Raw genomic sequence first — 56,864 nt, forward strand, 5'->3', positions numbered from 1 at the left:
CAAATCCGCTTGATCGATATTCGAGGAGAGAAAATTCAAGAAGGGGTCGGCGCGAAGCTGAAGGCGGCTATGCAGAAGCATCTGCAGGCGGGACAACAGGTGCTGCTTTTTTTGAATCGCCGAGGATTTGCTCCGGTTCTAATGTGTCATGAATGCGGCTGGCAGGCGCAGTGTCCGAGTTGCGATGCCAATATGACTCTGCATCAGGGGAGCTATCATCAATACCTGCTCTGCCACCATTGCGGAGAGCAGATGGGGATTCCCGAATCCTGTCCGCAGTGCGGTAGTGAAGAGTTGCATACCGTCGGCCAGGGAACCGAGAGGCTGGAAGAGACTATTGTCGAATGGTTCCCCGAAAAGACGGTGTTGCGCATCGATCGGGACAGCACCCGTCTGAAAGGAAAGATGGAGGAGTTGACTCAGCAGGCGCAAAAAGGCGAGGCAGATATTCTGATCGGCACCCAGATGCTGGCCAAAGGCCACCACTTCCCGAAGGTGACACTGGTCGGTCTTTTGGATATCGATCAGGGGTTGTTCAGTTGCGATTACCGGGCAACGGAGCGAATGGCGCAGTTGTTATTGCAGGTGGCTGGTCGTGCGGGGCGGGCCGATGACGAAGGCGAAGTGTTGGTGCAGACGCATCACCCTCAGCATCCGTTATTGCTCAAGCTGATTAATGAAGGTTACGGGGCTTTTGCAGAAGCTGCGCTGCGCGAGCGTAAAGAAGCGAATCTTCCGCCATGGCGTTTTCAGTGTCTGGTTCGTTGCGAGGCGCACAATGCGCAGGATGCACTGGACTTTCTGCATTCGCTTAAGGCTGGATTGGAGCTGCAGTGGCAGACCTTACAGCAGGAGTCGGCTGATACGGTGCTCGAATTCTGGGGGCCGGTCAGTGCGCCTATGATGCGGCGACAGGGGAGGTATCGTTACCAGCTTATGCTGGCCAGCGATTCGCGACCGAAATTGCATCAGCTGTTAACTCTGATGTTGCCGCACATCTATCAGAGCCCTCTGGCACGTAAAGTGCGCTGGAATCTGGATATTGATCCTCAGGATATGTATTGAGGGCTAGGGCGCTTTACGTGTTTGACGCGAGAACTCGTCCAGACTGATCTCGACCAGACCGCTGCGATCACGGTCCGGACCTTTGAAACGTTCCTGTGCCGCCCAGGCATGACCGTGAACGACCTCGTAGGTTGCCGGAATTTTGCCATTGCGGCGCAAGGTTTCATAGGCATTCAGCATTGCCTGAAAGCGTTCCTTGCCCATTAAGCCGCGGTTGCGGTTAAGGCTGGCATTGGTTGCACCGATCGCCTTGAGATCTTTCATCACGCCGATCGGTTTGTCATAGGTCAAGGTGAAATGCTCGACATCCATCACCGGCTGGCCGAATCCGGCGCGGATTAAAGCGTCGCCGATATCATGCATATCAATGAAGTGATTGACGTGTTCGCGTTCCGTATCCGCCATGTTCCAGGCCTGACGCAACTCCTTCAGAGTGTCCGGGCCGAAAGTCGTGAACATCAGTAATCCATCCGGCCGCAGGACGCGACGGAATTCAGCAAAGACCGCATCAAGGTCGTCGCACCATTGAAGCATAAGGTTGCTGGTCAGCATGTCCAGACTGTTATCGGCAAAAGGCAGGGCAAACGCATCGGCGTTGAGCATGACTGCGCCGCACTTATTTGCGAGGTTTTGCGGTAAAAGTCGATTAACTGCGCCTAGCTTTGGCATTTTGGGCTTGATCAGGCGAGATCTTGCCTGATGGAGCATTGCTTCGGAGAGGTCTACGGCGAACAGTTCAGCTTCCGGGTAGCGTTGCATCAGTTTTACAGTCAGCAATCCGGTGCCGGCCCCGATATCGGCGATCCTCTGTGCTTGCACGGTTGTCAGTTCCAGACGTTCGTCAATGCGTTCGGCGACGGTTTTTTGCAGGATGGCGGCATCATCGTAGCTGGGCGCAGCGTGGCTGAAATGCTGCTTGAGATGCTGGCGGTTTACCTTAAGCAGATGTTCGTTGTGTTCGGGGTTGTTGTTCATGAATTATTCTAAAGTCAAAAATGAGATGATGGCTTGCGCAGTATCTTGCGGATGCGAAACAAACGGCGTATGTGCCGCGCCGCTCAGAATGCGTACCTGTGCCTGAGGCTGTATTGTACTGAATTCGCTGATAAATTCCTGCGGAATCAACGGATCATGCTCTCCGAGCAACCAGAGCATAGGTTGTTTTATCTCTCCGGCCTGTGGCCGAAAATCGAAGTATTTAAGCAAGCGAAGTCCTTGGGTCAGCCCGCCGAGTGAAGGCATTTTATAGTCGTTCATGCGTTTGACGAATTGACGGATCTGTTGGCGCGGAACATCGCTTCCCTGCATCTGCAAGGCCCAGAAACTCTTGAGTGTTGCCAGGGAGTCGGCGTGTATGGAATGCATGAAGTCTGCCATCAGTTTCGGTGAGACCGCCCATCGCCAGTCATCGCTCTGAGTAAAACGCGGAGTCGAAGCAAGGCAGATCAGCTTTTCAATGCGTTGTGGTTCCTGAATGGCAATCTGCTGGGCGAGAAGGCCGCCAAGCGACCAGCCAAGAAGATGCGTTTTTTCCGGAAGCGCCTGCAGAATTTCGTTTGTCCAGGAAGCCGCCAGTTGTTGGTCGTTTGCTTGATCGGCCACTTTAGAGCTGTTGCCAAAGCCCGGAAGCTCGATTAAATGTACCCGAAAATTCGAAGCCAGATAGGTTTCAGCCCACTCCTGCCAGATCGCATTTTGAGCACCCCATCCATGAATCAGACTCAGGTTCTCTCCCTGCCCGAACGATGTAACCTGTAGCATTTTTCGACTTTTCCTGTTTGAGTTTTATGGGTGTGAACGCGACGACAGCGCGCCGCGCTTGGTTGTTAAATGCCCAGATCGACTTTCGGCGCGGCCTTTTCGGCATCAATTTTCGGCTGGCATAGAACCAGCTGATTGGTGCTGACGCCTTGTTTGATCAGGTAGCGTTTAATGACCGACTGTCTCAGCTTGGCCAACGCCAGCAGACGCTCGTCACGGATAATAATCTCGCCGTCCTGCTGTTTCTGACGTTCGGCTTGACTGGCGCGAGTCATTTCAATCAATGCCGCGCGGTCGCTTTCACTGGCGCCACCGCACAGTTTGATTTGCACATTGGTGCGGGATTTTAGCAAAGTTGCGACTTTTTGCAGGTATTGCTGCATTTCTGCGCTCAGGCTGGCTTTGGTTTCAAGGAATGTAACCGGCTGCAGTCTGACAGCGGAGACCTGGTCAAGCGCGAGCTCTCCGACCAGAGCGATGGCTCCGAATGGCTGTAGTGCGAGCAGAAGATAGGTTCGGGTCGCTTTGCCCAGAGCACCGTTCAGCGCTTTGGAAACAATGCTGCTGATACTGAAATTCGGGTTCTCCAGATCGCCATTGATAGGCAGGTCCAATTTGATATTGCCGCTTTTATCCTGTAACAGGTCCAGTCCTATTTCCAGAGGAACATTGAAATTTTTATTGAACTCGTCAGTCTTGGCTTGATCTGCACTACTGAGTTTGAATTTGTAGAGTTTGATTTTGTTGTTGATGTCGAGTTTGTTCTGTTTGATCAGGCTGTCGATGGTTGCGGACAGCTGCCCGCTATCGATTTTGTAGCCGATGGCTTCTTCGATTAACGGCGAAAAGTCATTCAGCGACAGACCGTCGATTTTTGTTTGCGCGTCAAGACTGATTTGAGAGGTTGAAGGGCTGATTTTGCCGGAGGATTCTATGCGGCTGAATTCATCTATTGCTGCGATCAGTCGGAAATTACTAAGATCCTGCGGTTTTTGACTGTCAAATGCGCTGATCTCAAACACTTCGAGGTGAATGTCTTTATGGATTGGTTTCTGCTCGCTTTGCAGTTCGACCTTAATTGCATTATCACCTGTCAATTGCAGAGAGTTGAATGCAAGTTGTGTGCTTGATTGTTGTGACGTTTTTTCTGTTGCCGGTTGCGTTGATTCAACGGATTGCGCTGCTTCTATTCCCAAGGCCTTCTTAAGAGCTGAAATCTGCACAATCTGCTTCTCTTTATCCAGAGTTAATTGTGTCAAAGTGTCCTTAATAACGATATTGCCCAGTTTGGCCTCAATCGAAGGGGTTGTCTGGATTTTGGCCTGATCCAGAGTCAGGCGGCCAATTCGGTTCAACGGCACCTTTTGCGCGTTTTGGTAGCCTTGCAATTGGATATTGCGGATATCCAGATTTCGCAGCGAAAACTGTTCAAGAGAAGTAAGTGTTAATTGTTTTAAGTCCAGATTCTGAATGCTGATTGCCGGTTTGCGCGGCATTAGGCGGGAGTCTCCCAGGCGAATTCGTTCGGCGTTAAGTTTGAGCTTTCCGCTTAACTGCACGGCTGGATTTGCTTCACTCACCGTCTGGTCAAGCAGAGTGTTCCCTTGCCAGTTGAGACGTTCTATCGTGCTGATTTGCTTTCCTTGATTCAGTTTCAGGGCTTGGATGGTACCTTTTCCCTGATAATCAACGAGCGTGTTTTGGGCGTTCATTTCAAGGTTAAGAGTAAAGTCGCTATCCAGATTGTGCGCAATCTCCATCGCGTCCGATGTTTCAGATTGCGGGATCTGTGTCTGGGAGTCGGTGAGTTTAAACTTTCCGTTCAGCATTAAATGCTGCAGTGCCGCCTGTTCCGCTGCGTTGCTTTTGCTTAATTGATAGTCGACATTGCCTTGATAGATTGCCTCGGCGGCCTGTTGAATCAGGCCAGTCTGTTTAAGAGACAGGTCGGAGATTTGAATGCTTCCCTGCTGCTGAAGCTGCAAAGCTTCTTGGGAATTGTTCAGCTTGAGATTCAAGTCCGCATTCACGCTGTTGTTTATCTGCGCCTGTTCGGAGTTAACGGCTAAACTCTGAGCCTTGAGCTTTCCTTTGATTTCCAATTTCTGCTGGCTATCTGTAGCACTTAGCGCAATTTTTCCATTCCAATTGATTTGCGGAGTTTGCACGCGGTTGTTGTTTTGTTCAAGATTCAGCTGGCGAAGTTTGATACTGCCGTTTTGTTGCAATGTCTGGCCTGCATCATCCAGCTCTGCGTTAAGGTTAAGCGTCGCCTGGAGCTGATTGCGCACCTTTAGTTCGTTTACCTTTTCACGTGAAACATTGAACTCGCTCTGCTGGATGGCGAGGTTGTCCAGATTAAGAGATCCGGTCGTAGACAGTTTCAGGTTGTCGGCAATATGTACCTCTTGCTGGCCTTTGAAGTCGAAAAGCGGTAGTGATACAGTCAGCTTCTGAGCGCTTTTGTCGGCAAATTCATGATCTTGGCCGAGTTTCAGTTTTTCGCCTTTGAGATGACCGTCCAGTCGCAGTTTCATGCTGTCCATAAACCATTCGATATCGCCGTTATAGGCGAGTTTCGGGTAATTGATGTCAGTTGCGGTTGTTTGCTGCTCTGCCTTTGCAGTCTGTTTGATTGTCAGATCGGTAAGCGTCACTTGACCCGACTGACGAATTTTGGTGTCGTGGTTTAACTGGCCTGCAAGATGGATGTCCGCGGTAAAATTGCTGTCCACTTGCAGACTTCCATCGACAGATTCCTGTTTGAAGCTGAGTGCATTCCCCTCGATTTTACCGTCTATCTTGACGCCTTGAATGTCTCCGTGGAAATAGTGGACATCACCTTTCCAATGCAGGTTCTCGCCGGCGATATTCTGCTCTTCAATTTGCAGTTCGGCCTGCTGCATGTTGATTTCGCTGTACTGATATAAGGTCAATCCATTTTGACGCTGTTCCAGAGTGAAAGTCAGTTCGCCGTCCAATTGGCCGGAGGCGGTAAAAGGCAGCCAGTTTTGAATGTCGGCCAAGTTTAATTCTTGTACTTTGAGTGTTCCGACCAGTTTGGGAATTTCGCTGAACAGGTGGAGCTGCAGGTTGGCGTTGATTTTATGCTGATTCAGGGCGCTATTGAGTTTCAGGCGAGCGAAGTCTTTATCCCATGAGTAGAGTTCATCAAGCGTCAAAGAGCGGATCTGATAGAGCTGTTTTTTCTCTTGCTGAATCAGGTTTAACTGGAAATTGCTGACGGTCAAACGATCGACGCCGAAATCGACGGCCGCTGCTGTATCTTGCTGATCGTCCGAGTTGCTTTGCGGTAAAGGAATGCCGGCGATTCGATAACTCTGTTGATCGCCGTCCTGAATAATTTCAACCGGCAACTGAGTTCCGATCAATTTGATTTCGGCAAACTGCAGGCGTTTTTCAAGCAGTTTGCTTAGGCGTAAGTCGGCCTCAAAAGCTTTGATTTTTGTTGTTTCAGTTTCGTTTTGCAGCTTAATGTTATAAACAGCAATTTTTCCGTTAAAAAGATTGATGTCGACATTGCCGATAGAGACTTTTTGGCTTGTCTGTTTTTCCAAGGCGTAGATCGCCCCGTATTGCACAGCGATGGGCAGGATGGGAATAAACAGAGCCAGAAAAATGATCAGCCCGCTTATCCAGGGATGGGTTTTAAAAACAGCAAAGAGTTCGCGCATAAAAAAGCTTTGAGACGATACCTGAGAAACCTTTATCTTCTGGCTTTCTGCCATAAAGGTCAAGCGCCGTCAGCGGCTAAATCGACAAAGAGTGCGCCTCGCAGAGACGCACTGGGAGAGAAGGCGTTTACCGGCGCTGTGGTTTTTCTGTGTGGAAGTGTGCTTTTGTCAGCTGTACAACGATCGGAGACAACACCAGCAGGGCGATCAGGTTCGGAATAGCCATCAGAGCGTTAAGAAGATCTGCCAAAATCAGCACGGTATTGAAGTAATCCGACAGTGCGGCACCGGCAAAGATGGCGATAATCCACAGTATGCGGTAGGGCGTAATAATTCGCGTATTGCTCAGATACTCGGCACAACGTTCGCCATAGTAGCTCCAGCCGAGCAATGTTGTGAAAGCAAAAACTGCCAAGCTGACGGCGACCAGCATCGCGCCTAAATCGGATCCGATACCCTGACTGTAAGCCATGGAGGTTAGGACGGAACCGGTTTCACCGCTGGTCCAGACGCCAGTGACCATAATTACCAGCGCGGTCATGGTGCAGATGATAATAGTGTCGATGAAGGTTCCAAGCATGGCGATATGCCCCTGTCGTACCGGATTGTCCGTCTGAGCAGCGGCGTGTGCGATCGGTGCGGAGCCGAGGCCCGCTTCATTGGAGAATACTCCGCGGGCAATACCGAACTGGATTGCCAGAATGATGCTGGCCCCGGCAAAGCCGCCGGCTGCAGCCGTTCCAGTGAAGGCATTGCCGACAATGGTGCTGACAGCCGTCGGCAGAGCGTCCAAATGCAGCGCCAGAATCCATAGTGAAACGCCGACATACAGAGCGGCCATTAAAGGAACCAGTGCCGTAGCGACGTGTGCGATTCGCTTGACGCCGCCGAAGATAACCAGACCGATTAACGCCATTAGAGCCAGGCCGGTGTATTGATTGTCGATTGAAAAGGCACTTTGCATGGCGCCGGCGACGGCGTTTGCCTGAACCATGTTACCGATGCCGAAGGCGGCGATGGTGCCGAAAAGTGCAAAAGCGAAAGCCAGAGGTTTCCACTTGTCGCCCATGCCGTTTTTAATGTAATACATCGGCCCGCCGACGTAACGCCCGTCTTCGTCGGTTTCACGGTAATGAACGGCGAGAACCGCTTCGGAATACTTCGTCGCCATTCCGATCAGAGCGGTAATCCACATCCAGAAAATCGCACCCGGGCCGCCGATAAACAGTGCTGCTGCGACGCCGGCGATATTTCCCGTGCCGACTGTAGCGGCCAACGCGGTAAAGAGAGCACTCATCGGCGGGATATCTCCGGCTTTATCCGAATGACGCCCGCGCCACAGCATCTTGAATGCCTTGCCGAGATTGCGTAAAGGCAAAAAACCGAGTCTGAATGAGAGGTAAATTCCTGTGCCTAAAAGCAGGGTCAGCATGACCGGGCCCCAGGCCCATCCGCTGGCGGTGGCGAGCAGTTGGTTTATCGTCTGCATAGATATGCTCCGCGAATTAGAGAGTCGTTATAAAATTTGCTTTCGGTCACCGTAGCGACAAAGCTTTTACTTGTCCAGTTTATTCTGGAGATGTTTTGATCGATGCCACATAGGCGGCAATGGTTTCGTCTATAAAGCGCAGTTTGCCTTGTACGATATCCGATACCTTAAACGGATAGGGGTCGGAGACCCCCATGCTTCGATTAAGTGCATTCATTACCTGCGTGACTCTATGCCATTCCGAGAACCAGTGATCGAAGTTGTGTTCTTGAGGGTCGTAAGCGCTCAGTCCGTAACTCTGTGCTGTTTGCAAGGTGTCGACTATATGCAGATAGTGTGACCAGGTTTCAGCCCAGTCCTCATGCGGATGACTGCTTGCATAGGGGGTGATGTAGCGGCCTCGCCAATGGTTTTGTTTGCCTTGCTGGTAATAGCGTTCCAGCGCTTCGTTGTAATCTTCTCGCTCGTCGCCGAAAACTTCGCGAAATTTCATTTTCTGATCGTCGGTTGCAAACAGCGTGCCCCAGAAGTAGTGGCCTATTTCATGACGGAAGTGGCCCAGCAGCGTTCGATAGCGTTCCTGCATCTGTTCTTTCATGGTGTGCAGAAAGCCTTCGTCAGCCTCGGCAGCATTGAGAGTGATCAGCCCGTCCGAATGCCCGGTCAGAACATGCTCGATGTCGATATTCGGATTACTGCGCTTATCTTCAAGGAAATCGAACTGTAAATTGGCGATCTGTTCCGGACGGCGCGCGTCAATAAGCCTAAGGGCGATAAGCGTCTGAAACAGCTGACGTTTGCAACGTTCCAGATGAAACCAGCGGTTGAGGTTTTTCTCATAGCTCTGATCCGGAATCGTGCGGGTTGTTCGGCAGGCAATGCATTGACAGTTACTGTCGGTATTGGACAGCAGCCAGTTGCAGCCGACATCGGCGGAGCGATGCTCGCAGACTGTGAAGTCAAGCGATTGCTTTTTATTGCCGCTATGAGCGATAAAGCGGTTTTGCACAAGCTCACCGCTCCACATGGTTCCTATCTGAGGATCATAGGCAAGATCGCGCCCGCAGTTTTTGCAGACGTGATCGTAAAAGAAAACTTCCTCTCCGCATATGCAATAGAATCGTTTCATACGGGGTCAGGCGACCTGTTTGGGATTGAACCAGGTGCTGTACAGAAGCCGGTTGATTTGCGACAGTTCTTTCTGTATCCAGTCAAGGTGATTATGGAGTTCATTGCTTCCTATGATTAATTTCTGTTCGGCGCTGATTTTCTGTTGCAGAGATTTTAGCGCATTCTGCATCGGTTCTGGGTTTGGAAGTTTGCGCATAAACCAGCACATTTCGTTAAGACAGTAACTAATGGAGCGGGCAAACTCTTCGTCCTGAGTCAGGAATTGTAATACTTCCTGACCGGATATTTCGGTTTGATACTGCTGGCGGTACATAAAGTAGGCATTGATCGAACGCAAAAGATTCGCCCACAGTATGGCGTCAAAATAGGACTCATCATCATTTTCAAACACTTCCTGCGCCACGAAAAGACCGCCTTCGTCAATTAAGCGTGTGGTCATGTCGGCGCGTTCGATGAGCATTCCGAGCTTCAGGAAACGATAGGTTTCGTTATGACTCATAGTTCCTTCAAGCATGCCGGTATATGCCTGGCAGGAGCGGATGATTTTCGACAGCAGTTCGTTGCGTTTGGTGCGGGTGGCGAAGTCCTCCTGATGGTTTTTGACCATAACATACAGCTCATTGATGTGAATCCAGGCTTCGCGCGGCAGAATATCGCGGGTGGTACGAATATTTTCTCTGGCCCACCAGAGAGAAGAGATCAGCGATGCCGGATTGTTACGGTCACTCAGAAGCATCTTCATGCAGTTCTGTTCGCTTCGGCTGTCGTAATGCAGAGCAAAATAATCTTCGTTGCTGGTGATCTGAACCAGACCATACCAGCTGAGTTTGACGGATTTAGGCAGATCCAGCATCAGTTGCGAGTGGACTTTGGCCAGACGGGCCGTGTTTTCGACACGTTCGATATATCGGGCCAGCCAGTATACGCGTTCGGCGACTTTTGAAAGCATTAGTTTTCCTCCTCTGTCACGACGATCCAAGTGTCTTTGGAACCGCCTCCCTGAGATGAATTGACCACCAGAGAGCCTTTTTTCAACGCGACTCGCGTCAGACCGCCGGCAGTCACATAAGATTTTTCGCCCAGTAGAATAAACGGGCGCAGATCGACATGTCGCGGCTCCAGGCTCTGGTCGCATACGGTCGGCACGGTGGAGATATTCAAAGTCGGTTGGGCAATATAGTTTCTCGGGTTTTCCTGAATCAGCTGCCGGAAAGTCTCAATCTCTTCCGCGCTGGCTTTTGGGCCAATTAAAAGGCCGTAGCCGCCAGATTCGTTGGCCGGTTTGACAACCAATTCCTGCAAGTGTTCAAGAACATAGTTACGTTCCTCTTCTCGGCTGCACAGGTAGGTAGGAACATTTTCAATCAAAGGTTCTTCGTCGAGGTAAAAGCGGATCATGTCCGGCACATACGCATAGACAACCTTATCGTCGGCGACGCCGCAGCCTGGTGCGTTGGCAATGGCGACCTTGCCTGCTTTCCATGCGCGCATCAGGCCAGGAACGCCCAGAGTGGAATCTTCGCGGAAGACTTCCGGATCCAGAAAGGCGTCATCGATACGGCGGTAAATGACATCGACACGCTTAAGCCCTTCGATATTGCGCATATACACGCAATTATCTTCAAGAACCACCAGATCAGAGCCTTCGACCAGTTCAGCCCCCATTTCATGTGCCAGATAGGCGTGTTCGTAGTAGGCCGAATTAAATATTCCCGGCGTAAGCACGACCACTTCCGGGTTATCGGTTTTGTAAGGACATAGAGAGCGCAGCATCGACAGCAATTGCATCGGGTATTGGTCGACCGGAAGAATGTTCATGTCGTTGAAAACCTCAGGCATGACCTGTTTCATAACCGCCCGGTTCTCGAGCATGTAAGAGACTCCGGACGGAACGCGCAGATTATCTTCCAGAACATAGATTTTGCCCGTCACATCTCGTACCAGATCCGAGCCGCAGATAGATGCCCAGGAATTGTGTTTTAGTTTCATTCCACAACATTCAGGTCGAAAGTCCTTCGAGGAGGTGATGATCGCTTCGGGCATAATTCCGGCCTGGAATATCTGACGTTCGTTATAGACGTCTTCGATAAAACGGTTCAGCGCTTTCAGGCGTTGTTTGAGGCCATCGCTGATCTGTTTCCATTCCTGACTGCATAAGGTTCTTGGAAACACGTCGAAAGGCCACAGGCGGTCGATATTGCCTTTGTCACTGTAGACGGTAAAGGAGATTCCCATATTGGCGATAGCGACTTCAGCACTGCTCTGCATCTCTTGAAGCGAGTTGAAAGGCGTATTTTCGAATTGTTTGAGTAGCGGTTTGGCTGCAGTACGGGGAGTGTTGTTTTCAGCCACGGCTTCATCAAAGTAATCGTCGGCCGGGTAGTCTTTGAGGTATTCGAGCATAATCAGAGCCTCATCTAGGGTTTTTACACAGATTTAAACCAATAGATGTGCAAATAACAAAAAACACTTGTAAAACAGTCGTTTATGGTTAATTTGAGCGGTTTTTTACAAGTGTCTTGCCGCTTCATAGGTGCGCACGCCCTGAAAAGGTGCTGTTTTGTGGTTGGCTTGGTGCATTTTTCTGCAGCGGAGTGTTACAGAGCCTCTTGCAGTTTTTGAATGCAGGTCTGACGCATCTTCTGCAGGCTGTTCTGCAGGCGTTCGGCGCGGTTTTTAGTCCAGTCCTGTACCGAGTAGAATTGACCGTTTTCCGCCTTGAACTGACAGACGTTCTGCCACAAGGTCGTGCTCATCGATAGAGTGGCATTGCCGGCCAGAAACTGGCTGAGAGGCAGAACTTTGGCCGATAGGGTGTAGGTAATGCGAAAATGGTCCAGCTTAAGCGGGAAGCGCGAATAGTTCGCCTGCGCCCGCAGGTCAACAAACCAAACCAGCGTTTCCGGAGCAAACTCTTTTTCTCTTAATATCGGCCAGTCTTTTTTGCGGATCACGGTTCCATCTTCGAATGCCGGAATTTCCTGATTAATTGCTTCGATAGTGCGCAGGTTTTCTTCTTCGGCGTGGTACGCCTGACGAAGCTTTAATGTGACCGCATCCATTTTAAAGTCGGATAATTGGGTATCAAGACTGATCGGCTGTGCATAGTAGACAATCAGGTGGTCCGAATCACTTAGGAAATCGTCAAGCTGCGCTTGGCGGCTGGGGTTATTACTGCAGGAACTGACGAGTAAACTGCTGATAAGCAGTATCAGGGTGGTGACTGTTTGGGAACGCATGCTGCACCTGTCTGGCTGTTTTAGAATTGATTTTATATAAAAATAACCATTTAGCCTACAGCTATTAAGGGAATTAAGCGTCGTGGGAGGACTCTTGACGATGGATTTCAGCCAATGCTTGGAGCAGAGCGTCGACCTCTTCGGCTGTATGTGCGGCACTGAAGGTGATTCGCAGACGGGCCTGATTTTGCGGGACGGTCGGCGGCCGAATGGCGGCGACCCAGAAGCCTTTTTGCTTTAATGCCTCCGACCATCTCAGAGCTGTTTCACTGGCACCGAGCATGACCGGTTGAATCGCCGTCGGCGACTGCCACAGTTTCAGGCCGATTCGCTGCGCGCCTCGACGGAATTGTTGAATCAGATTTTGCAGATGATGGCGCTCTTTGTCGCCGCTCTTAACCAGTCGTAATGCCTGGCGTACCGCAACCGCGTTCAGCTGCGGACTGGCCGTTGTGTAGATGTACGGGCGGGCAAACTGAATAAGGGTTTCAATGGCGGTTTCGCTGCCGGCGACAAAGGCGCCGCTGCAGCCGAATGCTTTACCCAGCGTGCCGATCTGTAAAGTGTCGGCGTCGGTCTCGAGATTGAAGTGATTAAGCGTTCCTTTGCCTTCTTGGCCAAGAACGCCAAAACCGTGGGCATCGTCGATAATCAGCCAGGCGTGATATTTTCGAGCCAGTTCCTGAATCTTCGGCAGAGGAGCCAGATCGCCATCCATGCTGAAAACCCCGTCGGTGACAATCAGTGTTTGCTGTTCTTTAGCTTGTGCTTGTTGCAGGCGCTTTTCCAGTGCTGCCATGTCGCCATGCGGGTAACGCTTGAATTCGGCTTCCGAGTGCAGAGCGCCGTCAACCAATGAGGCGTGATTGAGTTTGTCGCCAAGAATCAGATCGCCTTTTTGCGCGAAAGTCTGCAGCACGGCCAGATTGGCCATAAAACCGGTCGAAAACAGCAGCACGCGTTCGACACCAAGCCAGTCGGCCAGTTCATCTTCCAGAAGATGGTGTTCAAGGTGGTGTCCTGTGACCAAGTGGGCGGCACCGGAACCATAGCTGATATCGTCGCTCTGCAGAGCGGCGATCAGGCGTTGTTTGATTTGTGGGTGATTGGCCAGTCCCAGATAGTCGTTGGAACAGAAATTGATGCAACGGAGGCCGTTGATTTGCATCTGCGGTTGCTGAGGACCGAAAGCGAGAGGTCTTTGGCGATAGAGGTGTTCGCTACGGCGTGTTTTCAGTCTGTCGGAAAAACGCTGTTGAATTGTCTCTATCGCCATATTGGAATCAGGCGGATTTTTCGTCGGATTTGATTGCTGATCGATCGGCCTGCATATTGATGCCGAGTTTGGCAAACAGTTCAGCGTCGTGATCCGATTCCGGGTTGTCGGTAGTCAGCAGTTTGTCGCCGTAGAAAATCGAGTTGGCGCCGCCAAGGAAGCACAGAGCCTGGGCTTCGTCGGTCAGTTCCATTCGTCCTGCAGACAGGCGCACGTAAGAATGCGGCATCAGAATACGCGCCGTTGCGATAACGCGGATAAATTCGAAAGAATCGGTTTTGCCGCGCATATGCTCCAGAGGCGTGCCTTCAACCGGAACCAGCAGGTTGATCGGTACCGAACTCGGGTGGTGGTGCATATTGGCAAAGGTTCTCAACAGTTCGGCGCGGTCTTTATGCGCCTCACCCATGCCGATAATACCGCCGGAACATACATTGATACCCGCTTTTTGCACCTTGTCGATAGTGTCCAGACGATCTTGGAAAGTACGGGTGGTAATGACTTTCGGATAGTAGGCTTCGGAGGTATCAAGATTGTGGTTATAGTAATCCAGTCCGGCGTCCTTAAGCTGCTGAACCTGATCTTCGTCGAGCATTCCCAGCGTCAGGCAGGTTTCCATGCCTAGCCCTTTAACCATTTTGACCATGTCGAGAACGATCGGGAAGTCTTTCTTGTTCGGATTACGCCAGGCGGCACCCATGCACAGACGGGTCGCGCCTTTTTCCTTGGCGGCCAGCGCTTTATCGACGACTTCCTGAACGGCCATCATTTTCTCTTTTTCCAGACCGGTATCGTAACGGGAGCTTTGCGAGCAGTAAGAACAGTCTTCGGCACAGCCGCCGGATTTAATGTTGACCAGTGTGCTGGTCTGAACTTCGTTGGCGTTGAAGTTGGCGCGATGAACGGTTTGAGCCTGAAACATCAGATCATTGAAAGGCTGATCCATAATGGCTCGAATCTCTTCCAGCGTCCAATCGTGACGAACCTGACCGATTTTTTGTTCCAGAGCGGCGTCTAACATAATCCAAATTCCGTGCTTATAACTGTTTAAATATTCGATAGTGGGAGTATTATAGCTTAATAATATGTAAGCAGTATTGAGTCTTGATACAGATATGCACTGGTTAGAAGCCTGGCTGATCCCGCCGAAATCGGTTTTGAGCAACGTCGTGGGAGACGGTTTGGATTTGTCCGCAGAGGAACGCAGCCGGCTTCCCAGAGTACATTCGATCTGTCCCGTTTGTGCCGGTGTTTCTCCTGACGGCCGAATTTGCGGGCATTGCCTGAAGTCCCCTCCGGCATTTGATTCAACGCAAGTTGCCTTCTTTTATCGTCCTCCTATCGTCGAATTGATCCATGATTTGAAATATCATCGGCAGACGGCAAATGCCCGTCTGCTTGCTGAACTGTACCTTGAAGAGATGGTGGCGCAATTATCGAGTTCGCGTATCGAAGCGATTGTTCCGGTACCGGTTCACCCTTTGCGACGTCGTGAAAGAGGCTATAATCAGGCGGAGCTTTTGGCTCGTATCGTGGCCGGACGCTTGGGCTTGCCGGTTGTTCGCAATGCGGTGCGCAGAGTCAAAAATACGCCGTCACAGACGCATCTGGATGTCACTGAACGCAAGCGTAATCTGCGCCGGGCGTTTGAGGTTGATGCACAGAAATTAAACGGCCTTAAACGCTTGGCCATAATGGACGATGTGATGACCACAGGAGCAACGATTCAATCTCTGGCCAAACAGCTTAAACAGCAGAGTGACGCCGAGTTTATTGCGGCTTGGGTCATTGCAAAAACCGAATCATCATAATTTCAGGCTGGGAGTAGTCAATGCACAGTCACCATCATTCCGTCGGTAGCGAGTCTTTTGGCGGGCAACACAACCATATCGCCGAGCACAGCGGCCGCAGCCAGAAAAAGATCATGATTGCAGCGATCATCACCGCCAGTTATATGTTGGTGGAGATTATCGGTGGTTTATGGGTTAATTCCATTGCTCTGGTCGCCGACGGAGTGCATATGCTCACCGATGCCATGGCTCTGGCCATTGCCTGGTGGGGCTTTCATATTGCGCGACGCCCAGCCAACGAGTGCATGACTTTCGGTTATCAGCGCTTTCAGATTCTGACCGCTTTCGTCAATGGTTTTACATTACTGTTGATTGTCGGCGGAATCATTTTTATGGCGATTGAACGTTTTATTCAACCGCAGGAGATTATGGGCAAAGAGATGTTCGTGATCGCGGTAATCGGGTTGCTGAATAATCTAGTGGTGTTCTGGATTCTGCATTCCGGGGATCAGCATAATATGAATATGCGCGGTGCGACGCTACACTTTTTGGGCGATACTCTGGGATCGGTAGCGGTCATTCTGGGGGCGATCCTGATCTACTACACCGGCTGGACGCCGATCGATCCGATTCTCTCCATTTTAATGGCGACGATTATCGGCATCGGCGCCTACCGTCTGACGCGCGAGTCTGCGCATATTCTGCTCGAGGGCGTTCCGGCCGGCTATGAAATCTCCGCGATCAAGCAAGACCTCGAAGCGCGTTTCGATTACCTCAGAGAGGTGTATCACATTCATATCTGGGCGATTGCCGAAGATCAGGTCATGATGACCCTGCACGCCCGAACCGATACGACGCATATCAATGAACAGACGTTGGCCGAAATTAAAGATTACCTGCACCACGAGCATAAAATTCATCATGTGACGGTACAGTTGGAAAACGGTGTTTCTGCCGAAGCGAAGGATTAACGTTTCAGCGCTTTGAGCCACTTCCATAAGTTGAAAAGGCTGGAAAGCGAGGCGGCGACATAGGTCATGGCGCAGGCAAAAAGAATTTTCTTGGCGCTTCTCTGGTCTTTCTTATCCAAGTATTGCCCCTCTTTCAACAACGGCAGGGCGCGGGCAAAACTTGCGTCAAACTCCACCGGTAAAGTACTCAGATGGATAATGACTGGAACCCCCATGGCGATAAAGCCGGCTCCGAAAGTGATCAGCCCGACCATCGGTGTGTGCATTAACGGAATCAGAACCGGTGTTGCCATCAGTGCAAAACCGGCAAATTTCTGCATGATCGCGGCTCTTTCCACCAGCGCGGTTCTCTGTTTGAGTGGTTGGTAATCATCTCTGTCTTGCAGGGCGTGACCGATTTCATGCGCGACGGTGGTAATCGCGGTCAAGGAGTTGGAGTGTGCGTTGGCGGAAGAGATGCGTACCGCTTTAGCGATCGGGTCATAGTGATCCCCCTGATCGGTTTCTTCAATCTGAATATCCAGATGAAACTTATCCCGCAAATGTTCGGCAAATTGCAGACCCGTGCCGGGGATATCCGGGTGCGGTGTACGATGTTTGTTGAGAATGTATTTGGTCCAGATATTCGGCAGAGTGGTGATGGTAAACAGCAGAATAAAAGCGATAATCAAAAAGCCCATTGCTTCCTCTAACAGCGTTCTCTTGCATTAATTCAGGCCCATTGTAAAAGAAAACAAAACCCTTAGCGGCATTTATCCACAAGCAGATATGAGGCGTAGTGCATGGGATCCTGATAAAAATCCTCACGGTCGATTTTTATTTTCGCAAAGTCGCAGCCCAGTTTGACGCTGGCGCCGGGCACCGCGTCATCCTTAAAGACGTAATGTGATTGTGGATAGAGGCGGAGCTGGCGAGAAGCTTCCCAGCCGCTACGGGTTTTAAATTCCTTCACTTGCTGTTTCAGAGCGGAGAGATCGAGATCGATCCGCTGCCGTTTTTTCCAAGCCTTAAGCGCATCCCATAGAAAACTGAGATCGGACAGAGTTGCTTCGCCCTCAAGCGCCTGAGTCGTCTCAGGGGCGGTTAAAGCGCGTGGTATCTGCTGTCGTCGGCTTAAAACCAATAACTCGGTTGCCAGTTCCTGCGCGTATTCGGACGATTTTGCCAGATGTGGCGTGGCGGCAAGACTTGTTTGTTGCGAACGCCATATTTCGGCCGTCACCAGCGCTTGTAACAGCAAGGCATTCCAGCCGGTTATGGCTTTACTGTCAATTGGCATGTCGGCTTTCGGGCGCTTCTGGAGCAATCTGTTTTTGATGGCTTTCCAGTTCTTTGAGGTCGGCTTAATCAAATAGCCGGATTCAAAGGTTTCCGGAAACGCAAACCATTCCGTTTGCACCTGTCGCAAAGCGTTTTCAGGAAGAATTCCGACAAGTTGCGTTTTGCTGAACAGGTAGCCTCCTCCTTCACGTCCTTCGGAATCGATAGCCGATTGGCTGCCAAGATAGAGTTTGAGTTGCGGTGCATACAGCGTTTCGCGCAGATAGCGCAGGGTGGCTTCGGCAACAGCGGCAAATCCGTGATTCGGCCAGCGTAAATCTGCAAGCAGGTAGAGCTGCAGCAGTTGGGCATTGTCGTACAGCATCTTTTCAAAATGCGGTATTTGCCACTCTGGGTCGATGGTATAACGGAAAAATCCGCCGTAAAGGTGGTCGAAAAGGTGTTCGTCGGCCATTTTCTGCAAGCTCAGAATCAACCAATCTTCGATCACTCCGGGAAGTGATTCCTCACAGATGAGCGCCAGCAGTAACGGACTTTCCGGGAATTTGTTACTGCCGCTCAAACCGCCGCTGAACTCGTCTATACGGCCGCTAAGCTGTTGATAAAGTGCCTCACGGAATCGGGGCGGATTCCACTCTGTAACAGTTTGATTTGTATCGGGAATGGCGGAATTCGCCAGTTTACGAATTTTGTCCGGATATTCTTTCCACAAGTTATCCACAGTCGTGAGTAACTTTTGCAGTTTTGCATTCGGCAGATAGGTGAAGGCGGCAAAGGGCAAACCGTCGGGTGTTAGAATCAGGTGCTGCGGCCAGCCGGCCGAACCGTGGTATTTTCGGGCAAATTCAAGCATCTGGCTATCGAGTTGCGGGTTCAGTTCCCGGTCCACTTTAATGCTGATGAATCTATCGTTGAGTAACTGGGCGGTTATTGGGTTTTGATAAACCTCTTGTTGCATGACATGACACCAGTGGCAGGAGAAATAACCGCTGGAGAGCAGGATGAGTTGGTTTTTTCGCTGAGCAAGTTGCAGGGCGTTTTTGTGCCAGAGCATCCAGTTTACCGGGTCTTTGGCATGCATGGCCAGATACAGACTGGGGTGCTGTGCAAGAGGAGAAGCGGTTGGTTGAGCCTTGCAAGGTGACAAAAACAGCAGAGCGCTAAATGCAAAAACGCCCGCAGAGATGTAGCGGGCGTTTTGAAATGGCGACTTAAGGCTTTTTGCTATCCGTTGTATCTGACGGTTCGTTTTTCGACTGATCGCCTGTCTCACTTGCTGACTCCTGCGGCTCTTTGTCCTGAGCATCTGGTTTCGGCGAGTTTGTGCTTTCCGGTTTATCTGAATCCTGTTTTTTCTTGGTACGCTCGTCATACTCGCGTTCCAGCTTCTGCATTTCAGAATCGATGCGGTCGAACTCGTCATCCCAGTCCAGATCATCGTCAACCTGGTCGGCATAGCGATCATCGAATTCAATCTCCGGCTCGTCAGATGCTTTTTTAGCCGTTGCGCTATCCTTGGTGTTGGAATTCTGTTCCGCTGCTGACTTTTTCGCCTGAGCGGCATTGTAGTCGTCTTCGTTATGGTAGATCTCTTCGTCGTCCTCTTCCTCGCTGTTTTGCACGCGTTTCTTAACGACATAGGCGCCGACCAGCAAGCCGAGCTCGAACAGAAGCCACATAGGGACGGCCAGCAACGTTTGCGAAATAATGTCCGGCGGTGTAAGAAGCATACCGATAACGAATGCGCCGACAATAATATAAGGTCTGGCGTGACTGAGTTTTTCCGCTCTGACCATTCCGGTCAGTATCAGCAGGACCGTTACCACCGGAACTTCAAAGGCCATACCGAAGGCGAAGAACATCTTAATGACGAAATCCAGGTAGGCGGCGATATCCGTTGCGACCGTTACCCCTTCAGGTGCTGTGGTCGATAAGAAGCCGAATACCAGCGGGAAGACAACATAGAACGCGAAGGCGCCGCCGGCATAGAACAGGAAAGAGCTGAAAAACAGGATCGGAGCGACCAGCTGTTTTTCATGACTGTATAGAGCCGGCGCAATAAAACGCCATAGCTGATAAAGCAGGAAGGGCATCGCCAGATAGATCGCCAGAACGAAGCTTAACTTGAACGGTGTCAGGAAAGGCGAGGCAACCGCCGTTGCGATCATGCTGGTATCTTGCGGTAGATAGCGCGTCAGCGGATCTGCGATGTAGGTATAAATCTCATTCGCAAAAGGAAACAGACACAGGAAAAAGACCAGAATCGCAAGAATGCCGCGAGTCAGACTGCTCTTCAGATCCAGCAGATGCTGAACCAGTGTCATCTCTTTATCATTAGGTGGTAGCGCCGATTCGCTCATAGATGTGTTTAACTTTTGCTAGAGTCAGAAGCCACTGGCGTGGTCGAATTTTCACTGCTGGCGGTTGAGGATGCCGGTGACGAAGATGCCGGTGTGCTGGAAGTCGGCTTTGTTGCTTCTTCCGCAGCCTGAGGGCGGCTTTCGGTATTCTGTGCGTCGCTGCTTGACTGCGCGGCCACATTATTATCTTCGCTTGTTGCACCCGGAACTTTTGGCTGTGACGGTGCGCGGTTGAAAGAGCTTCCGCTGTCGTTACTGCCACCGAAAGGGCGTTCGAACTCATCCAGATTGAAGTCATCCACTTTGGATTGTTCGATACCGACATTCAGGCTTTCCTGAAGGTCGTTATGCAGATTATCGAGTTTCTCTTTTTCCGCTTCCAGGTTGACCGACTGTTTAAAGTCGTTAATGGTTTCCTGAACATGATTTTCCTGTTTGACCGATTCGATGAAACGACGGGTCTTGCCCATAAAACTTCCCAGTTTTCGGGCAACTTCAGGCATACGCTCTGGACCGATGACGATCAGAGCGATGATCATAATCATGAGAAGTTCAAGAAAGCCAATATCAAACATGGTTGGTTACACCTAGCCTATTCCACCTGTTGCAAACTGCGGCCAACGACTGGGTTGGCAACGACAGTTTAAGCTTTGTCTTTTTTGTCTTCAGCTTTCTTTTCTTCGGCTGATACGGTAAAGACGTTTTCGTCGTCTTTCTTTTCCAGCTTATCAGCGTCAGCCTTTTCGTCTTTTTTAGCTTCTTCGTCTTTCATAGCGGACTTGAAGCCTTTGATCGCACCGCCAAGGTCGCTGCCGACGTTGCGAAGACGCTTAGCACCGAATAAAACTAAAACGATGGCAAGGATAATAAGTAGCTGCCAAATGCTGATTCCCATGGTATTAACTCCGGTTGTTATCTGCTCTGCTGTGCTTTGTTCGAATTAAGCACAAGCCCAAAATATCAGTAGCCGCTAATAATATCAAATTCACCAATTTAATTGCACAAAAATAATTTATTGGTGGCAATTGAATGCTTACGGCTAAGAAACTGTTTTTAAGTGCTTTTTCTTAGTGTGTAACCGATTGTGCGCTTAGTTACCCATTAAGTGTATATGGATATGGAACACTTCCTGTCCGCCGGAAGCGCCGGTATTGATTTGTGTTTTGAATCCGTCCAGGCCTTGAGCATTGGCAAGCTGCGGTAGAAGCAGCATCATGTGGCCCATAAGATCCCGGTCTTCCGGCTTGAGGTCGAATAAGGTATCGATCGGTTTTTTGGGGATGATCAGCAGATGAACCCGTGCTTTAGGGTTAATATCGTGGATCACGATACATTTGTCGTCTTCGTAGACGATATCGGCGGGGATTTCTCGGTCGATGATTTTGCTGAAAATCGATTTTTCCTGATTCATGGAGGGATCCTTCCTGTAAATCTAAACAGTGCCGGAAACTACCTGTTAGGCGTCTCGGCTCGCTTTTTCGTCGTGGCCGGATAAGCCGAAGCGACGTTGTAATTCGTTCGTAATAGCATCCGAAGAGATATTTTTATGTGCTAAGAGAACTAGGCTATGAAACCATAAATCGGTTACCTCGTAAATGAGGTGTTCTTTATCTTGATCGCTATGACTGTTGTCGTGGTCTTTCGCGGCCATGGCGACTTCAAGCGACTCTTCAGCGATCTTCTTGAGGATTTTTTCGGTCCCTTTGGCGTACAGGCTGGCGACGTAAGATTTGTCTGCCGCTTCGTCCTTGCGCGCTTCAAGCACTTCATCCAGTTGCTGTAATATGGTTTTCTGACTCATGGCTGTTCCATTTTGATTGAGGCATTCCGGTTCGGGAGGTGAAAGTTCCGGGGTTGGTTATTCGGAAGCTTTCATCCCTGCGGTTAGACTGTTTTTACAAGCGAACTTCAATGCCTTGCGCCTGCATCGCTTCTTTGGCTTCCTGTACGGTGAATTCGCCGAAGTGGAAAATACTGGCGGCCAATACCGCTTCGGCTCCGCCCAGTTTAACGCCGTCAACCAAGTGCTGCAGATTGCCGACACCGCCGGATGCGATAACCGGAATCCTGACTCGTGAAGTGATTTCCTGCATCAGTTCCAGGTCAAAGCCGCTTTTGGTGCCGTCTTTATCCATAGACGTTACCAGCAGTTCACCGGCGCCGTAAGCTTCCATGCGCTCGGCCCATTCCAGTGCGTCAATGCCAGTCTCTTTGCGGCCGCCGTGGGTGAAGATCTCCCAACGGTTTGCTTCTCCTTGCGAGCTGACTTTTTTAGCGTCGATCGCCAGTACGATGCATTGAGACCCGAAAGCGTCGCAAGCTTCTTTGACAAATTCGGGGTTGTAGATGGCTGCGGAATTGATCGCAACCTTGTCGGCTCCGGCATTCAGCATGGTGCGGATGTCTTCGATTTTGCGAATGCCTCCGCCGACCGTAAGCGGAATGAAAACCTGGCTGGCGACTTCTTCGACCATATGTACCGTGGTTTCCCGGCCGTGGGCCGTTGCGGTAATGTCGAGGAAGGTGATTTCGTCGGCGCCTTGTTCGTCATAACGCTTGGCAACCTCAACCGGATCCCCGGCGTCGCGAATATCGACAAATTGCACGCCTTTTACGACTCGGCCGTCATCCACATCCAAACAGGGAATAATGCGTTTTGCTAGACTCATATCGATTCGTCCTACTTTGGCGCCAGTTCATCTGATAGAGACTGGCCTTCCTGAAAATTCAAGGAGCCTTCGTAGATGGCGCGTCCGGTAATTGCGCCTGTCACTCCGTCCGCCTCGATGGTCGCAAGATTACGGATATCGTCCAGATTGGTAATTCCACCTGAAGCGATGATCGGAATATTGACTGCCTGCGCCAGAGCCTGAGTGGCTTCGATATTGACGCCCTGCATCATGCCGTCGCGGCCGATGTCGGTATAAATAATCGCTTCCACGCCGTCGTTCTCAAACTGCTTGGCCAGGGTTTTCACTTCGTGATCGGTTACCTCGGCCCAACCGTTGATGGCGACCATGCCGTCTTTGGCGTCCAGACCGACCATAATGTGCCCCGGGAATGCTTGACACGCTTCGGCAACAAATTCCGGGTTGTGTACCGCTTTGGTTCCGATAATGCAGTAGCTGACACCCGCCTTGAGATAGGCTTCAATGGTTTCAAGGTCGCGGATACCGCCGCCGATCTGAATCGGTAGATCCGGATAGGCTTCGCGAACCTGGTAGACCGCCGAATCGTTGACCGGCTTGCCGTCAAAAGCGCCATTCAAATCGACCATATGCAGGCGGCGCGCGCCTTGCGAAACCCAACGTTCGGCCATGGCGACTATGTCGCCCGAGAATACGGTTGCGTCTTCCATAATGCCTTGGCGCAAACGTACGCACTGGCCGTCTTTTAAATCAATTGCAGGAATTAATAACATGCTTTTACCTTAATTCTATGTCGTTCGGTGGTGACGGTGCTGTTAGTGTCCGTCCCACTCAAGGAAATTTTTAAACAGTTGCAGGCCGTGCTCGGCGCTTTTTTCCGGGTGCGCCTGAATGGCAAAGATATTGTGTGCGCTTAATACCGACGGAAAGGTCTGGCCATGAGTTGTTTCACCGATAATAGTGTTTTTGTCTTCAGGTGAAACATAGAAGCTATGCACGAAATAGAAGCGGCTGTCCTGAGGGATCGCGTGCCACAGAGGGTGATCTTGCGTCTGGTGAATCTGGTTCCAGCCCATGTGCGGCATTTTCAATTCAGGATGAGCGCTTAAATCAAATTGCGTGACATTGCCTTTAATAATGTTCAGGCAATCGACGCCGTTGTTTTCAGCGCTGTGCGACATTAAAACCTGCAAGCCCATGCAGATCCCCAGGAAAGGCTTCTCCTGAGCGGCTTGTTTAACCGGTTCGACCATGCCTGTATCGGTCAAGGCCTGCATACAAGCCTTGGCTGCACCTTGGCCGGGGAAAATTACCGAGTCGGCGTCTGCAATAACTTGAGGATCCTGAGTGACAATAATTTTAGTTCGAGCGTTGGCCATATGCTCGGCGGCTTTAGAAACCGAGCGCAGGTTCCCCATGCCGTAATCGACGACGGCAACTAGCTTTTGATCCATTAAAGACTTCCTTTAGTTGACGGCATTTTCCCGGCCATGCGCTCATCCGCGCTTAGAGCCATGCGCAGTGCGCGACCGAAGGCTTTGAAAATAGTTTCTGTCTGGTGGTGCGCGTTAACGCCGCGGATATTGTCGATATGCAACGAAGCCTGAGCGTGATTGACAAAGCCCTGAAAGAATTCCATGACCAACTGAGTTTCAAAGGTACCGATCTGTTCACGGGTAAAGTCGCAGTGGAACTCAAGACCTGGGCGGCCGGAAAGGTCGATTACCACGCGGGAGAGCGCTTCATCCAGCGGGACATAAGCGTGACCGTAGCGGGTGATGCCTTTTTTGTCGCCCACGGCTTTGGCGATGGCCTGACCAAGAGTGATGCCTACGTCTTCTACCGTGTGGTGGTCATCGATATGCAAATCGCCGTTCGCTTTGATGTCGATGTCGATCATGCCGTGGCGGGCGATCTGATCAAGCATATGCTCGAAAAAAGGGACACCGGTATTTAATTTGGCTTCACCCTGACCGTCCAGATTTACGCTGATTTCGATTTGGGTTTCTAAAGTATCTCGCTTTATGGTTGCCGTTCGCATGCGCTTCTTTCCTGAAAATATCAAAACACCATATGATACCGCAAAACCTTGAAATTTAATAAATACGCTGTTGATAAGGTGATTTTTTATGGATGCGGTGGTTAAGAGGGGTATTTCCCTTTGTTTTGTAATGATATTTTTCGGGTGTTATTCGGGCGGATCGGATTTCCGATAAATTTGCTGGGTTGAACCTTTGTCAGGTGTGATCAAATCGTTTTTTGAGCGCCTGATGGAATTCGTTTTTTCCGCGTGGACAGGGCTTATTAGAATTTTTTAATATGCACTTATAAAATATTTTGAATGGGCAATAAAGGGCGGGGTTTGGGATAATTCGGAGGTTTTTTGGAGGTGTCTAAATCAAATTTTCTATAAGTTATTGAAATATCGTTGATTTTGCTTGTGTTGCTTGGGCCGCAATTGATACGGGTTAATTTTCAATAGTCTTAAACTGGTAACAGGCGCTCTTTGAACGTTATAATTCCGAGCTACGGGGAGTCTGTGCCTTTTTTAAGGTACAGGTAGTTTGATTTAGGCAAAACTTTGACTAATTTTAGGGGAATCCGACTAATGGATACTACAGCTAAGCCACAATACGATAATGGCGTAGTCAAGTATTTAACGGTTGGCGCAATAGTCTTTTTGGTGCTAGGTACTTTCTTGGGTACATTTGCAGCATCACAGCTTGCGTGGCCAGCGTTAAACTTTGACATCGCGGAAATCACTTTTGCTCGTTTGCGTGTAATGCATACGAACACGGTTATCTTTGCATTCGGTGGTATGACCTTGATGGCTACCGCATTCTATACAGTTCAGCGCACCAACGGTGTCAAGCTATGGAGTAACTCTATGGCCTGGTGGACTGCAATTCTTTTCACAATCGGTCTTCTGGCGACGGTTGTTACCATCTCGCTAGGGATGACAACCGGTAAAGAGTACCACGAGCAAGAGTGGCCGCTGGCAATTGCGATCGCTGTTGTCTGGACCATGTACACTTTCAACTTCGTAATGACTATCGCGTCACGTAACAAAGAGACTCACTCTCACGTATACGTTTCGAACTGGTTCTTCCTGGGTATGATGATTGCGATCACTTACCTTTACGTTGTTAACGGTCTGGCAATTCCTGTTTCATTGTTCCGTTCTTATTCACTGTTTGCCGGTGTTCAAGATGCGATGATTCAGTGGTGGTGGGGTCACAATGCGGTAGGTTTCTTCCTGACTGCCGGTTTCCTTGCGATCATGTATTACTTCGTGCCTAAGCAGGCGCAGCGTCCTATCTACTCGTACCGTCTGTCAGTTATCCACTTCTGGGCTCTGATGTTCGGTTATGTATGGCTGGGTGCTCACCACTTGCAATACACAGCTCTTCCAGACTGGACGGGTTCTCTTGGTGCGGTAATTTCGCTAGCGATGATCATTCCTTCATGGGGTGGTGCCCTTAACGGTATGTTGACTCTATCCGGTGCTTGGGACCGTCTGCGTACAGACTATATCCTGCGCTTCCTGATTATCTCTTTGGCGTTCTACGCAATGTCGACCTTTGAAGGTCCGGTAATGGCGGCTAAGACGGTTAACGCGCTATCTCACTACACTGACTGGACGGTTGGCCACGTTCACTCTGGTGCTCTAGGTTGGGTTGCGATGGTATCGATCGGTGCTCTATACCACATGGTTATGAAGCTATGGAATACAGAGATGTACTCTATGCAGCTGATTAACTTCCACTTCTGGTTGGCAACAATCGGTACGGTGTTCTACATCGTTGCGATGTGGGTATCCGGTATCATGCAGGGTCTAATGTGGCGTGCTTATGACGAGTACGGTACTTTGGCTTACACCTTTGCGGAATCGGTTGCAGCTATGCACCCATACTATGCAATGCGTGCTTTCGGTGGTCTATTGTTCTTCACCGGTGCGGCGGTCATGCTTTATAACGTAGTAATGACTATCCGTATGGCTAACGCTCGAGCGTCTAAGCCAGTTGAAGCAACTGCATAATTAATAGGCATCCTGTGCGTCGGTTCGGCCGGCGCCCTGATTGGAATCAATGAGTTGAGGAGCACAAACTCATGTCAAATCATGACGACAAACCAAAAAATATCCAGGATGGTCTAGAGCGTAATATTTTCGCCCTATTCCTGGCGACTGCACTGGCAGTATCAATTGCGGGTATTGTTGAAATCGTACCTCTGTTCTATCTTAAATCTGCTGTAGATTACACAGAACAGACCGATAAATACGGTAACGCGAAAAACGAAAAGTTCCCTGAACTAGTTTGGGAACGTACCTTTACCGAAGACGAAAGCGGTAATATCGTTGCTGATAAAGCGCTATACAAGTTCGATAAGAACGGTAAGCCGATGTTGGCAGACTGGAAAGCGGGCGACGGTGTACGTCCTTACACTCCGCTAGAGCTAGCCGGTCGCGATCTTTATCTTCGTGAAGGTTGCTATATTTGTCACTCTCAAATGATTCGTCCGTTCCGTGATGAGCGCGAGCGTTACGGTCACTTCTCTCTGGCGACAGAATCTATGTACGACCACCCTATGCAATGGGGTTCAAAACGTACTGGTCCTGATCTGGCCCGTCTAGGTGGTAAATACTCTGATGAATGGCACGTAATGCACTTGTTGCGTCCACAGGATCTTGTTCCTGAATCAGTTATGCCTGCCTATCCATGGCTTGCGGATCGTATGGTTTCTGAAGATTTCTTCGGCACGGAACGTGATATGAAGAAACGTCTGGAAGTTATGCGTACTCTAGGGGTTCCGTACACTGACTGGGAAATTGAAAACGCGAACAAAGCGATCGAAGGTTATACCGAGATGGATGCGATGGTTGCGTACCTGCAGGTGTTGGGAACGATGGTTAAGCTGGACGATAGTAAAGTTTACCGTCAATAATGAGTCGTATGGAACATTACTTCAGCACAGACTGGTCAGCATTGACTACCCAAGACTGGGCTGGACTGATCATCACGGTTTTAGTGTTTATCGGTATGTTGATTACCTTTGCTCTGGCTCTGCGCCCATCCAAGCGTAAAGAGCTGGAGGAGCAAAAACACAAAATCCTTGAAGATGATTGAATCATTCTGAGGAGAATAAAAAATGGCAAATCATAACCCTTGGCCAGACGAAGGCAATACTGGTCACATTTGGGATGAGGACCTGCGTGAGTTAGATAACCCACCGCCGCTGTGGTGGATGCTGTCTTTCTATGCCGGTTTCATCATGATTATCTTCTACACCTTGTATTATCCGGTTATTCCTTTGACCGATAAAACAGGTGAGTTCACTAAAGGTATGGCAGGATGGACTGCCATCGAAGAGTACAACGAAGACTTCAAAGTACTGAAAGACTGGCGTGTTGCTAAATTCGCCGATAAGGAAGAGCAGCTGGCTGCGATGTCTGTTGCCGATATCCTTAAAGATGATGAACTGCGTCAGTACGCGGTAGCAACTTCAAAAGTACTTTTCGGTGATTACTGTGCGGCTTGTCACGGTGCCGGTGGTGCGGGTAACCCTAACTTCCCTGTTTTGGCTGATGATGATTGGCTATGGGGTGGTCAGGTAGCGCAAATCGAAGCGTCGATTAAAAACGGTCGTATCGGTAACATGCCTGCTCGCGGCATGATGGGTAACCTGTCTGACGAAGAGATCGATAACGTAACCGATTATGTTATCGCGCTTTCCGAAGGTAAGGGTAGCGACCCTCAATTTGCAGCCGGTAAAGCGGTATATGCGAAAGGTATGTGTCTTGCGTGTCACGGTCCTGCTGGTAAGCCTTTGGCTCCAGCCGGTGCAGCTAACCTGACTGACCAGGTATGGCGTTTCAGCTCTGATCGCGATGCGATCCGTAACGTGATCGCTAACGGTGTAAATGTTAAGAAAAACGGCGAATACATCGAAGGTACTCGTCAAGCGATTATGCCGGCTTTCAAAGAGCGTCTTCCAAACGCGGATGTTAACGTTAAACGTCTTGCGGTTTATATCCACCAGCTAGGTGGTGGTCAATAAGGCGATCTGTAAGAAAGGAGAGTTCTGGCTCTCCTTTTTGCTTTCTTAAGCTCTACTTTAGTGACAAAGGAGTTCATCATGGGTGATTTAAATAATGACTGGGTACTTTGGGGTTCTATCGGCGCCTTGGTACTTTCAATTGTTGCATTAATTGGTTTTGCCTGGAAAGCCGCTCGCGGTATGGAAGGCATGGAAAAGGATGAAGATAAAGATTAATCAATCTTGATTCTTGATCTATACATCCTTAAAAGCCGGGGGAACCCGGCTTTTTTATTCCTATCTCAAATCAAAAAATGCTTATATTCCAAGATAAAGATAATCAGTTTTGAGATAATTTTTATTCGTTAAAATCATGATCTACTTGAATATTTAGCAGTATTAGCAAGGAAAAGCTATGTCAGAAAAGCAGTCAGAGACGGCCTCTAAAAGCGGTACCGATCACTCGGTACTGGGTGGCGTCGAAACCAGTAATAAAAATCTGGAAAATATCGGTGTGGAATTGCTGCCGGTACATACGGGAGGGACTGTGCACGCGAAACGCATTCCGGGAACTTTCCGTAAGATAAAATGGATTCTGGCCTCATTCTGGTTGATTCTGTTTGTTGGTCCTTACCTGCGCTGGGATGGACATCAGGCTATTCTGTGGGATCTGGCGAATCGCCAGTTTCACTTTTTCGGCCTGACCATTCTGCCTCAGGATATTTGGATTCTGGCCATGATTCTGCTCTTTTTTGCGTTACTGCTAGCGGCCTCAACGGCTGTTGCCGGGCGTCTCTGGTGCGGGTATTTCTGTTTCCATACGGTTTGGACGGATGTCTTTACCTGGCTGGAAGAGAAATTTGAAGGCCAGCCAAACAAGCGTCAAAAGCTGGATCAAGCGCCGATGAGCCTGGAAAAGCTCAAGGTTAAGATTCCGAAGCACCTTATCTGGCTATTGATCGGTTTCGCAACTTCTTTCAGTTTTGTTGCTTATTTTACCGATGCGATTGACCTTTGGGCACGTCTGTTTGCTTTTGAATGGGGTAGTGTCGAGACGACCATCGTCGTCGTTCTTGGACTGTCGACCTACTTCTTTGCCGGCTTCCTGCGTGAACAAACCTGTATCGGTTTTTGTCCTTATGCTCGTATTCAGGGTGCGATGATCGACACGCAAACCGTTGTGCCGACCTATGATCAGGATCGTGGTGAGCCTCGTGGGCGTATGCGCCGTGTCAAACCGGGTGAAGAAGCCCCTGATTTAGGTGACTGTATCGATTGTAACCTGTGTGTTGCGGTCTGCCCGACCGGTGTTGATATTCGTTTGGGGCAGCAGTTCGGCTGTATTACCTGCGGTCTGTGTATCGACGCCTGTGATTCGGTCATGGATAAGATCAAAAAGCCGCGTGGGCTGATTCGCTATGCATCCTTGCAAGAGTTTACCGGCAAGAAGTTGCCGGCTATCTGGAAACGTCCGCGTGTAATCGTCTATTCCGCGATTATGACGTTTGCCGCTGGTGCGATCCTGTACGGTTTGGCCACTATGTCGCCGATTGACGTCAAAGCGTTGCACGAACGCTCGCCTCTGTTTGTTCAGATGAGTAACGGGTCGATTCAGAACAAGTGGACGCTTAAAGTCGTCAATAAAGGCGCCGAAGTGATGCAGGCCAAAATTACCATCGGCTCCGAATTCCAGAATATGGAATATGACGTCAGTCCTGCAGTATTGAGCGTGCAGCCGGGAACAGTTGGTTCGGCGACGCTGCTGGTACGTATTCCGCGCCGTGATTTGACCGAGGCGAATACGCCGATCGATATCATGGTCGAAGACGTTAATAACCCGCAGATCAAAACCACTTACAACAGTGTTTTCATCGGTCCAAAACCCCGTTAAGTTTCAATAGCTTTCAAGGCTTTTTGTCAGGATTGCTTTGAGAAACACCGTTATAATAAGCCCTTTACCTTTTTAAGGTAGAGGGCTTTTTTCTTTGGGGCTTATTTGATTGAAATTTAGGAGATGACCATGCCAGAAGCCAAAAAAGACCAGCGTGACTGGAGCAATGTATGGAAGAATCCGTTCGTCATTGCCTGGTTGGTGATTCTGACGATTGTATTAGCGGTTAACTTCTTTATGGTCAGTATGGCGATTGTGACCAATCCAGGTCTGGTTGTGGACGACTTTTACGAGCAGGGCAAGAATATGGATAAAATCCTTGCCGAACAGAAGCGTATGGAAAAGTTGGGTTGGCAATTGAATATTGATCTGCCGATCCTTTCCGAAGCCAAATCGCAAACGGTGACTCTGAACGTGCTTGATAACGAGAATAAGCCGATGGATGTCGACAGTGCGATTCTCTACTACTACCGTCCTTCCGACAGAAATCTGGATGGCGAAGCGCCTTTGTCGGCGACCACAGAGACCGGCGTTTATCAGGTTGAGTTCAGTCTTCCTCTTAAAGGAAAGTGGGATGTGATTATGGAGGTCAAAAAGGGTGAAAATACCTTTAATGTCGGGCGCTCCATTATGGTTCAGGATCCGGAATAAAGAGTAAGTATCTATGGCGCAAAGCTGCTTTCACTGCGGACAGGCGATTCCGGAAGGTGACCTGATTCTCAAACCGATCGAAAACGAAGAGCGGGAATTCTGCTGTCACGGATGTGCTTCGGTGTGCGAAGTGATTTACGAATCCGGTATGCAGAGTTTTTACCAACGCACTCCGGACGGTGAGCTTTTGTCCCCGCCGCCGGCGCCTAACAAAGATATCGACTTCTACGATTACGACGAAGTACAGGAACAGTATGTCGATAATCTTGGCGAGCGTCGGGAAATCACCCTGATGTCCGAAGCAATTCATTGCGCCGCCTGCGTCTGGCTGATTGAGCATACTCTGGCCAATGTGGACGGGATTATGATGGCCCGCGTCAACTTTACCAACAAGCAGATTAAGCTGCGTTGGGACAACTCTCAGATCAAACTTTCCGACATTATCAAAAAGCTGAACAGTATTGGCTATGACGCCACGCCTTATGACGCTTCGGCCAGCGAAGCGGCTTACCGTAAAGCTAACCGCGATCTTCTGTACCGTCTGGGGTTTGCCGGTTTTGCCATGATGAATGTGATGTGGTTCTCGGTCGCGCTTTATACCGGCGCCAGCGAAGATCTGGAATACCGTAATTATTTCCATTGGCTCGAACTGGTGATTGCGACTGTAACTCTAGCCTATTCCGGTCAGCCGTTCTTCAAAGGCGCTTATACCGCTCTTAAAGGACGCACGGTCGGAATGGACGTCTCCATCAGCCTTGGGATGATGACCACCTATCTGTACTCCTGCTGGGTGACCATGCATCCGGAAAATGTCGGCGAAGTCTATTTCGATACGTTGATTGATTTTATGTTCCTGCTGCTGATCGGCCGCTATCTTGAGGCGATTTCGAAAAACAAAGCGGTCGACGCTTCAAGGCGTTTAATGGAACTGCAGCCGAAAGTGGCCCGCAAGGTCGATGCCGGAGAAGAGCAGATCGTCCCGGTGCGTACTTTGACGCGTGGTATGCAGATACTGGTCAAGCCGGGAGAGCAGTTTCCGGCCGACGGTCTGGTGGTTAGCGGCGAAAGTCTGGTCAATGAGTCTATGCTCAGTGGCGAATCGCGCGAAATCAGCAAGCGACAAGGCAGTAAAGTGGCGGCGGGGACGCTGAATATTGATGGCACCTTAACGGTGGAAGTGGAGTCGATATTACAGAATACCCAGCTTGGACGAATCGTGCATATGGTTGAAGAAGCGCAAGGTTCCAAAGCTCCAATTCAATGCACTGCGGACAAGATAATGCCGTGGTTCGTCACGGTTACTTTGAGTCTGGCGGTGTTCAGTTTTGTCTATTGGCTGTTCAACGCCGATATCGAGTTTGCGATCATGACCGCGACGGCGGTACTGATTATTACCTGTCCATGCGCCTTCGGGCTGGCGACACCTATGGCGATTGCGGTCGCTTCAGGCGTCTCAGCACGACACGGCATTCTGATTAAAAACGGAACCGTGCTTGAGACTTTACGAGACATGGATCATTTTGTGTTCGACAAAACCGGAACTCTGACCAAAGGCAAGATGAAGCTGACCGCCACCGAGTGGCTCGATGATTCGATTAAGCAAAAATCGGTCTATGATGCTGTTGCGGCAATTGAGAACCGCTCCGAACACAGTCTTGGTAAGGCGCTGTTTGAGTCGATCTGCGTGCAACAGAATCTGCTCGCCCGGGAATTGCCGCAGGTGGACGAATTTAAGACGATTTCTGGAAAAGGGGTCTATGGCTGCATCGACGGCGTTAAATGGCATATGGGGACGGCCAGATGGCTTGAAGAGCTGTCAATTGAACTGCCGTTAACCTTGCTGGATAGAACCAGAAAGCATGCCGAGATGGCACAGACGGCTGTGTGGATTGCGTGTAACGATGCAGTGCAGGCGGTATTCTATCTTGAAGATGAAATTCGCGAAGATGCCGCTGAGCTGATTCAGTTACTGAAAGCGCGTGGTAAGGAAGTGACTCTGCTGAGCGGAGATTTGACCGTGGTTGCCGAACGTGTTGCTGCGCAGCTAGGAGGCCTGAATGTAATTGCCGAAGTTTTGCCCGAAGATAAAAATGCGCAGATTCAAAAACTGCAACGGCAGGGACAGAGGGTCGCAATGGTCGGGGACGGCATTAATGATGCGCCGGCACTGGTCCGCGCCGACGTCGGGATTGCTCTCGGCTCCGGTACCGATGTATCGATGGAAAGCGCCGATATCGTGTTGATGAACAATCATTTGCTGGCCGTCGAAACCGCGGTTGCGCTTTCCGATCGCACGCTGAAAACCATTAAACAGAACATTGCCAGTTCCATCACCTATAACCTGATTATGGTGCCTTTGGCAATGAGTGGAGCCTTAACCCCGCTGATTGCGGCAATTACGATGCCTTTGAGCAGTTTGGTGGTCATCGGTAACGCAGCCAGAATCCGCAGCTTTTTCGGTGACAAAGCGATGCGTCAGAGACAGAAAACGGCCACAAAAAAGGTCGAAGTGATAGGAGCTTAAAGTGGATGTAATTTACGGCTTAATTCCGATGATGCTGTTCTTCGGTTTTCTGGTTGTGGTGGTCTTTATCTGGATGGCAAAAAAAGGCTATTTTGACGATATGGACGGTCAGGCGAACCGTATCCTGATGGATGACGACGACTTTCAACCGTCTGCTAAGCAGGAACAGGATAATAAGGGTGAGGCTTCTTCAGAGCAGGGCTCAGAAGTGGAACAGACTAAGGATACGGCTGCAGACAAGTAAGTCCCGTTCCCTTAGTGCCTAAATAAAGTCGATCTGTTCCTTGATCGCCTTTTCAGCCCAGTATTTCCCGGCAGGTATCAGTTCTTTGCCTCGATGAAAGTCGTGCGACTCGCAGATGTTTACCGGGATTTCGATCAGGATGTCCGGTGGGGTACCGGCAATTTGATAGCGTGTCAGGGTATCCTGCATGGTATTGAACATCCCCATCATAATATCGGTCAACGACAGGTCCGTCGGATCTCTTTTGTCATTAGTCGTTTCCTTCTCCAGATGAAACAGTTCCTGCAGATTTTGCAGAAACTGGCTGATAGCGGAATTCGACGGGGGCTCTTGTTTTTCTTCTTTATCCGGTTTCGGCGCTTTACCGAAAGGTTCCTTAATGGCACGCCCTGACAGACTGACGGCAACGGTAATCTGATTGTTTTCCACGGATTGTGGCGGTATCGGCAGAGGATTGAGAATACCGCCGTCCACCAGCACCATATTATTCTTGATCAACGGTGTGAAAACGCCAGGAACCGAGATGGACGCGCGAATAGCGTCAACCAGATCGCCGCGGTTGATCCACACCTCTTTCTGGCCGAGGATGTCGGTCGAAACGGCACTGAATGGGATCGGCATCGACTCGATTTTCAGCTCGCCGACCCAGTCACGCAACTTTTCCATAATTTTGTCGCCCTTAACAAAGCCCTTGCGGCTCTCCAGAGTCAGATCGAGAAAACGCAGTACATCCAGGCGGTTGATGCGGGTCACCCATTTTTCATATTCGTCCAGCTTACCGGCCGCATAGATTCCGCCGATCAAGGCGCCCATTGAACAACCGGTAATCTGGGTGATATTAAATCCCTGATCCTGCAGGTAGTGGATGACGCCGATATGGGCTAGTCCTCTGGCTCCGCCAGAACCGAGAATTAAATGAATGTCTTTGTTGTTGGTGTGCATGCATTTTCCTTTCTGGGAGGCTTTTAAGCACCTTTAAGGCCGAATCAGCCGGCAGGCTTAGTATTTTCTTTTGTCTGGGATCACGCCGCGCACACCGCCTTTAGGGTCGTCTGTATCCCCTTTATAGCGCGGGATAAGATGAATATGGGCGTGCGGAACGCTTTGCCCGGCGACTTCGCCGCAGTTGACACCGATATTGAAGCCGTCCGGCTGGTAGCGCTCAAGCAGGAAGGTTTTGGCCTGTTCAACCAGTTCCATGGCATCAATCTGCTCACTGCGCGTCATGTCGAACCAGGTTTCGGCATGACGTTTGGGCATAATCAGAGTATGGCCTTCGGTTACCGGATAGATATCGAATCGGGCATAGCAGCTGGCGTTTTGCAGATAGCCGTCAATTTGGCAGAAAGGGCAGGTCTCCATAGTTTCATCCTATTAATAAGTTACTTGCTATGGAGGCGATTGTAGGGGATGTCGAAGAGGGTTGGAAGCTCTAGCGGGCGGCGGTGTCCGTATATTGCAAAGCTTCAGGGCCTTCCGGATCGAGAATCATCTCCAAACCGTGTTTGTCGAAGAAAAGATGTTCCAGTCCGTCCGACTGGATTTCGCGACGATCTGGGTCACCGAAGCGCATCTGGATCGCTCTTTCGGTCAGGTTTTTACGCGGCAGCAAAGTGATGCTGGAAACCGGCAACGTCATGAATTTCAATTTGTCGGCGTTATACAGTTCAACTTCACGCCCGCCGGAACTGCTCATGATGATTTTTTTGCCGTTATCGAAAGCCTGTTGCATGACTTCTTTGGGCGCATCGATTTTGAGGGCTAGCGCAGCTTTGATTGAACCGATATAGATGACCGGAAAATAGGCTTCGACCGATTTACTGCTTTCGTCGATTTCGGAAAACAGTTTGATTTCGACATCTTTGCCATAGAGTGCGATGGCATCGTTAATATTCGATTCTCCGACGATAAGCCCAAGCGTATGCAGTTGTCCCTGAGAATCGAAGTGTGCATTCCACGGCAGGCGTTGATCGTCGATGGCTTCCCGTTCCGGCTGGAGTAACAGCATTAACGCGAAAATAATGATCGAAGCCCCGAAGACCAGCCAGAACATCGGTAGAGGACGTTTCTGTTTCATGTCGCTCATCACTGTTTCTCTTCGGCGTTGTTTTCGTTCATCTGCTTGGCGCCCAGATGATGGATTTCATCCGATCCTTCGCCCAGCTCTTCATTGGCATTCTCGCCGCGTGGTGCAAACTTCTCGATCTTCGGATCAATAATGCCCTTGCCGGCGTCATACACGGAGATACCCGTCTGCAGGAAGTTATACAACACGGTAAAGAAGACCACGATAGCACCGAAGAACAGACTGATCTTTTCGACGATCGAGGTTGAGCTGCCTTCTGCCGAGAAATCGTTCATCATCAGACCGCCACCGACAAGCTTGCCGAGCACAACGCCGATTCCGATAACCAGCGTGGCGACGGCATAAGAGATCAGCAGGTTGCGACCGCGACGCCAGGCCAGAGTCCAGTTGGCGGCGACAAACCAGCTGTCGCCCTGTGCGAGCGCTTGTTGGCTGCGTTTAAACAAGTAAAAAATCACCAGTCCGGAAATAATCGGCACCAGCAGAAACGGAAGCGGACTGCCGCCGCCGATCTCCAGAGCCACCTGCGAGATTGCCAGGTGAGTAATAATCACGTTGATATTAAAGATGTGATGCGGAATCTTTGCGGAATGTTTTTCTTGATCGGTTACTTGATAGTGCATGCTTCACTTCTCATATTGCAGTTCGAAAATTGTAGAGAGGTATTGTGCCGCAAATGACTTAAAAACTCTGCAAAAATTGCTTCAAATGCCGGAATACGTTTTGCATCTCCGTCTCAATCTGCTGATACATCCGATTGAAATCATCCGTGACGACACCTTCCTTGGCCTTGGTTTCGAGTTCGGCACACAGCCCCGGCAGCTTGGTCGCGCCGATATTGGCCGAACTGCCTTTGAGCGTATGGCTGTGCAGCTGCACGCCGGCGGCGTCCTTGATTTCAATCGACAGTTTAACCTGCCCGAGAATTTCCGGGCTGGTGGTCAGAAAGGCGTCGATAATCTCTTTGAGGTCATCGCCGATAACCTCTTTTAACATGTGTAAATTCGCTTCATCTACAGACATAACGTTTCCCCTAAAACGAATAAGTAACGGCTAGTGGTGCGATTGCAGCCATTTGAAAAAATCGTCGGCCGGCATCGGCTTTCCGAATTTGAATCCCTGAAATATGTGGCAACCCTTGGAGCGGAGTTGCGTGACTTGCTCGTCGTTTTCTATGCCTTCCGCAATCACTTCCAGGTCCAGTGCATGCCCCATGGCGATAATGGCTTTGGCAATTGCCCGGCCCGCGTTGCTATCCAGGTTCATGACGAACGAGCGATCGATTTTGATGGTGTCGATCGGGAAGCTCTGCAGGTAGGCCAGCGACGAGTAGCCGGTACCGAAGTCGTCGATTGAGATCGAGACGCCCATCGCTTTGAGCCCGTTGAGCTGGTGTTTAGTGTGATTGGCATCATTCATCGCCAGACTTTCGGTGATTTCCAGGTCGATTAAATGGCTCGGCAGTTTTGTCTCGCTGAGAATACTTTGCATCGTACGCATCAGATCGTTATGTGTAAACTGCCGGCTGGAAAGATTGATCCCGACGCGCAACGGATAGCCCTGCTGATACCATTCGCAAGTCTGCATAATGGCCTGACGCATGACATAATCGCCAATCTCGTTGATCAGACCGATGGTTTCCGCCAGAGGGACAAAAACCGCCGGCGAGATTAACCCCATTTTCGGGTGATGCCAACGAACCAGAGCTTCGGAGCCGCAGGGTTTCAGGGTCTGGGCGTCAACCTGCGGTTGGTAATAGACTTCGATTTCGCGGTTCTTCAGCGCATTACGCAAATCGTTTTCCAGTTGAATCGACTCTTTGACCGATTCGTTCATGTGGTTCTGATAGAAGAGATACTGGTTTCCGCCCAGATTTTTGGCATTCGCACGGGCGATGTTGGCGTTGTTCAGCAACTCTTCCGCACTTTGCCCGTCGTCCGGATAGGAGGCGATTCCGGTACTGAAGCTTAAGAAGACTTCCTGAGTGTCGATGACAAACGGGCTATTAAGATTCTTCTCCAGACGATTGATCAGATGATTGAGTTCATTGAGGCTGTGCAGATTAGAAATCAGGATGCAGAACTCGTCATTGCCGAGGCGTGCGACATAGTCCTCTTCGCGGATAATGCGTTTGAGACGCTGCGCCAGAGAAATGAGTAGCTGGTCACCGTACTCTTGACCAAGATGACCGTTTAAGTGTTTGAAACGGTCGATATCGAAAAGTATGACGGCGCATTTTTTTTGCCCGCTCTCGTCAAGATAGCATTTCAGTGTCCGGGTCGCGTGATGTCGATTGGGCAGCCCGGTCAAACTGTCGTGGTTATTCTGATATTCGATCTGGGTTTCGGCGCGGTGCAGGCGACTGATATCCTGAGCGGAACCATTGATTCTGATCAGATGCCCGTCGGCGGAAAACTCGCCTTGGCCGAGGAACTCGACATGCCGGATCGATCCGTCGTGCGAGATAATCCGGAAACTGACCTGAATGGCACTGTGTCCAAGCGTCAAATCGCTTAAGGCCTGATTGATCAGTGACTTATCCTGCGGTTTAACATGGCCGAGAAACTGCTCCAGAGTAATTTTTCCTTTGGCCGGAACGTCAAACAGCGCGAAGGCAGAGTCTGAACCGGTTACCCGATCCTGAAGCGCATCCCATTCCCAATAGCCGAGTTTGGCCAGTTTCTGGGCGAAATTAAGTTGAGCTTGCTGATTGCGCAGTTTCGCTTCGATGGTTGCCGTTCGCAGAGCGTATTTGACTCGCTGGACAAATATCCCCCAGTTGATCGGTTTGGTGATGAAGTCCGTTGCACCGGCATCGAACGCGCCGTCAATTGATTCGATATCGTCCAAAGACGTCAGCATCAAGATCGGAATGGCCCGCTCCTGCTCATATTCACGGATAGCACGCGTAGCGGCAAAACCATCCAAGCGCGGCATCATGACATCCATCAGAACCAGATCCGGGTGGTGTTCCATGTAGGCGCTTAAACCTTCACGGCCATTTTTCGTTTCGATAATGCGGTAGCCGGAACGGGAAAGAACCTTGGAAAGGGTCATTCTCGTGACTTGATCATCTTCGACGATCAGAATCGTAGCAAGCGACGCTTCAGACATTAAAATTACCTGAGTCCATGCCTTGCGGGCAGAGTGGGAATCTGTACGGAAAGCTTCGGCCAACTTGCTGTTCGTACGCCGGAGATACCGTATCTAGTGCTTGATTTCAGTGTATAGTCTGGGCTTTTAAATGCAAGCGTTCGCAAGGCTTCTCAGTCACTATTTAAATGCCCGGGTGATTCAGGTCATCTTTTTAGAATTCTTTAATCCGATTTTTCCCGGCAGACCTTTCTCGTTGCCACTCTCGGTGGCGGTGATTAAACCTGTAACCAGAAAGTGACCGGGCCGTCGTTGCATAGAGAAACTTGCATATCCGCGCCGAATTCGCCGGTTTGCACCGGATTGTATTTCTGTCGAGCTTTAGCGACAAATTCGTCAAACCACAAGGTGGCCTGTGCCGGAGGTGCGCTGCTGGAAAAGCTCGGTCGCAGACCGCTTCGGGTATCGGCGGCCAGCGTGAACTGAGGAACCAGTAACAGACCGCCTCCGACCTGTTGAACGTTCAGGTTCATTTTGTCGTTTTCATCGGCAAACAGACGATAGTGCAGCAGTTTGTGCAGCATTTTATTAATTTTTTCGCTGTTGTCGTCCGGTTCGAACCCGGTCAATACCACCAGTCCCGAATCGATAGCACCGATCTCATCGCCGCCAACTTCGACCCGACCGTAGGTGACACGCTGAATCAGGCAGATCATGAAGCCTCCAGCTGTTCGGCAAAAGCGTCTGTTGCCTTGACCAGACTGAGGCTTATTTCCTCTTCCATGGCACTGTGTCCGGAGTGGCTGCAGATAATTAAATCGGCGTCGGGAAGCTGTTCGGCAAGCTCGAATGCCTGGTTGACCGGGCAGACCATGTCGTAGCGACCATGCACGATGGTAACCGGCAGATGGGCGATGCGTTCGGCGTGCTTGAGAATCTGGTTGTCTTCGATAAAGGCTTGATGACGGAAATAGTGGCATTCGATACGGGCCATTGCCAGTGCATGGAAAGGGTCGCCAAAGTGGTTGACGACATCGGGATCGGTTTGCAGGTTGCTGGTTCGCCCTTCCCAGACCGACCAGGCTTCGGCGGCGCGCATTCGGGCAATCTCGTTTTCGCTGGTCAACAGTTCGTAATAGGATTCGATCATATTGTCGCGTTTCTCTTTATCTATCGGGGCGATAAAGTCTTTCCAGTATTCCGGATAGAAACGATCGGCGCCCTGCTGATAGAACCAGTTGACGTCTTCATCGCGGCACAGAAAAATTCCGCGCAGAATCAGGCCGAGAGTACGCTCCGGATAACTCTGAGCATACAGCAGCGATAAGGTCGAGCCCCATGAGCCGCCGAATAAAAGCCACTGGTCGATTTTGAGATGACGGCGGATTTTTTCGATATCCTCGATCAGGTGCGCGGTGGTGTTGTTGGTCAGACAGGCGTGAGGGCGGGACTGCCCGCAACCGCGCTGGTCGAACAGTACGATGCGATAGGCGTTCGGATCGAAGAATTGTCGGTGAACAGGACTGTAGCCTCCACCAGGACCGCCGTGAACGAAGAGAACCGGAATGCCTTCAGGATTGCCGCACTCCTCGATATGCAGGGAATGCGTGCTGTCGACCTGCAGACTGTGTTGCACATAAGGTTCTATCGGGGGGTAGAGGTGGCTGTAGTTCACGGTATCTTCTCCTTGTTAGGCTTTTTAGTTTACCCAAAAGAATAAGCCAAGGAGAAGAGTTGCAGGCAATAAAAAACCGCACCGGGAAAGTTCCCGGCGCGGTTTTCACAAAAGATCTGGATTAAGCTTTTGGCTTAATTAGTCTTTAGAGGCACGCGAAGCGCGCTTACGCTCGTTTTCGGTTAGGAATTTCTTGCGAATACGAATGCTTTCCGGAGTAACTTCCACTAGCTCGTCGTCATCGATGAATTCCAACGCTTGTTCAAGAGAGAAGCGAATAGGCGGAACCAAGGTTAGCGCTTCATCCGTACCAGAAGCACGAACGTTGGTCAGCTGCTTACCTTTCAGTGCGTTAACTGTCAGGTCGTTCGCACGGCTGTGCAGACCGATGATCATCCCTTCGTAAACTTCTTCACCGTGACCGATGTATAGACGACCACGATCCTGAAGGTTGTATAGTGCGTAAGAAAGCGCCTTACCTTTATCGTTCGAGATAAGCACACCGTTGTTACGCTCACCAACGTTACCGGCAAACTTCGGCCCGTAGTGTGAGAAACTTGAGAAGATCAGACCGTTCCCCTGAGTCGCTGTCATGAACTCGGTACGGAAACCGATCAGACCACGTGAAGGGATGATGAAATCAACACGTACACGACCGTGTCCGTCTGGAACCATGTCTTGCATTTCCGCTTTACGCAGACCCAGTTTTTCCATGATCGTACCTTGTGATTCTTCAGGTACGTCAACGGTTAGGTTTTCGTAAGGCTCTTGAATTTCGCCGTCTACTTCGCGGAAGATTACTTCCGGACGAGAGATCCCCATTTCGAAGCCTTCGCGACGCATGGTTTCGATAAGTACCGAAAGGTGAAGCTCACCACGACCGGAAACACGGAACTTGTTCGCATCTTCAGTGTCTTCAACACGTAGAGCTACGTTAGTTAGTAGTTCTTTGTCCAGACGCTCACGGATTTGACGAGAAGTCAGTAGCTTACCTTCCTGACCTACGAAAGGAGAATCGTTAACCTGGAAAGTCATACTGACTGTCGGTTCATCAACAGTCAAAGCCGGTAGCGCTTCAACGTTGTCCGGATCGCACAGGGTATCGGAGATATTTAGTGGATCGAAACCGGAGAAGGCGATGATGTCACCGGCATGAGCCTGTTCGACATTGATTCGCTCAAGTCCGTGGTAACCGAAGATTTCGCTGAATTTACCTTTACGGGTTCCGCCTTTAGCGTCAATGATCGTAACCTGCATCCCGACTTTAGCGGTTCCGCGTTTGATACGGCCGGTACCGATAACCCCTTTATAGGTATCGTAATCCAGAGAGATACACTGCAACTGGAAAGGACCGTCAAGGTCAACTTCCGGAGCCGGTACTTTTTCAACAATGGTTTCGAATACGGCAGTCATATCGCCGTCGCGAACGTCTTCGTCATAACCTGCGAAACCGTTCAGACCTGAAGCGTACAGTACTTCGAAGTCCATCTGTTCGTCGGTTGCGCCAAGGCGGTCGAACAGGTCGAATGTCTGATCCAGTACCCAGTCAGGACGTGCGCCCGGACGGTCGATTTTGTTGATGACAACGATTGGTTTCAGGCCTTGCTGAAGTGCTTTTTCGGTTACGAAACGGGTTTGCGGCATAGGCCCTTCAACCGAGTCAACCAAAAGCAATACCGAGTCAACCATCGACAGGATTCGCTCAACCTCACCACCGAAGTCGGCGTGGCCCGGAGTGTCCACGATGTTGATACGGTAGTCGTTCCAGTTGATCGCAGTGTTTTTGGAAAGGATCGTGATTCCGCGCTCTTTTTCCAAGTCGTTGGAGTCCATGACACGCTCGCCCATGTCTTTGCGTTCGTCCAGTGTTCCGGACTGTCTTAAAAGTTGGTCAACCAGAGTGGTTTTACCGTGGTCAACGTGGGCAATAATGGCGATATTGCGGATATTTTGCGTTGTCATCTAAAAGGTTCTCTTCACTTTGTAATGATTTAGCGCCAACCGGAATGACGGTTTGTTCGATGGGTCAGGGCTAAGAATTTGAAAAACAAGGTATTATAGGGAATTTGCCGTCAATTAGCGACTCCCATAAAAGAAACTTGGCAGTTTTTTTATTGCATCATAAGGGTTTTGAACGGAAAAACGGCGTCAAATGCCGGAAAAAAGGCCTTGTCCGGAGCAGACAAGGCGAGAAAAAGGATTGTTTTATTTAAGCGCGGCTGAGTAACTGCCGTTGTTGGCAATGAAAGATTGCAGGATTCCATACGCAAGTGTACCCAGTAACAGTCCGATCAGACTGAAAACCGCACCGATCTTGCCCTCGGCAATCATCGCCGGAATCGTGCCGGGGCAGGCTGCCGTCATGGCCCAGCCGACGCCGAACAAAAATGCACCGGCGATCAGTCCCTGTTGATAAGGTTTTTTAACAAAGTCGACTTCCGTTCCGGTGGCAATGGCATTGACGTGCAGCTTCTTCATAATGAATACGCCGATAATCGCGATAATTACCGCCGTACCGATCACTTCCATCAATTGGAAATCTTCAAACAGAAACATTTTGGCGTGAAAATCGAAAGTCGTTGCTCCGGCGCGGCTCATCAGGAAGCCGAAAAGCACGCCCATCAATAAACCGAGAATATTAATCCGGTAGGCGTGAACAAAGTTCATAAACGTCAGGCTGCCTCCCTGAAGAAGCGGCAGGTGGTGCTGTCCTCGTTTCATAACGGAATTTCCTCGCTAATTATTCGCTTAATGGCTGCCGGCTCAGGTGCCGAAGAGCAGACGGGTGGTCAGAAAGGCACTCATAAAGAAAACCGCGCCGGCCAGAAGGCTTGGCGGATTCAGCATGGCGCCGCCAACCAGGGCGTGTCCGGTGGTGCATGCGCCGGCCAGGCGGGCGCCGAAGCCAAGCAGCATTCCCCCGAATATCAGCCAGATTGCTTTGGCTGCATCCGATTGCGGCAAAATCGCTTCATACATACCCATATCAAAACTGATGTGCCAAGGTGTATCGGACGTAAGGGCGGCGATCAAACCGCCGATCGGGATCCCGATCAGAAACCACAGCTTAATGTTGCTTTTGGTTTCGTACTCGCCTTCGTGATAGTAGCGAACCTTTTTGCACAGCAGGCCGCAGACGTTGCCGTATCCGGTCGAGCAGCCGGCCGGCTTGCCGATTAACCAGAAGTGTAAAACGACAAACAAGCCGATAGCCAAACCGGCGACCCAACCGGACCATACCGTTACTTCCATTGCAGTGACCTCTAAAATCGTTACGTATTGCTTAAAGGGTAATTTTAGAGATTGTATGGAACCAGTCAAAACAGCAAATTTACTGGGCAGATAAGGGCGGTTTATTCAGTATAAGAAAAACTTGGGATTGGCGCGGGTTGCCCCGGATGAATCGGGGCCAAAAGAGCCGATTATTGTGTGTTGAAAGCTTATAACGCTGCAAGTTGCAGATCGTGCTGGTCTATTCAGGTTCCGCAACAATTAAATTTTGCCGTCTGAAGTCATCAAGACGTTGCAAAGGGATTGCGGCGGCGAAGACCGCAAAGTTTAATTGGCGCAAGTACGCGATGCGATGACGGCCCTGACGAATGCGCAAATAACCGTCGACAAGCGCGTTTTCAAAGCAGACAGCCGGCACTTTGTCTCCGGTTTGCAGCTGTCGATGCCAGCGTTCGATTTTTTGCCGATGCATTTCTATTTCTGCGGCATGGTCAGCATGTTGTTGACAGCAGTCGCGCGGAAAATCCGCAAGATCCTGCGGAACATAGTTACAACGGTCCTGTCGCCAGTAGCGATCCCAGCTTTGCAGATCGAGCAAAACGGTGCGGTATTCAATAGCGGGAAGCGTATCGCCGGATTCGGTAAAGCGGATGCAGCGATCGGAGGCGTTGTCGCAGTATTGCCAAATGCAGCGATCTGCCGGATTTTGCAGCTGTTCGCATGGGGTTATGGAGTCTGGAGAATGCGGCATGGAAAAAATCGCTTAAGCGCTCTAATTCGGCAAAGTATCAAGCCATTTTCGGTAAGGAACCGGTCTTGCGTAAAGATAGCCCTGAATGATCGGTTCGCCAAGTTGATTAAGAATCACCTCCTGTTCGGAGGTTTCGACTCCTTCGACCACCACTTCGAGATTAAAACTCTGCGCGATTTCGAAAACCGATTTGACCAGAGACTGATCTTCTTCGTTATCGGTGAGCTTCTGCACAAATGAGCGGTCGACCTTAACTTCGTCCACCGGCAGACGTTTCAGGTAGCTCAAAGAGGAGTAGCCAGTACCGAAGTCATCGATCGAGAAGCGGACGCCGCGCGTTTTCAGTTCCTGCATTTTGTCGATAATAGTATCGAAGTCGTCGAGGAAAATATTTTCGGTCAGTTCAAGGGTGACCTGTCGCGGATCTACTCCGGTGGAGGCAAAGATGGTGAGCATGTGCTCCAGGAAATTCGGGTGCGAAAAGTGCTGTCCCGAAATGTTCACTGAAATATGCAGCTGTCTGCCGATCTTCCGTTGTTGCACCAACAGTTTGCAGGCTTCGGTCAACATCCACTTGTCGACTTCGATAATTAAATTGCTCTCTTCGGCCAAAGCGATGAATATTTCCGGTGAAATCCAGCCGCGCTTGGGGTGTTGCCAGCGAATCAGCGCTTCGGCTCTCGGCAGGGGTTCATGTGGGTGAATTTGCGATTGCAGGTAGAGTTCCAGGTCGTTGTTTTCAATCGCGACTTCCAGATCCTTTTGCAGTTCAAAGGCATCGGTTATCTGTTGATAGAACTCCGAACGATAAATCACGCTCTGATTATTGCCCAAGTCTTTAGAGTTACGCAAAGCGATCATGGCGTTGCGAATCAGATCATGAGCCTGATCATGAGTCTTTCGGCCGGTCGGGAAGGAAACAATGCCCTGATTACAGGTGATCGAGACAATTTCGTTGTCGATCTTGAAGGGCGCGCTCAGCAGATTTTTCACCTTATCGGCAATCGCTTGTTGAAAATGGAGTTCCTTGCCCGTCTCAATATGCGTCGGAGCAATCAGGATGAAGAATTCGTCGGCGCTACTACGGTAGAGTTGTTTGCCGCCTTCGGACAACACACTCAAGCGCTTGGCAAACTCGACCAGAATCTTATCGCCGAAGTCGTATCCCAAAGCGTTGTTGAAAACCTGGAAACGGTTGATATCGAGTTTGACCAGAACCCCTTTCAAATGCTCTTTATAGGCATCCTTCAATTGACTGTCGAGGTCTTTCAGCAACATCTGCATGTTCGGAAGTTCGGTTAGCGTATCAAAGTAAGCCAGTTGAAAGATCTGCGCCTCTTCCTTCTGGCTCAGCTCCAGAGTGTGTTTGAATTTCAATACTGCATGCCCCAAAAGGCGCAGTTCGCCCTTGGTCTGTTTAACCATTCGGTTGACCTGATCAAGCTTCGGGATTTCCCGTTTGTAGGCGGCCAGATCGCGAAGCGAAGCCATAATGATCTGCAGGTAGTTGGACAGGCGGGAAGCGGAAACCACCGCAATCAGAAATGCGACCAGAAAACCGATCAGACCGACGTAATAGATCGAGTGTAAGGAGTTTTCGATACGCTCTTGCGTCTCTTCGAATGTTTGGTTGGTGTAATTGGATAGCTGCTTGGCGAGTTTATTGGATTTATCGACGAATTTGAAATACTCGACCTGTGCGGCATTGATATATCGGCTGGAGGTTTCCGGGTCAATGACGACAATATCGGATGCCATCAGCGAGAAGTTTTTGAAGTTGACGAAGTTTGCCTGCCACGGATCCAGAAGCGATTTATCGGTCAAGAGTTCGTTCAGGCGTGTTTTAACCCGTGCCAGCTGTTTCTCTGTGGCATCGAGCTGATCGACCATTTTAGAGTGAATCCGGTAGGCTGCGGCATGCGTCAGTTTGTCCTGATTGGTTGCCAGCAGCAGTTCGTTGAGTCGCTTGTATTGGACTCCGACACTGTCGATAAATCCGATGGTTTCACTGAACTCTTCGACCGTCTGCTTGGCAACAGTACTGTTCTCCGATTGCGCCTGAGTGAACTCATTCAGAATGTAGATGTTCAGAAACGCCACGACCGCCAGCACGATAAGTGCCGGTAACAGAAACATCAGCAGGGCCGAAAAGCGCAGGCGAACCATCTGTTTTCAGACGCCCCTTATTCGCCAAGAAGTTTCGGCCAGTCTCCGGGACGGATACTGCCAAGATATTCGAACTGGTTATCGCCTTTCGGCAGAAAGATGACCAGGGTCGCTTCTTCAGGGAAATAGCCTATCAGATCCATCATGTTAGGCGCGTGAGCGACCAGAATACGGTTTTTTCCCGGTTTGACCGGTGTCGAGATCAGGCTGCGGGTTTTGGCGATAACCGGTTTTTTCTCCTCACTGGTCATACTTCCGGTATACATCAGTCCCGGTTCCAATATGACATTCTGGAATGCGTTTTTCGCCGAGTTTTTAGCTCGGCACATCGGGCTGGCAAAGACGTCGCCGACCGGAATCTGGGCCTGGCGAACATAGTTACCGACCTGAGTCGTGACCTCAATGCCTTTCTGATTCAAAACTCGCTGGGTGTTGCAGTCGTTCAAATCCACCGCAGGTACACGATCCGGGCGACTGTTGTCCGTGTTGCCGTGACGCATATACAGAACATAACCGCCATTTTGCAGCTTTTTAAGCAGTTGAGGCGTGGCGATAATCTCATTGAAGTTATCGTTGGTTTTGGCGCTGTGCGCCTGAAGCGAATAGCTAATGGGAAACAGGATAAAAAACAGCCAGAAAAAGTGACGGAATGTTTTTGGAATGGAAGACATGGCGAGCTCGATTTGGAATCTAAGAGGATTGAATTAAAGTTAAATGACGGGGCCGTTTTCGTCAAGCTGTGCAGGTGCGAATAATTGTTTGTACTCAAGTCTTAAAGCGGCATGGAAATCGACGCGGCGGTAGGGTTGCATCATGGTGTTTTATCGTCTTTCGCCTGAGCCGAAGGGGCGACAATGGCATGCTGGCTTAGTGTTTGAAGATCTCGCCAGGCACGGCCGAAAGGCGAATCGATAAAAACCGCGGCCATACCGGCGCGCGCTTTTAACAGATCTGCGCAACGGACACTGGCCTGTACAATTTCCCGGCAATTTTGCTGTACCTGACGGAGGAGTTCTTCCGGCGGCGAAATCCCCTGTTCAAGATATGCCCAGAGGCTTTCGGCCAGTTGATAAAGGCGATCGCGGTTTGGGGCAATCAGCCGTTGTGCGTTTCCAATTCTGTTTTGAATATCGCTGTCTTCGCTTAACGGCGTTGTCGAACCGGGAATTGTCTTGTGGCTGATCAGCTCCTCAAATGCTTCGCAGGCATGTTGCGCAATTCCTACTGCAACGCTGGCAAAAGACAGACTGGCCAAGGTTTCCAGCGGGCAGCGAAAAATCGCTTCATCCGCAATCGGCGGATTCTCCAGCGAGAAAGTAAAAGCGTCCGGAACTGCGGCAGAGTGGATACTGAAATCGTTGCTGCCGGTCGCCTGCATTCCGAACACCTGCCAGGTGTCGTGAATTACAACCTGTTCCGCCGGTACGGCAATCGAAATAATCTCCTTGTCCCCGCCATCGATTTTGCAGTTGGCTGTAAACCAGGTGGCATGGTAGGCGCCGCTGGCATAGGGCCAGCGTCCGCTGACATCGAAACCGTTTGCCGTTGTTCTTGCCTGGCCGACGGGCATGCCTGATCCGGCAATCACGGCCCGCTCCGGTAGAAAAATTTCTCTTGCAGCGTCTTCTTCGAGGAAGCCGGAAAACAGCCCGCCGCCGGCACCGATCATAACCAACCAGCCGGTAGCGCCGTCTGCCGATGCGATCAGTTCAAATACGCGCAATGCGGTCGGTAGATCGCTTGTTTCGCCATTGTACTTGTCGGCGATAAACAGACGGAACAGGCGCTGCTCAAATAAGATCGTCAGCAGATCGTCCGTTAAATGCCCCTGCCGTTCCGATTCGAGCGCTGCCTGACGAACCGTCGGCAGGATGGATTTTACGCTTTGCAGCAGGGATTCGGAATTCGGGTGTTTACGCATGGGTTGTACAAGGTCCGGCTGTTTTAAAAAATTCAGTGCTCGTTATCCGCTTTGGATGCACTGTGGTTATTGTGCCCCAATCTGTCCATTAAGGCGTACATAACGCCGGAAACGACAAAGGTAACGTGCAGACCGATCATCCATGCCAGATGTTTATCGCTAAATTCTTCGACGTTCATGAACGCTTTCAGCAGCTCGATCCCCGAGATGGCGACAATCGATGCGATGACTTTGATTTTCAGATCCGAAAACCCGATATGCCCCATCCACTCCGGACGGTCCTCATGGTTTTCCAGATCCATTTTGGAAACGAAATTCTCGTAGCCGCTGAAAATAATGATGATCAGCAGGTTCATGATCAAGGCGACATCGACCAGTGTCAGTACGCCGATAATGATGTTGCCGCTGGAGGCGCTGCCGAGACTCAAAGCAAGATCCAGCAGTTCTTTGCCGAATTTGAAAAGCAGAATGATCATGGCCATCACCAGACCGAGATAAACCGGCGCCATCAGCCAGCGACTGGCAAACAGTAAGCCTTCGAAAAAAGTTTCTACCCGTTTCATACCATTCTTCTCATAAAAAAAGCTTGGGGTATTTTAGCGGATTTAATAGGGGGCTTGAGAAAATCTGAATGGCTGATAGCCCACGATTCAGGTGCGGATCAGAAGGCCGGTAATTCGTTTAACGAGCGGGGAAACCAATAAAACCGTCGGGAAAGCCACGATAAAGGCGGTCCACCAAGCGTGAAACCAGATGCCTAGAAAGTTTTCCGGAATACCTATATTGATGATGCTGACAACGGCGGACATCAGAAACGACATCAACAGGGCCATAAAAAAGCCGAAAACAATGTGCTGGTATTTGGGGTGAAACATAAATGCTCCGTGGTAATTCTGAAACGGCTGTTTAATTCAATCGGTTCTTTGTTAAAATTCACAAGAGTAGTGATCACTACACTTTTTTATTCTGGACGATTTGCACAGCGGATTCAAGCGTTTGCTTTTTTCATCCCTTGAGAGAGTGTGCAAAAACCACGAAGAGCCGTTACAAGGTATTGAGGTTAAGATGCGAAATATTAAGTTCCCTTTTCTGGAACATATCGGCGCGGAATTGACGGCGTTTGAGTCCGGCAGCGCCGAAGTCGAATTACATGTTAAACCCTATCATTTGCAGCATATGGGATTCGTTCACGGCGGGGTGATTTCCACCTTGATGGATAATACCGGCTGGTATGCGGCGGTTTCCAATCTCGACGAAGGGTTCACGGCGGTGACGATGGAAATTAAGGTCAATTATCTGAAACCGGCTTCCGGCAAGCATTTGGTGGCCAGTGCCACGGTCAAACGCAAAGGTCAGAAAGTCTCTTTTGTGACCATTGAGCTACTCGACGGCGAGCAGTTGGTGGCCTATGCGACGGGGACTTACGCGATTCTGCCGGAGAGCGGAAGCTGATCCTTAAGCATGCACCATGGGATTCCGAAGGTGTCAGTCTGTCTGCAGACGGTCGATCGCTTTTCCGAAGTGCTCGACACGATCCCAGTCGGTAAATTCGAAAGAGGCTGCGGTGTCGGTCGGGCCGTGTGTGAGTTTCATAATCAGGCGGATCATCTGCCGGTCAAGGAAGGTGTAGTTTGGGTAGTCGATTCTTCCAGCGAAAACATCCGCTTTCGCGGGCTTCCAGTCGGTCTGCTTAAAGAGTTTTTTGAAATAAGGATTGGTTTCGGGGCGGTTTTTTTCCGTTTTTCGCGCGACAACATTGACCGAGAAAAACGCGCTCGCTTTACGATTCAAAAGTTCCAGATTCTGCTCGATAAAATGCAAGACGGCGGGGCGGTATTTTCCATAGCGAATGCTCGCTCCGAGAACCAGTTTGTCGAAAGGCTCCAGATCCATTTGTATCGCCTGCTCAAGAGAGACAGTGCTTACTTGATTGTCGTCGTGTTCCAGTGTTTTCCGCAGGCGCTCGCAGATCTTTTTGGTATGGCCGTCCACAGTGGAATAAACAATAAGGATTTCTGACATAGTGCACGACTCCCTTTCCGTTAGAACGCTTTTCCCGGCGGAACGCTCCGGAGTTTATTTGGAGAATTTCTCGTTACGGTTTCGCCACAGCTTGGCGACTTCTTTATCGGTGCCGACATAGGAGACAAGCAGACAGATCAGGCCGATACCGCCGAAGAGAACGACGGGAAGCAGGCCTCCCAGTTCGTTGATCATCAGAGAGAAATACAGGGAAATGCCGGAAATTCCGAAAAACAGCACGCCCATAATTTTCAGCACGGTGCGGTGAGATGGGCTGTATTCGTATTCTCCGCCGGAATTTTCCAGCGGACGCAGAATGGGGGCGGCAAGTTTGCGCAGGATTTGTTTCATGGTAGCAAAGACTTTAAATGTTGATGTGTTTCTAGATTAGCTTTGTTGCCGGGATTAATAAAGTCTAATTTCCGCTGATTACATTTGAATCGGTACTTGCGTGCCGTCTATCGGGGCTTTTGGGGCGAGTGTTACGCCTTTTTTTCAAGCAACGCAAGCTGATTCAGAAAAAACGTGAAATAGCGGTGTTCGTATCCGTGGTCGAGAAGATCTTTGCGGGTCAGGTAATATTTGTGGTCGTCAATATGCGCTTTATTAACCATCCGCACGGCCGCCAGCGTATCCAGAACCGGTTTTCCGTAGACCGACGGGGTTGTTGCGATGACCAATTGTTTGGCAACCCGTTTAAGTTCCCGAAGACCGTTCTGCCAGTCGTCCAAATGCTCCAGAACCGCGAGACAGACCACAAGGTCAAAACTGTTGTCGGCATACGGCAGGTGGGCGTTCAGATCGCAGTAAGTACAGCTGCCGTCCACATCGCAGGTTGTGACTTCGAATCCCAGACTGCTGAGCAGCTTATGGGCGTCACCGTAACCGCCGCCGACATTCAGGCAGGTTTTGCCGCGGGTACTGTAATCCAGTCGACTGTCGATCGTATGTTTGAGTTGCCGGTAGCGTAATTTGCGCGTTGCGAAATCAAGTAAAGCCATTAGGGATGATTGTTCTCTGTTGAAGATTTGTTCAAGTCGATATTGAAAAGCGCCATTATGCCCTGAGCTATTTGCGATCCGGTTTGATTTTACGCAGTTTGTAACGGGGCGAGTGTTCATACAGATCGTCCCAACCTTCATCGGTTCGCGGGTCGTCGTCGCGCTGGTACGGCGTTTCGTCTTTAACCCACTCGTAACCGAACAGACGGAAAATAGCGTTAAGAAATGACATGAATCGATTCTCTCTATCTGGCGTCATCATACTGGAACCCGGCGCGAAAGGCATTCCGGATCGGGCAGTCCAATCGATGACGCGTCGCTTAAAGTCCTTTAAGGCGAACTTTAACGCATGGCGAACAACTCCTGATGGAAGTCCTCGCCTGGCAGACCGTGGTCGATGAAATCCCGATGCAGGTGCTCGCCGAAACCGCTCGGACCGCAGAACCAGATACTGCTCAACAGCCATTCCGGTACGGTTTCGCGAATTTGTTCAGGCGTCAGACGTCCGTCTTTCGGTGTCACGATCAGGTGTAAACGGATGTTGGCGGCTTCGGCATCGGCGCACAATTTGTCAATGACCTGTTGATCGTAATCAGCGGTGACATGAAACAGATCGATTTTCTGGTTTCCGGGATGCTTGGCTAAATGCTTCATTCTGGCGATAAAAGGCGTGATTCCGATTCCGGCGCCGATCCAGATCTGCCGAGGCTGATGGTCCTTGAAGTGAAAGCAGCCGTATGGCCCTTCAACCGTGACCGGCATGCCCACGTGCAGGCGCGAGTGCAGTTTTTCAGTCCAGTCTCCCAGCTCTTTGACGATAAAGGTCAGACAGGGTTTCTTTGGATCCCAGGCGGAAGCGATGGTATAGGGATGCGCGCCCTCCGAACGATTTGACGTGACAAATGCGAATTGTCCGGGCTCGTGGCCAGGCCAGCTCTGGTCTAACCGGATGCTTCCTTCGATTGCGTGTACGCCCGGGTAGGACGAGATCGACTGGATCGTTCCGCGAACTTGTCTGCCGCGACCGATGCGACCGAGCAGAACCAGTATGGCGGACAGGGTTCCCGCCTGCAACAGCGCGGCCATCACCCAGCCGACCGGCTGACGCCAATAGTCGAAGTCCATCAGGATGACACTGTGGAAGGCGAGTACCAGATAGACGGCAGCCAGCCATTTGTGCGTTTTTTTGAATAACTGATACGGAAACCATTTAACCAGCGCCAGAATCATCAGGGCAGCGGCAATATAAAATGCCCATTCTCCCAGGCTTTCGGCGAGTCCGCGCTGGTCGCGGAACCACTGTTCTATGACAGGCAGTTGTTCCTGACTTCCTGGACCACGCTGCGGCCGCTCCAGCCAGCCCCAGCCGACCATCCATTTGGTGCCCAGAGCCCACCACCAGTGTAGAACTGAGAAAACCAGAGCGGTAATACCCAACCACTTGTGCAGACGGTACATCTTGTCCAAACCGTTCAGACGAGCTTCAAGCCAGACCGGACGCAGTGCCAGGATCATCGCCACACTCATGACGCCGATGGCGATCACGCCGGAGTATTGCACGAATACGCCGCGAAAAGCGAAATAGTTCATCGGTTCGGGCAGAAGAGTATCTGCGAGTAGCCAGAGTCCGCTCAATGACAGGAATATCAATGCAAAAGCAATTTTAATTGGTTTCAAAGCGGAATCCTCCCAGTCGAATAAGAACAGTGTAATGACCGAATGCCCGGTTTTTCACGGTTCCGGGGCAAATGTGTCTGCTCGATAGTATGCAAGAAAAAAGTGCAAACTTTATGTAATTAAACGGAACTTTGTAAATAATATCAGGAATTTGCAGCGATGCGCCGGTTACCGGTCGGCTGTTTACGGAGCGAATCGCTGTTGGCGTCAATGCTGCAATATTCTGCCGTTGTCGGTCGCGTTTGGGTTTATGATGTGCGCCTGTTTTTAAAGCTGATATTTCAAAGGGTATTCCGTGGCGCTGAAACCGACCGTTTATAAATTCAAAATCTCGCTGTCCGATCTGAACCGTTCGCATTATGATGCCATCAGTCTGACCGTGGCCAAACACCCTTCGGAGAATGACGAGCGCATGATGACGCGTTTACTGGCGTACTGTCTGAATGCACAGGAAGGCTTGGATTTCGGTGCCGGTTTGAGCGAAGTCGATGATCCGGCGATTTCTCTGACCACTTTGGATGACCAGCTGGCATTATGGATCGATGTCGGCGAACCGGCGGTCGATAGGATCAAAAAAGCCAGTCGCAAAGCGCAGAAGGTCAGAGTCTATAGCTTCAACAGCAAATCCGATGTCTGGTGGGAGCAGGGGCAGGCACAGTTCAGCCATCTCGATGTCGATGTTTACCGCTTTAACTGGAATGAAATCCAGGCCTTTGCCGCCATGTTGGAACGCACCATGGACTTTTCTGTCACCATTAGCGGTAACTCCGCTTATATCGCGGCGGCGAAAGGGGAGTGCGAAGTGCATTGGGAAACCTTACAAGAGCAGGAATAAGGCGCGAATTCCAAAGCCGCCAAGGGCTTGCAGGATGCTATTGAGCAAGAACCTGCTGCATCATGAATTCAAAGGTGTCTTTATCGGTCGGTTTTTTTAAATAACCGCTCATTCCCGCATCAAAGCAGGCGTCCTTGGTCTCTTGAGAATCGTTGCCGCTCAGTGCAACGATGGGGGTCTGAATGTTGATTTCCCGAATTTGTCTGGCGCACTCGAAACCGTCCATTTCCGGCATGACCAAATCCATCAGGATGACGTCAAACGAAAAGAGTTTTAACGTGGCCAGAGCCTTTTGACCGCTGGATGCGGTAACGACTTCATGACCAAGTCTGGTGAGCATGTGTGCCTGAATTTGTTGGAAGATTTCGTTGTCTTCAACCAATAAAATTTTTAAAGATCGCAATTTAGGAATTTTCTTTCTTGGTTAATGAATATTTCGACGCATCCAGTATCTGGGTTTCCCCTAAATCAAAATAAGCCATTTCACTGCGCAGGGTTTCGGCCTGATGTCTTAAATTTTCTGCAGATGCGCTGGTCTCTTCGACCAGGGCAGCATTCTGTTGGGTTGCGCTGTCGATCTGACTGATCGCCTGATGAACCTGTTGCACGCCTTCCGCCTGCTCTTGAGCGGCCTGCGCGATTTGCGAAACCATATTGGCCACCTGTTCAATCGACAGGTTGATATCGTTCAGCATTTCGCCCGATTCGGAAGCCAGTGTCGAGCCTTGACTGACGCGTTCCACGGTTTCGTCAATCAGGGTTTTGATCTCTTTGGCGGCTTCGGCGGATTTCTGCGCCAAATTGCGGACTTCCGAAGCAACAACCGCAAAACCGCGTCCGTGCTCGCCGGCTCTGGCGGCTTCAACCGCGGCGTTCAAGGCCAGAAGGTTGGTCTGGAAAGCGATGCTGTCGATCAGGGTCACAATATCGGCAATCTTATGGCTGGATTCTTCAATGGCCGTCATCGCCTGAATCGTCTGCTGCATAACGCCGACACCCTGTTCGACTTTGCCCTGAACGTCGATGGAGACTCTGTTGGCTTCCTGCGCGTTGCTGCTACTGCTCTGTACTTGCGAGTTCATTTGCTCCATGGTGGCGGAAGTTTCTTCCAGAGCGGAGGCCTGCTGCTGCACTCTTCCGCTCAGAGCCAGTGATCCCTGTGCGACCTCGCGCGCGGCGGTATCCACGGAGATGGACACCTCGGAAGTCATGCCGACTACCTCTTTGATTTTATGCGAAGAGAAGTTGATGGCATTTTTCAGATCGTGAACCTGGCCTTTAAATACGCCGGCCGGCAACTCTTTGGTTAAATCGCCCTGTGCCTGAGCCGTCATGACATCGCTGATCGAACTCATCACGCCGCCAAGGGTGGTCATGGTGCTGTTGATGGTATTGCCCAGTTCTTCCAAATCGCCCGGGAAAACATCGACCCGGTAGTTGAAATCGCCTTCTTCAATGTGGCGCAGAACGCGGGTAATGTCGTTGATGTTTTTGATCTGGTTGGTTTTATCCAGCCATTCGACCACATAACCGACTTTCTGATTCTGACGGATAATCGGAACCACGGTCAGTTCCAGAATCAGGTCCGAAACGGTCAGGTTACCGCTCCACGGCTCCATCAGGGCCTGCACCATTTTGCGCTGATGCGCAGGGTCTTTGTGGAATACGTCCATATTCGAGCCGACGACCTTATCTGCTCTGAAATTAGGCAAGGCTTTTTGCAAACTCTTCTCGTTGCGTTTGAACATCTCCGCCAGCGATTGGTTGATGCTCTTAATATTAAATTCCGCATCGGCGACCATTAAATTCGTGCTGGCACTGTTCATCGCAGTGGTCAGGACGGCGGCATTTTTGGCCGAATCGTAGCTTTTCGCTTCCGATTCGGCGACCCGGGTGCGCAGCATATTGATCAGAAAGCCCAGCTCGCTTTTATCGGCCACGGCTTCCTGAAGATTGCCGTTGGCGATCTGTTCAATGCCGCTTGTTATCCCTTTGGAAAGGCTGCTGCTTTGTAAAATCGACCAAACGGTGGCAATCAAGGCAACCGCGCCCAGTCCGGCCAGACCCCAAGTCATGGAAGAAGCTTGCGCTTGCAGCGCTAAGCCGATAATTGCGATAAGCGCGACAGACAAACTGATAAATGGCACGGTGAACTGTTTTGCTTTAGGTTCCTGCTTGGTCCATGGGAAGCTGGCTTTGCCCGCTTTGATATCCGCATACAGTTTGCTGGCGTATTGTTTCTGCTGATCGGTGGCCGGGTATCTTACCGATAGATAGCCGGTGATCTTGCCGCCTTCAATAATAGGGGTCGCGTTCGCCATGACCCAGTAATAGTCGCCGTTTTTGCGTTTGTT

The 56,864-nt window shown here is 50.3% G+C and carries 59 protein-coding genes (2 of these 59 running past the window's edge); 14 read left to right on the forward strand and 45 right to left on the reverse strand.

Annotated elements, in window-relative coordinates:
• Positions 1–1,065, forward strand: partial view of a primosomal protein N' gene (locus tag J3999_RS09080; protein WP_208127582.1) — the end only. The gene continues 1,230 nt to the left of window position 1, outside the view; the window shows 1,065 of its 2,295 coding nt (coding positions 1,231–2,295); its start codon lies off the left edge, out of view; it ends in the stop codon at positions 1,063–1,065.
• A 3-nt stretch (positions 1,066–1,068) separates the two neighbouring features.
• On the opposite strand, the gene bioC is transcribed toward J3999_RS09080, so the two are convergent.
• The 10 genes from bioC to bioB all read right to left on the reverse strand — a co-directional run bounded on the left by bioC (position 1,069) and on the right by bioB (position 14,677).
• Positions 1,069–2,040, reverse strand: coding sequence for a malonyl-ACP O-methyltransferase BioC (gene bioC / locus J3999_RS09085; protein ID WP_208127583.1), 972 nt, complete (start codon positions 2,038–2,040; stop codon positions 1,069–1,071).
• 3 nt (positions 2,041–2,043) lie between these two features.
• Positions 2,044–2,826 carry a pimeloyl-ACP methyl ester esterase BioH gene (bioH, locus tag J3999_RS09090; RefSeq protein WP_208127584.1) on the reverse strand — a complete coding sequence of 261 codons (783 nt, stop codon included), beginning with the start codon at positions 2,824–2,826 and terminating at the stop codon, positions 2,044–2,046.
• 65 nt (positions 2,827–2,891) lie between these two features.
• Positions 2,892–6,521, reverse strand: a complete 3,630-nt coding sequence (locus J3999_RS09095; protein WP_208127585.1) for a DUF748 domain-containing protein — start codon at positions 6,519–6,521, stop codon at positions 2,892–2,894.
• A 127-nt stretch (positions 6,522–6,648) separates the two neighbouring features.
• Complete coding sequence (locus J3999_RS09100) at positions 6,649–8,010, reverse strand: sodium:alanine symporter family protein (RefSeq protein ID WP_208127586.1); 1,362 nt, start codon at positions 8,008–8,010, stop codon at positions 6,649–6,651.
• 79 nt (positions 8,011–8,089) lie between these two features.
• Positions 8,090–9,139 carry a putative zinc-binding metallopeptidase gene (locus J3999_RS09105; protein WP_208127587.1) on the reverse strand — a complete coding sequence of 350 codons (1,050 nt, stop codon included), beginning with the start codon at positions 9,137–9,139 and terminating at the stop codon, positions 8,090–8,092.
• Positions 9,140–9,145: 6 nt separating this feature from the next.
• A complete protein-coding gene (locus J3999_RS09110) occupies positions 9,146–10,090 on the reverse strand; it encodes an alpha-E domain-containing protein (RefSeq protein WP_208127588.1) in 945 nt (314 codons plus the stop codon).
• Positions 10,090–11,544, reverse strand: a complete 1,455-nt coding sequence (locus J3999_RS09115; RefSeq protein WP_208127589.1) for a circularly permuted type 2 ATP-grasp protein — start codon at positions 11,542–11,544, stop codon at positions 10,090–10,092. The genes J3999_RS09110 and J3999_RS09115 overlap by 1 nt, the downstream gene beginning before the upstream one ends.
• Before the next feature lie 194 nt (positions 11,545–11,738).
• Entirely contained in the window at positions 11,739–12,380 is a 642-nt protein-coding gene (locus J3999_RS09120) for a hypothetical protein (RefSeq protein WP_208127590.1), read from the reverse strand.
• 73 nt (positions 12,381–12,453) lie between these two features.
• Positions 12,454–13,656: an 8-amino-7-oxononanoate synthase gene (gene bioF, locus J3999_RS09125; protein WP_208127591.1), complete on the reverse strand. Its 1,203-nt coding sequence runs from the start codon at positions 13,654–13,656 to the stop codon at positions 12,454–12,456.
• A 7-nt stretch (positions 13,657–13,663) separates the two neighbouring features.
• A complete protein-coding gene (bioB, locus tag J3999_RS09130; protein ID WP_208127592.1) occupies positions 13,664–14,677 on the reverse strand; it encodes a biotin synthase BioB in 1,014 nt (337 codons plus the stop codon).
• Positions 14,678–14,771: 94 nt separating this feature from the next.
• Between bioB and J3999_RS09135 the strand changes: the two genes are divergently transcribed.
• Complete coding sequence (locus J3999_RS09135) at positions 14,772–15,467, forward strand: ComF family protein (RefSeq protein ID WP_208127593.1); 696 nt, start codon at positions 14,772–14,774, stop codon at positions 15,465–15,467.
• A gap of 20 nt (positions 15,468–15,487) precedes the next feature.
• Entirely contained in the window at positions 15,488–16,417 is a 930-nt protein-coding gene (locus J3999_RS09140) for a cation diffusion facilitator family transporter (protein ID WP_208127594.1), read from the forward strand.
• On the opposite strand, the gene J3999_RS09145 is transcribed toward J3999_RS09140, so the two are convergent.
• The 11 genes from J3999_RS09145 to hisB all read right to left on the reverse strand — a co-directional run bounded on the left by J3999_RS09145 (position 16,414) and on the right by hisB (position 24,747).
• Positions 16,414–17,097: a zinc metallopeptidase gene (locus J3999_RS09145; protein WP_208127595.1), complete on the reverse strand. Its 684-nt coding sequence runs from the start codon at positions 17,095–17,097 to the stop codon at positions 16,414–16,416. The two genes, J3999_RS09140 and J3999_RS09145, sit on opposite strands and share 4 nt — an antisense overlap.
• Positions 17,098–17,159: 62 nt before the next feature.
• On the reverse strand, positions 17,160–18,971 hold the full coding sequence (locus J3999_RS09150) for a DUF255 domain-containing protein (RefSeq protein ID WP_208127596.1): 1,812 nt from the start codon (positions 18,969–18,971) through the stop codon (positions 17,160–17,162).
• Positions 18,910–20,058, reverse strand: a complete 1,149-nt coding sequence (gene tatC / locus J3999_RS09155; protein ID WP_208127597.1) for a twin-arginine translocase subunit TatC — start codon at positions 20,056–20,058, stop codon at positions 18,910–18,912. The genes J3999_RS09150 and tatC overlap by 62 nt, the downstream gene beginning before the upstream one ends.
• Positions 20,059–20,066: 8 nt before the next feature.
• A complete protein-coding gene (tatB, locus tag J3999_RS09160; RefSeq protein WP_208127598.1) occupies positions 20,067–20,633 on the reverse strand; it encodes a Sec-independent protein translocase protein TatB in 567 nt (188 codons plus the stop codon).
• Positions 20,634–20,701: 68 nt separating this feature from the next.
• The gene (gene tatA, locus J3999_RS09165) at positions 20,702–20,953 is read right to left on the reverse strand and encodes a Sec-independent protein translocase subunit TatA (RefSeq protein WP_208127599.1); all 252 of its coding nucleotides are present in this window, start codon (positions 20,951–20,953) and stop codon (positions 20,702–20,704) included.
• A 195-nt stretch (positions 20,954–21,148) separates the two neighbouring features.
• On the reverse strand, positions 21,149–21,469 hold the full coding sequence (locus J3999_RS09170; protein WP_173283843.1) for a histidine triad nucleotide-binding protein: 321 nt from the start codon (positions 21,467–21,469) through the stop codon (positions 21,149–21,151).
• 45 nt (positions 21,470–21,514) lie between these two features.
• On the reverse strand, positions 21,515–21,859 hold the full coding sequence (locus tag J3999_RS09175; protein WP_208127600.1) for a phosphoribosyl-ATP diphosphatase: 345 nt from the start codon (positions 21,857–21,859) through the stop codon (positions 21,515–21,517).
• Between the two features lie 94 nt (positions 21,860–21,953).
• A complete protein-coding gene (gene hisF, locus J3999_RS09180; protein ID WP_208127601.1) occupies positions 21,954–22,727 on the reverse strand; it encodes an imidazole glycerol phosphate synthase subunit HisF in 774 nt (257 codons plus the stop codon).
• Positions 22,728–22,738: 11 nt separating this feature from the next.
• Positions 22,739–23,479, reverse strand: a complete 741-nt coding sequence (gene hisA, locus J3999_RS09185) for a 1-(5-phosphoribosyl)-5-[(5-phosphoribosylamino)methylideneamino]imidazole-4-carboxamide isomerase (protein WP_208127602.1) — start codon at positions 23,477–23,479, stop codon at positions 22,739–22,741.
• A 42-nt stretch (positions 23,480–23,521) separates the two neighbouring features.
• Positions 23,522–24,160, reverse strand: a complete 639-nt coding sequence (hisH, locus tag J3999_RS09190) for an imidazole glycerol phosphate synthase subunit HisH (protein WP_208127603.1) — start codon at positions 24,158–24,160, stop codon at positions 23,522–23,524.
• On the reverse strand, positions 24,160–24,747 hold the full coding sequence (gene hisB, locus J3999_RS09195) for an imidazoleglycerol-phosphate dehydratase HisB (protein WP_208127604.1): 588 nt from the start codon (positions 24,745–24,747) through the stop codon (positions 24,160–24,162). The genes hisH and hisB overlap by 1 nt, the downstream gene beginning before the upstream one ends.
• A gap of 567 nt (positions 24,748–25,314) precedes the next feature.
• Between hisB and ccoN the strand changes: the two genes are divergently transcribed.
• The 9 genes from ccoN (at position 25,315) to ccoS (ending at position 34,052) form a co-directional block, all read left to right on the forward strand.
• Positions 25,315–26,745, forward strand: coding sequence for a cytochrome-c oxidase, cbb3-type subunit I (gene ccoN, locus J3999_RS09200; protein WP_208127605.1), 1,431 nt, complete (start codon positions 25,315–25,317; stop codon positions 26,743–26,745).
• Between the two features lie 71 nt (positions 26,746–26,816).
• Positions 26,817–27,650: a cytochrome-c oxidase, cbb3-type subunit II gene (gene ccoO, locus J3999_RS09205; RefSeq protein ID WP_208127606.1), complete on the forward strand. Its 834-nt coding sequence runs from the start codon at positions 26,817–26,819 to the stop codon at positions 27,648–27,650.
• The gene (locus J3999_RS09210; protein WP_238843392.1) at positions 27,650–27,832 is read left to right on the forward strand and encodes a cbb3-type cytochrome c oxidase subunit 3; all 183 of its coding nucleotides are present in this window, start codon (positions 27,650–27,652) and stop codon (positions 27,830–27,832) included. Before ccoO ends, J3999_RS09210 begins: the two co-directional genes overlap by 1 nt.
• Positions 27,833–27,854: 22 nt before the next feature.
• A complete protein-coding gene (gene ccoP / locus J3999_RS09215) occupies positions 27,855–28,763 on the forward strand; it encodes a cytochrome-c oxidase, cbb3-type subunit III (RefSeq protein WP_173283851.1) in 909 nt (302 codons plus the stop codon).
• A gap of 78 nt (positions 28,764–28,841) precedes the next feature.
• Positions 28,842–28,979: a hypothetical protein gene (locus tag J3999_RS09220; protein ID WP_173283852.1), complete on the forward strand. Its 138-nt coding sequence runs from the start codon at positions 28,842–28,844 to the stop codon at positions 28,977–28,979.
• A gap of 178 nt (positions 28,980–29,157) precedes the next feature.
• Positions 29,158–30,633 carry a cytochrome c oxidase accessory protein CcoG gene (gene ccoG, locus J3999_RS09225; protein ID WP_208127607.1) on the forward strand — a complete coding sequence of 492 codons (1,476 nt, stop codon included), beginning with the start codon at positions 29,158–29,160 and terminating at the stop codon, positions 30,631–30,633.
• 129 nt (positions 30,634–30,762) lie between these two features.
• Positions 30,763–31,284: a FixH family protein gene (locus tag J3999_RS09230; protein ID WP_173283854.1), complete on the forward strand. Its 522-nt coding sequence runs from the start codon at positions 30,763–30,765 to the stop codon at positions 31,282–31,284.
• 13 nt (positions 31,285–31,297) lie between these two features.
• The gene (locus tag J3999_RS09235; RefSeq protein ID WP_208127608.1) at positions 31,298–33,808 is read left to right on the forward strand and encodes a heavy metal translocating P-type ATPase; all 2,511 of its coding nucleotides are present in this window, start codon (positions 31,298–31,300) and stop codon (positions 33,806–33,808) included.
• A gap of 1 nt (position 33,809) precedes the next feature.
• Positions 33,810–34,052, forward strand: a complete 243-nt coding sequence (gene ccoS / locus J3999_RS09240) for a cbb3-type cytochrome oxidase assembly protein CcoS (RefSeq protein ID WP_208127609.1) — start codon at positions 33,810–33,812, stop codon at positions 34,050–34,052.
• 18 nt (positions 34,053–34,070) lie between these two features.
• On the opposite strand, the gene J3999_RS09245 is transcribed toward ccoS, so the two are convergent.
• From J3999_RS09245 to J3999_RS09325, 17 genes are all read right to left on the reverse strand, one after another.
• The gene (locus tag J3999_RS09245; RefSeq protein WP_208127610.1) at positions 34,071–34,994 is read right to left on the reverse strand and encodes a patatin-like phospholipase family protein; all 924 of its coding nucleotides are present in this window, start codon (positions 34,992–34,994) and stop codon (positions 34,071–34,073) included.
• 57 nt (positions 34,995–35,051) lie between these two features.
• The gene (locus J3999_RS09250) at positions 35,052–35,414 is read right to left on the reverse strand and encodes an HIT family protein (RefSeq protein WP_208127611.1); all 363 of its coding nucleotides are present in this window, start codon (positions 35,412–35,414) and stop codon (positions 35,052–35,054) included.
• 70 nt (positions 35,415–35,484) lie between these two features.
• Entirely contained in the window at positions 35,485–36,138 is a 654-nt protein-coding gene (locus J3999_RS09255) for a hypothetical protein (RefSeq protein ID WP_208127612.1), read from the reverse strand.
• Positions 36,138–36,761, reverse strand: a complete 624-nt coding sequence (locus J3999_RS09260) for a hypothetical protein (RefSeq protein ID WP_208127613.1) — start codon at positions 36,759–36,761, stop codon at positions 36,138–36,140. Before J3999_RS09260 ends, J3999_RS09255 begins: the two co-directional genes overlap by 1 nt.
• Before the next feature lie 58 nt (positions 36,762–36,819).
• Positions 36,820–37,161, reverse strand: a complete 342-nt coding sequence (locus J3999_RS09265; protein WP_208127614.1) for an Hpt domain-containing protein — start codon at positions 37,159–37,161, stop codon at positions 36,820–36,822.
• Positions 37,162–37,191: 30 nt separating this feature from the next.
• The gene (locus J3999_RS09270) at positions 37,192–39,252 is read right to left on the reverse strand and encodes an EAL domain-containing protein (RefSeq protein WP_208127615.1); all 2,061 of its coding nucleotides are present in this window, start codon (positions 39,250–39,252) and stop codon (positions 37,192–37,194) included.
• Between the two features lie 257 nt (positions 39,253–39,509).
• Complete coding sequence (dtd, locus tag J3999_RS09275) at positions 39,510–39,947, reverse strand: D-aminoacyl-tRNA deacylase (protein WP_208127616.1); 438 nt, start codon at positions 39,945–39,947, stop codon at positions 39,510–39,512.
• A complete protein-coding gene (gene pip / locus J3999_RS09280) occupies positions 39,944–40,906 on the reverse strand; it encodes a prolyl aminopeptidase (protein WP_208127617.1) in 963 nt (320 codons plus the stop codon). The genes dtd and pip overlap by 4 nt, the downstream gene beginning before the upstream one ends.
• A 138-nt stretch (positions 40,907–41,044) precedes the next feature.
• Positions 41,045–42,868, reverse strand: a complete 1,824-nt coding sequence (typA, locus tag J3999_RS09285) for a translational GTPase TypA (RefSeq protein WP_208127618.1) — start codon at positions 42,866–42,868, stop codon at positions 41,045–41,047.
• A 243-nt stretch (positions 42,869–43,111) separates the two neighbouring features.
• Positions 43,112–43,627, reverse strand: a complete 516-nt coding sequence (locus J3999_RS09290) for a YeeE/YedE thiosulfate transporter family protein (RefSeq protein WP_243755414.1) — start codon at positions 43,625–43,627, stop codon at positions 43,112–43,114.
• A 42-nt stretch (positions 43,628–43,669) separates the two neighbouring features.
• Positions 43,670–44,158, reverse strand: coding sequence for a YeeE/YedE family protein (locus J3999_RS09295; protein ID WP_208127619.1), 489 nt, complete (start codon positions 44,156–44,158; stop codon positions 43,670–43,672).
• A gap of 220 nt (positions 44,159–44,378) precedes the next feature.
• On the reverse strand, positions 44,379–44,888 hold the full coding sequence (locus J3999_RS09300) for a hypothetical protein (protein WP_208127620.1): 510 nt from the start codon (positions 44,886–44,888) through the stop codon (positions 44,379–44,381).
• A gap of 21 nt (positions 44,889–44,909) precedes the next feature.
• On the reverse strand, positions 44,910–47,054 hold the full coding sequence (locus J3999_RS09305) for a bifunctional diguanylate cyclase/phosphodiesterase (protein WP_208127621.1): 2,145 nt from the start codon (positions 47,052–47,054) through the stop codon (positions 44,910–44,912).
• A gap of 17 nt (positions 47,055–47,071) precedes the next feature.
• Positions 47,072–47,725, reverse strand: a complete 654-nt coding sequence (locus tag J3999_RS09310) for a histidine phosphatase family protein (protein ID WP_208127622.1) — start codon at positions 47,723–47,725, stop codon at positions 47,072–47,074.
• 140 nt (positions 47,726–47,865) lie between these two features.
• Positions 47,866–48,975, reverse strand: a complete 1,110-nt coding sequence (locus J3999_RS09315; protein ID WP_208127623.1) for a hypothetical protein — start codon at positions 48,973–48,975, stop codon at positions 47,866–47,868.
• A 32-nt stretch (positions 48,976–49,007) separates the two neighbouring features.
• Positions 49,008–49,538 (reverse strand): TIGR00645 family protein, encoded by a 531-nt coding sequence (locus J3999_RS09320; RefSeq protein ID WP_208127624.1) that lies wholly within the window; start codon positions 49,536–49,538, stop codon positions 49,008–49,010.
• A gap of 87 nt (positions 49,539–49,625) precedes the next feature.
• Positions 49,626–49,850 (reverse strand): DUF2798 domain-containing protein, encoded by a 225-nt coding sequence (locus tag J3999_RS09325; RefSeq protein WP_208127625.1) that lies wholly within the window; start codon positions 49,848–49,850, stop codon positions 49,626–49,628.
• A gap of 190 nt (positions 49,851–50,040) precedes the next feature.
• Here J3999_RS09325 and J3999_RS09330 point away from each other — a divergent pair, with 190 nt between their 5' ends.
• On the forward strand, positions 50,041–50,427 hold the full coding sequence (locus J3999_RS09330; protein ID WP_208127626.1) for a PaaI family thioesterase: 387 nt from the start codon (positions 50,041–50,043) through the stop codon (positions 50,425–50,427).
• Positions 50,428–50,460: 33 nt separating this feature from the next.
• Here the strand turns inward: J3999_RS09330 and hemG are convergent, their stop codons facing one another.
• The 5 genes from hemG to J3999_RS09355 all read right to left on the reverse strand — a co-directional run bounded on the left by hemG (position 50,461) and on the right by J3999_RS09355 (position 53,675).
• Complete coding sequence (hemG, locus tag J3999_RS09335; RefSeq protein WP_208127627.1) at positions 50,461–50,997, reverse strand: menaquinone-dependent protoporphyrinogen IX dehydrogenase; 537 nt, start codon at positions 50,995–50,997, stop codon at positions 50,461–50,463.
• A 54-nt stretch (positions 50,998–51,051) separates the two neighbouring features.
• On the reverse strand, positions 51,052–51,348 hold the full coding sequence (locus J3999_RS09340) for a hypothetical protein (RefSeq protein WP_208127628.1): 297 nt from the start codon (positions 51,346–51,348) through the stop codon (positions 51,052–51,054).
• Positions 51,349–51,479: 131 nt separating this feature from the next.
• Positions 51,480–51,998, reverse strand: coding sequence for a bifunctional 2-polyprenyl-6-hydroxyphenol methylase/3-demethylubiquinol 3-O-methyltransferase UbiG (locus tag J3999_RS09345; RefSeq protein WP_208127629.1), 519 nt, complete (start codon positions 51,996–51,998; stop codon positions 51,480–51,482).
• Between the two features lie 67 nt (positions 51,999–52,065).
• Entirely contained in the window at positions 52,066–52,230 is a 165-nt protein-coding gene (locus J3999_RS09350; RefSeq protein ID WP_208127630.1) for a hypothetical protein, read from the reverse strand.
• A gap of 110 nt (positions 52,231–52,340) precedes the next feature.
• Entirely contained in the window at positions 52,341–53,675 is a 1,335-nt protein-coding gene (locus J3999_RS09355) for a ferric reductase-like transmembrane domain-containing protein (RefSeq protein ID WP_243755415.1), read from the reverse strand.
• Positions 53,676–53,970: 295 nt separating this feature from the next.
• On the opposite strand from J3999_RS09355, the gene J3999_RS09360 reads away from it, so the two are divergent.
• Positions 53,971–54,510, forward strand: a complete 540-nt coding sequence (locus J3999_RS09360) for a YaeQ family protein (RefSeq protein WP_208127631.1) — start codon at positions 53,971–53,973, stop codon at positions 54,508–54,510.
• A 37-nt stretch (positions 54,511–54,547) separates the two neighbouring features.
• Here J3999_RS09360 and J3999_RS09365 read toward each other — a convergent pair whose 3' ends face one another.
• Together J3999_RS09365 and J3999_RS09370 are read right to left on the reverse strand one after the other, a co-directional pair.
• On the reverse strand, positions 54,548–54,913 hold the full coding sequence (locus J3999_RS09365) for a response regulator (RefSeq protein ID WP_208127632.1): 366 nt from the start codon (positions 54,911–54,913) through the stop codon (positions 54,548–54,550).
• Between the two features lies 1 nt (position 54,914).
• Positions 54,915–56,864: the 3' portion of a methyl-accepting chemotaxis protein gene (locus J3999_RS09370; protein ID WP_208127633.1), read on the reverse strand. Its footprint extends 237 nt past the window's final position; only the last 1,950 of its 2,187 coding nucleotides appear in the window; the start codon falls outside the window, past its right edge; the stop codon is at positions 54,915–54,917.

It is taken from the genome of Thiomicrorhabdus sp. 6S3-12 (assembly GCF_017571475.1).
Classification (GTDB): Bacteria; Pseudomonadota; Gammaproteobacteria; order Thiomicrospirales; family Thiomicrospiraceae; genus Thiomicrorhabdus.

Excerpts from the sequence above, each read along its gene's own strand:
- J3999_RS09300 (WP_208127620.1), bottom strand. The coding sequence starts at position 44,888 with ATGCCGCATTCTCCAGACTCCATAACCCCATGCGAACAGCTGCAAAAT.
- dtd (WP_208127616.1), bottom strand. The coding sequence starts at position 39,947 with ATGATCTGCCTGATTCAGCGTGTCACCTACGGTCGGGTCGAAGTTGGC.
- J3999_RS09095 (WP_208127585.1), bottom strand. The coding sequence starts at position 6,521 with ATGCGCGAACTCTTTGCTGTTTTTAAAACCCATCCCTGGATAAGCGGG.
- hisA (WP_208127602.1), bottom strand. The coding sequence starts at position 23,479 with ATGTTATTAATTCCTGCAATTGATTTAAAAGACGGCCAGTGCGTACGT.
- ccoO (WP_208127606.1), top strand. The coding sequence starts at position 26,817 with ATGTCAAATCATGACGACAAACCAAAAAATATCCAGGATGGTCTAGAG.
- J3999_RS09115 (WP_208127589.1), bottom strand. The coding sequence starts at position 11,544 with ATGCTCGAATACCTCAAAGACTACCCGGCCGACGATTACTTTGATGAA.
- J3999_RS09330 (WP_208127626.1), top strand. The coding sequence starts at position 50,041 with ATGCGAAATATTAAGTTCCCTTTTCTGGAACATATCGGCGCGGAATTG.
- ccoN (WP_208127605.1), top strand. The coding sequence starts at position 25,315 with ATGGATACTACAGCTAAGCCACAATACGATAATGGCGTAGTCAAGTAT.
- J3999_RS09295 (WP_208127619.1), bottom strand. The coding sequence starts at position 44,158 with ATGGAAGTAACGGTATGGTCCGGTTGGGTCGCCGGTTTGGCTATCGGC.
- J3999_RS09220 (WP_173283852.1), top strand. The coding sequence starts at position 28,842 with ATGGGTGATTTAAATAATGACTGGGTACTTTGGGGTTCTATCGGCGCC.
- ccoP (WP_173283851.1), top strand. The coding sequence starts at position 27,855 with ATGGCAAATCATAACCCTTGGCCAGACGAAGGCAATACTGGTCACATT.
- J3999_RS09305 (WP_208127621.1), bottom strand. The coding sequence starts at position 47,054 with ATGGTTCGCCTGCGCTTTTCGGCCCTGCTGATGTTTCTGTTACCGGCA.
- hemG (WP_208127627.1), bottom strand. The coding sequence starts at position 50,997 with ATGTCAGAAATCCTTATTGTTTATTCCACTGTGGACGGCCATACCAAA.
- J3999_RS09170 (WP_173283843.1), bottom strand. The coding sequence starts at position 21,469 with ATGAATCAGGAAAAATCGATTTTCAGCAAAATCATCGACCGAGAAATC.
- J3999_RS09210 (WP_238843392.1), top strand. The coding sequence starts at position 27,650 with ATGAGTCGTATGGAACATTACTTCAGCACAGACTGGTCAGCATTGACT.
- J3999_RS09145 (WP_208127595.1), bottom strand. The coding sequence starts at position 17,097 with ATGGGCTTTTTGATTATCGCTTTTATTCTGCTGTTTACCATCACCACT.
- J3999_RS09120 (WP_208127590.1), bottom strand. The coding sequence starts at position 12,380 with ATGCGTTCCCAAACAGTCACCACCCTGATACTGCTTATCAGCAGTTTA.
- tatB (WP_208127598.1), bottom strand. The coding sequence starts at position 20,633 with ATGTTTGATATTGGCTTTCTTGAACTTCTCATGATTATGATCATCGCT.
- J3999_RS09100 (WP_208127586.1), bottom strand. The coding sequence starts at position 8,010 with ATGCAGACGATAAACCAACTGCTCGCCACCGCCAGCGGATGGGCCTGG.
- J3999_RS09140 (WP_208127594.1), top strand. The coding sequence starts at position 15,488 with ATGCACAGTCACCATCATTCCGTCGGTAGCGAGTCTTTTGGCGGGCAA.
- J3999_RS09110 (WP_208127588.1), bottom strand. The coding sequence starts at position 10,090 with ATGCTTTCAAAAGTCGCCGAACGCGTATACTGGCTGGCCCGATATATC.
- bioB (WP_208127592.1), bottom strand. The coding sequence starts at position 14,677 with ATGTTAGACGCCGCTCTGGAACAAAAAATCGGTCAGGTTCGTCACGAT.
- J3999_RS09310 (WP_208127622.1), bottom strand. The coding sequence starts at position 47,725 with ATGTCTTCCATTCCAAAAACATTCCGTCACTTTTTCTGGCTGTTTTTT.
- J3999_RS09230 (WP_173283854.1), top strand. The coding sequence starts at position 30,763 with ATGCCAGAAGCCAAAAAAGACCAGCGTGACTGGAGCAATGTATGGAAG.
- tatC (WP_208127597.1), bottom strand. The coding sequence starts at position 20,058 with ATGAGCGAATCGGCGCTACCACCTAATGATAAAGAGATGACACTGGTT.
- bioC (WP_208127583.1), bottom strand. The coding sequence starts at position 2,040 with ATGAACAACAACCCCGAACACAACGAACATCTGCTTAAGGTAAACCGC.
- J3999_RS09250 (WP_208127611.1), bottom strand. The coding sequence starts at position 35,414 with ATGGAGACCTGCCCTTTCTGCCAAATTGACGGCTATCTGCAAAACGCC.
- J3999_RS09290 (WP_243755414.1), bottom strand. The coding sequence starts at position 43,627 with ATGAAACGAGGACAGCACCACCTGCCGCTTCTTCAGGGAGGCAGCCTG.
- J3999_RS09345 (WP_208127629.1), bottom strand. The coding sequence starts at position 51,998 with ATGGCTTTACTTGATTTCGCAACGCGCAAATTACGCTACCGGCAACTC.
- J3999_RS09270 (WP_208127615.1), bottom strand. The coding sequence starts at position 39,252 with ATGTCTGAAGCGTCGCTTGCTACGATTCTGATCGTCGAAGATGATCAA.
- bioH (WP_208127584.1), bottom strand. The coding sequence starts at position 2,826 with ATGCTACAGGTTACATCGTTCGGGCAGGGAGAGAACCTGAGTCTGATT.
- J3999_RS09315 (WP_208127623.1), bottom strand. The coding sequence starts at position 48,975 with ATGCGTAAACACCCGAATTCCGAATCCCTGCTGCAAAGCGTAAAATCC.
- J3999_RS09135 (WP_208127593.1), top strand. The coding sequence starts at position 14,772 with ATGCACTGGTTAGAAGCCTGGCTGATCCCGCCGAAATCGGTTTTGAGC.
- J3999_RS09255 (WP_208127612.1), bottom strand. The coding sequence starts at position 36,138 with ATGAGCGACATGAAACAGAAACGTCCTCTACCGATGTTCTGGCTGGTC.
- bioF (WP_208127591.1), bottom strand. The coding sequence starts at position 13,656 with ATGGCGATAGAGACAATTCAACAGCGTTTTTCCGACAGACTGAAAACA.
- J3999_RS09320 (WP_208127624.1), bottom strand. The coding sequence starts at position 49,538 with ATGAAACGGGTAGAAACTTTTTTCGAAGGCTTACTGTTTGCCAGTCGC.
- J3999_RS09340 (WP_208127628.1), bottom strand. The coding sequence starts at position 51,348 with ATGAAACAAATCCTGCGCAAACTTGCCGCCCCCATTCTGCGTCCGCTG.
- J3999_RS09175 (WP_208127600.1), bottom strand. The coding sequence starts at position 21,859 with ATGAGTCAGAAAACCATATTACAGCAACTGGATGAAGTGCTTGAAGCG.
- hisF (WP_208127601.1), bottom strand. The coding sequence starts at position 22,727 with ATGAGTCTAGCAAAACGCATTATTCCCTGTTTGGATGTGGATGACGGC.
- J3999_RS09260 (WP_208127613.1), bottom strand. The coding sequence starts at position 36,761 with ATGCACTATCAAGTAACCGATCAAGAAAAACATTCCGCAAAGATTCCG.
- J3999_RS09235 (WP_208127608.1), top strand. The coding sequence starts at position 31,298 with ATGGCGCAAAGCTGCTTTCACTGCGGACAGGCGATTCCGGAAGGTGAC.
- tatA (WP_208127599.1), bottom strand. The coding sequence starts at position 20,953 with ATGGGAATCAGCATTTGGCAGCTACTTATTATCCTTGCCATCGTTTTA.
- ccoG (WP_208127607.1), top strand. The coding sequence starts at position 29,158 with ATGTCAGAAAAGCAGTCAGAGACGGCCTCTAAAAGCGGTACCGATCAC.
- hisH (WP_208127603.1), bottom strand. The coding sequence starts at position 24,160 with ATGGATCAAAAGCTAGTTGCCGTCGTCGATTACGGCATGGGGAACCTG.
- J3999_RS09245 (WP_208127610.1), bottom strand. The coding sequence starts at position 34,994 with ATGCACACCAACAACAAAGACATTCATTTAATTCTCGGTTCTGGCGGA.
- typA (WP_208127618.1), bottom strand. The coding sequence starts at position 42,868 with ATGACAACGCAAAATATCCGCAATATCGCCATTATTGCCCACGTTGAC.
- J3999_RS09105 (WP_208127587.1), bottom strand. The coding sequence starts at position 9,139 with ATGAAACGATTCTATTGCATATGCGGAGAGGAAGTTTTCTTTTACGAT.
- J3999_RS09265 (WP_208127614.1), bottom strand. The coding sequence starts at position 37,161 with ATGTCTGTAGATGAAGCGAATTTACACATGTTAAAAGAGGTTATCGGC.
- J3999_RS09350 (WP_208127630.1), bottom strand. The coding sequence starts at position 52,230 with ATGTCATTTCTTAACGCTATTTTCCGTCTGTTCGGTTACGAGTGGGTT.
- J3999_RS09325 (WP_208127625.1), bottom strand. The coding sequence starts at position 49,850 with ATGTTTCACCCCAAATACCAGCACATTGTTTTCGGCTTTTTTATGGCC.
- hisB (WP_208127604.1), bottom strand. The coding sequence starts at position 24,747 with ATGCGAACGGCAACCATAAAGCGAGATACTTTAGAAACCCAAATCGAA.